This window comes from Segatella sinensis, assembly GCF_040095255.1.
GTDB classification, from domain to species: domain Bacteria; phylum Bacteroidota; class Bacteroidia; order Bacteroidales; family Bacteroidaceae; genus Prevotella; species Prevotella sinensis.
The window spans coordinates 1-57,671 of the sequence record NZ_JBBNGE010000006.1; the positions used below are offsets into that span (position 1 = coordinate 1).

Genomic DNA, 57,671 nt, shown 5'->3' on the forward strand with positions numbered 1-57,671 from the left:
GTATTATTGACCGTAAGTTCTTTCTCTTCAGACTAATGAAGATCTATGCCTAATCCACACACTTTTACTGGTGACCCAGAAAAATCATGCAAAAGTGGATTTCTTTGACATGTTTATATTTAATATTGTTAAATCAGCCCTTAAAATCACACTTTTCCAGCCAAACAAAGTGGTTTTCAATGTAAAAGTGTTACCTTTGTAACGTCAATACCCATACCGGAAGCCCCGATGGGCAGAGGTTGGGCAGACATATATACATATAAGGCGTAACTGTACGCTTTGGTTTTGACAGTGTAAGAATCTCGCAAATTCACAACAGTTTGTCAAGAACAAAGCAACGGGAACGTCTCATGGGATGTATTGTATACAGCCCTCATAGGCTTCGGATGGCTCTGTCATTTGTTGCCAAAATGGGTTAATTATATACTTGCATCATACGTGGGGCTTTCGGCGTTGCTCGTTTCGACAATCTGGGCAATGCGAGAGCCTTTACACTGTGGAACGAGCAACAGGACTGGCTCCACGTTTCTTATTTGTATGTATACCAATATGTAAATGAATATAGTCATACGGATGCCAGATGACAACAATTAATTCTATGTATGTGCATCAATGACAAGAATTCAACATTGGAAGAATTGGGCAACTACCAAGGATATGATGTGGTTATCCGTGAGATGATTTCAAAAGAGATTGACCGTCAATATTCTTTTATGAAATGGAATATTGCTGTTCAAACCTTTTTGTTTGCTTCCATTACCCAACTCAAAAACGACAAGTATCTTTGGGCAATAATTGCCATTGGTATATTAGCTTCCATAAGTTCGTTTGCTACATATTGGGTCAGTGAAGCTAAAATCAAAAGAATTCTATATTTTTGGGATGGGTATAGAAGATATAGAGGACTATCATATTTCGCATTTCCTCCTGTATGGACTAATCCATCAGAGGAAGCAATTCCAGATGCGGAGATTAGAGAAATTTTTGGTGAATATAGATTAGGTTGGTCTCGCAAATTCTGTTTAAAGTTTATTTTGCCAAAATTCTCACCTTTTATTTTTATTCTCGTATGGGTTTTCATTCTTTATGTTATATATCTTAGTTAAGTCTATGTTACCATATTTAGCTCGCTATCCTACAGAATTCCAACAATGGCTATTTCTTGTCACCCACTATTTGGATAAATTCTCGTTAGATTGCGATTGTAATAAAACGTTGTTAAAACCAAACGAAAGAATAAGCCTTGCAGCGTGTTCTACAAAATTGAAAATAAAAACAACGCACACCTTATTTGATTAATGAGTGAGAATGTGCTAAAAGAAAAATTTAATTATGAGACAATTTGTATTATTCATTCTTATATTACTGTCTGTTGGAATTAAAGCCCAAAAATACAATGACAACAATGTTCACTATTACCTGCCTGTTGGATATTCGGTAGACGATGTTAACAAGACAAGATATCAATCTGGCTTGTTGTATGTGACCATTATTATAGTAAGAAGTAATAGTATCTATAGTGCAACTACAGGTAACTTAATATCTGCCATAGCACGTAATCGCGAGAAATATATAACTTCTATTGAGAGAACATTAAGAAATGCTTCCTTGCGAGGTTCATATAATAGTAACCTATCAACATCAAAATACGAAGTTTATTCTGAAAATATTCCATCAAGTATGTTTGGCAGCGGATATACTAGATACGATGCCATCTCTAAGGATTATAAAGAATTAATCCAATGGGATGACAAATATGGAGCCGATAAAAGAAAGCGATATTATGAAATCGATATAGAAACACTTCTTCCAAAATCGGCCGAAAGCTATGACTTCCTTGAGTAACAGAGTAAAGAGTTTCGCTATTCCATAGTTAGTCAACCATGGCTATTCCTCTACTACAAAAAGTTCAATAGGTTCTTGTTAGAATGTTGGTATGGAAAAGTTGTTTTTCTAAGCACTGGAATATGCCTTACCTTTATATTATACAAAACAAAAATAGTTAACTATAATTGGCATGTCTTACCCAGACTAAACGGTAAGGATGCACTAAACAGAAAAGTACAATGAAAAAAGTATTATTTTTAATGTTCTTTATTTTGGGGACAATTTGCAATATTCATGCACAAATTTATCACCGTGGGGTTTGTTATTATATTCCAGCAGGAGAAGACCTAACTTCGTCTACGAAAGTCTATGTCGTGAAATTTACTGGAAATAGAGTTGTTCTGTTGTCTGCTAGCAAATCTACAATATGTAGCAACATACAGGAAAACCGTTATTATTACGATGAGAAATTGGGGAAAATGGCAGAAAACAATGGATTCAAATACAAATCATCTTTTTCAACAACAAGTAAAGAAGTTTATTACGACACATGGACTTCGTGGCCACCAAGATATGTTCCAGACATGTGGGGAGGGCAAAATGTTTATGATGTGTTAGGATATCATTATAGAGCATTTTCTAAAGATTTGAAAGAAATGATAACATGGAGAGAAACGAAAAGTGGTAATATAGAGGGTAAAAAGTATTATATCCGAATTTCGGAAGAAGACTTGAAGCCCATAGCTGTTAATCGTGATTTTCTAGAATAAAATGAGATACTTTATAATTTTGACATATGCAATCCTTTTTAATGCCATATCGTATTCACAAAATACTTCATATTACGCATTAATAAAGAAAGTACATAATCATGTCGTGTCTACAAAAGTCTCCGGAGGGCAATTCATTTCTTTTATAGATAATGTATGCTACGAGTCAAATAAAAGAGGCATTGGGGTAGGTCATGGAACCTTAAAATTAAACAGTTACAGCAATAGCGACTTCAAGTACTATAATGGAAATAGCTATTGGGGTAATTCAGCGATGTTCAAGTTCAAATCGGATTTGAGCGTGTTGAATGTTGTGCTTGAAAATGGTGATGTATATGTGTATAGAAGACAAATGCCTCCGTCATCAGCAACGACCTGTTCCCTAATTCGCAAGAAAGGAAGTTCTACAGGGAGTAGCAATAACGGTGGAGCTGTTTATACCCCTTTATATCCTAATTATGGAAATAATGGAGGAAACACGTATAGTCCATCAAGAGGACAAAATAATTCTTCAACATATAGACAACCTACTAAGCGTACATGCAGTTTATGCAATGGACAAAGAAGAATAGTTAAAGACACATATCCTTCATTATATGGACAAAGTGATTATCAAGTAAAGTGCAATGAATGTGGAGGTTACTTTATGCGCTCCACTGGACATACGCATATAACTTGTCCGCAATGTCACGGCAAAGGCTATTTCACCACCGAATGATAAAATTTACAAGTAGCTACACAGCCCTAATCAAAAATGGGTGAGTAGCTACATTTCTTTAAACTAATAAAACTTAAGCATATGACACCAAAGGTAAAAATTTTTTTGGCACTCATTACACTATGCCTTGCTTTTCAGAAAGTAAAAGCACAGGATGTTATTGTGAAGAAAGATGGAACTACGATTCTTTCAAAAGTTCTTGAAGTTAATGCGGAAAATCTTAAATACAAGAAATTCAAGAATCTACAAGGACCTACATATAGTATGTCATTGTCAGAAATCATCTCAGTAAACTATGAGAATGGGGAAAAAGACACATTTGGGAAAATAGACAATTCTATTAATGAAAGTAGCAACCAAATGACATCTACCAAACTCATAGAAAAGCCAGCGGATGGTAGAAATCAAGACCTTATTTCGGTTTACAATCGTAATTACAAGTTAAATAGCAAGGAAAAAAAGACAGACGATTATGCCAAAGGTTGCGTTTTGGTTTTTGGCGTGAAATCAAATTCCATAATGTCCAACGAAGATCTTGAAATGAAATTTGTAAGAACCAAGTTTGAAAGAACCAAGTATGATGGTTATTTTATCTACAACATCAACATAAAGAATAAAACTGACAGAACAATTTATATAGATAAAGGCAACTGTTTTAGAATAGGAAAAACTGGTGATGTATATTGCTATTTTGATAATACAGAACAGACAACAGTTAATTCTGGAGGTAGTACAGGAGGGTCTTTGGGACTGGGAAGTGTTGCTGGTGTTCTTGGTATTGGCGGAGTTGTAGGGCAACTTGCGAACGGAGTAAGTATTGGTGGAGAATCTTCTCATTCTGTTTCAAAAACATATTCTCAACAACGAGTTATAGCAATACCGCCTCATGGAAATCGTAATATGACAGAAGAAAAGTGGGTCGAGGTTAATAAAACATATGAGCGATGGGGAAAAGCTGAACTTTTCGAGTATAATCCCTGTGTATGGCCTCACAATGAAGATGATTTAGGGTTAAAACGAGGTATTGTAAAGCGTGGAGAGTCTATAACTTTTAGCGAAAACAATTCTCCCTATAAGCGTGAGTACCTTATAACATATTCAACAGATGAATATTTTTCTTCATATTCCACTTTAAAAGCAGAAATCTACCTTCATCAAATTTTCGGAGTTTTCGCTTATTATTTTAAACCCGAGGATAAATATATAGACGGAATTGATGAAAACACCATTGTTGGTCGTTATGAATTAAGAAAATAATCTTATAACATGAGGTTGTGTGCCAAGATGCGTCACACAACCTCAACTTAGCAACCGAATTCTCCCTCCCTGCTGGGTTATGACCCAGCAGGGAGGGAAACAGAAAGTAAAAAACAAGTCTTGACACAGTTTTGATTACACACCCGAAAATTCCGTACCCTCAAAAAATGCGGTCTTTTGCAAGGCCGCATTTCTTATGATGGTTTTCATTCCTATCTTTCTCTTGAGATAGAAGGATTCTCTTATTTCTTTTTCTTGAATTTCCGGTAGAGCTTCCACGCCAGCAGAGCTCCATCGAAAGCTCCCATACCAATAGACATCATACTTTGCAGTCTCTTGCCTCTGCTTGCGTCTTTCTTGAAGGCGTCAGGCTTGGTGAAGAGAGAGATCCACAGGGTCTTGATCTTCTTGTCGTCTGCCTCTATGCTTTTGCGAAGTGCTTCCTTGCGCAGTCTGATGTCGTTGAGGCTGTTATACTGTGGGCAACTATTGTCGTCGTCCAGGTATCTGTTGTCATTGTTTGGCTCATTTGTCATCATCATGCTCTTTATTTATTTTTGCATAAGCAGGCTGGCTAAGAATTTCACGAGTGGCTTTTCAATCCATTGATGTCGGAAAAGGATGAAGAGAACCAGTATCAATAAGTATGCTCCCGCCACGATGCAGAATGCAGGTGCCAAGCCTACGTAATCAGCCATGGCGAATGCGGCAGCAAACGAAAGATATATCAGAGCCAAGGTGAGGAGAGTCAGCAGCAGCGATCCCATGATCAGTGCAGCGAGCAGGCTTACCACCTTGTCAGCTACATCGAGTTTCATATACTCAGATCTGAGCCCGATGTAATGCTTGAGCACCTCTACGAGTTGCCCGATGGTTTCTACATTCTTATCGCTCGAAAACATTCTTATCGCTTATTCAAGTAATAATATGTTGTACTTGTCGAAATCTCAGGGTAGTTGGGTGGGGCTTAAACCTCAGGGGCAACATCCTTGATATCGTCAACCAAGTCGTCAACGTCCTTGCGTGTCAACTTGATGTCGTGCTTCTTGCAGAAATCTTCTACAGCTCCAGCAATCTTGCTGCGGGTATCCTCACCCTTCTCAGGAGCAAAAATCATACCGAGTGCTGTACCAGCGATAGCGCCACCGAGGAATGCGCCAATGTAACCTAATGCCTTCATAATCTAAAAGTTTTAAATGTTATACAATATATTTATGAAATTGTGTGATGGCGATGGCATTTTGGAGTTTTTGCGTCCAGATGCACTTATTTCGCTTATCATTTGCAAATATACGAATTATTCTTCAAAAAACAAGCTTTTAAGTCTTAATATTTCGTTAAAAATGTTGTTTTACGTAATGTTTAACAATCTTTATGCTGAAAACGTTTCTTTCTTTGGGATATATTTTGTATTTTCGCAGAATAAAAGCGTAAGGCTATGTGTTGCCCCTATATATAATAAGGTGTAGGCTGAACTCAAGTTGGGACGGCACCTATATATAATAAGGTGAAGCAATATAAAATATTTAAGTAAACACAAATACAATTTTAGAAAAGATTATGAAGAAATTATCAGTTTTGAGCTTAGGATTGTGTGCTGTTCTGGCACTCGCAAGTTGTGGTACATCTAAGGAAAGTGCCTACAAGAAGGCATACGAGAAGGCACAGCAGCAGGAGGCTCAGCAGGAACCAGCTGTTCAGGAACCAGTAGTTACTCCATTGGAAACAACAACTCCTACAGAGAGCACAACTACAGAAGTTGATAATGCTACTGTTCGCCAGGAGAATGTAGATCTCATCTCTGGTTCTGGTCTGCAGAACTTCAGCGTAGTAGTAGGTTCTTTCTCTCTGAAGGCTAATGCTGAGGGATTGGCTAGCACTCTGAAGAGCGCTGGTTATGATTCTCAGATCGTTTACTACAGTGCACGTAACTTGTATCGTGTCATTGCTTCTACATTCGTAGATAAGGCTGGTGCAGTAAAGAGCCGCAACGAGCTCCGCGCTGGCAAGTATCCAGATGCTTGGTTGCTTATGAAGAAGTAATTTTCACGTTTCACATAGAAGATTAGAAATTTCGTAACTGAATGCGAATTTTATCTATAGACTACGGTAAGAAACGTACCGGACTGGCAGTTACCGACCCATTGCAGATCATTGCTAATGGGTTGGCAACTGTTGCTACGCCCGAACTTTTCGAATTCTGCGAAGCCTATATCCAGAAGGAGCAGGTGGAGCGCATCGTCATCGGTAAGCCTACCCAGCCCAATGGGCAGCCTAGCGAGAACCTGGCGCGTGTGGAGAATTTCTTCAATCGCTGGCGCAAGGCTCATCCCGAGGTGCCTATCGAGTACTACGATGAGCGCTTTACGTCGGTTTTGGCACATCGTGCCATGATAGACGGCGGCGTGAAGAAGAAGACGAGAAGAGAAAACAAGGGATTGGTAGATGAGATAAGCGCTACCATCATATTACAAGACTTTATGCAATCAAGAAGATGATTTTACCAATTTATATTTATGGTCAGCCAGTATTGAGAAAAGTGGCTGAAGATATCACCCCCGATTATCCTGAGTTGAAGGAATTAATCAATAATATGTACGAGACTCTCGATTCGAGCAATGGCATCGGTCTGGCTGCGCCTCAGATTGGCTTGGCTATCCGCCTGGTTGTCATCGATCTCGATGTGCTCAGCGATGATCTCCCTGAGTATAAGGGATTCCGTCATGCCTTCATCAATCCTCATATCCTGGAGTATGATGAGGAGGCTGAGAAGGATTCTTCTGATGAGGGATGTCTCTCTATTCCTGGCATCAATGAGAAGGTGGTTCGTCCTACCCGCATCCATGTGAAGTATATGGATGAGCAGTTCCAGGAGCATGATGAGTGGGTGAGCGGCTACTTGGCTCGCGTGATGCAGCATGAGTTCGATCACCTGGAGGGCACGATGTTCGTTGACCGCGTGTCTCCTCTCCGTAAGAACATGATAGCTGGCAAGCTCAAGAACATTATCAAGGGTAAGTTCCGCTGCAGCTATCGTACCAAGATTCGTCGATGAAAAAGTTTATTTTCACTTTTGTGCTGGTGCTGGCTACTTTGTCAGCATCGGCGCAATATAGAGTTGACCGCCTCGTTACGGCGGGAAGAAGTGCGCTCTTCTACGAGGACTTCGTTCTTTCTATCAAGTATTTTAATCTAGCCATTGGTGCCAAGCCTTATCTCTATGAGCCTTGGTATTACCGCAGTGTGGCCAAGTTTAATCTCGATGACTATATGGGTGCCGAGAGTGATGCCTCAGAGGCTATCAACCTCAATCCGTATATCAACGATATCTACGACTTGCGTGCCATCTGCCGCATCCGTCAGCAGCGTTATGATGATGCCATTGCCGACTATAATTCTGCCATCCGACTGGAACCTCGCAACCGCAACTACTGGTTCAACCGTGCGCTCTGCCAGATGGAGGCGAAGAACTACGACAAGGCGCAGCTGGAACTTGATACGGTCATCACCAAGTGGAAGGATTATTCGAATGCCTACTCCCTGAAGGCTGAGGTGTATCTGCATCAGAAGGATACGGTGCAGGCTGAGAAATGGCTCGACCAGAGCCTGAAGCTGAATCCATACGATGGTGATGCCTGGATTACACGTGCCTATATGGCGCTTGCCCGGAAGGAATGGAAGGTGGCTGATGAGGCGCTCACCAAGTCGCTTCACTTCAAGCCGAACAATGTAAACAGTTACATCAACCGGGCATTGGCTCGTATCAACATCAACAATTTACGAGGTGCGATGAGCGACTATGATGCCGCTATCGACCTGGATCCGCACAACTTCCTCGCTCACTACAACCGTGGATTGATGCGTGTGCAGTTGGGTGATGACAACCGTGCCATCACCGATTTCGACTTCGTCATCAAGATGGAGCCGAAGAACTTCATGGCGATATTCAACCGTGCGCTGCTGCATGACAAGACGGGAAACCTGAAGGCGGCTATCCGCGATTATACTACGGTAATCAATCAGTTTCCTAATTTCTGGACGGGTCTTTCCGCCCGTGCTCATTGCTATCGCCGACTGGGTATGACGGCGAAGGCTGAGCTGGATGAGTTCCGTATCTTCAAGGCGCAGATGAACAAGCATCTCGGTATCCAGCCTCGCTGGAGTGCGAAGACCAAGAAGGAGATGCGCAAGCGTTCGGAGATAGACCCAAACAAGTTCGCTTCCATTGTGGTGGATGATGAGCCGAAGTATGAGCATAACTACAAGAGCGAGTATCGTGGAAGAATCCAGAACCGCCAGGTAGAGACTGCCTATCTGCCGATGTTCCAGCTCTCTTACTTCCCTAACACTCAGAATGTAAGTGGGGTACAGGCTTTCGACAAGGATGTGGAGGCGCTGAACCAGAAGATGAAGGACAAGGTTTATATCGTATGTTCCAAGGAGCAGTTGGATGAGAACAGTTCTATGAAGATCTTCTCTCTCATCGATAAGCTTTCGGCAGAACTGAGTGTGGCGAAGGATATTGAGCAGAAGAAGGCGATATTGATGCGTCGTGCCATCGCTCATAGCGTATTGCGCGATTTCGAGGCTGCCATCAGCGATTTCACCTATTATCTCTCGCTGGATGATAAGAATGCACTGGCTTACTGGCAGCGTGCCGTCTGTCAGGCTGAGATGGATGAGTTCAACAAGGCTCAGGGCAAGGGAGTGGTGAATATCCATTCTGCCGAGGCTGATTTCAGCGATGCCATCCGCCTGAACAGCAACAATGCCTACATCTATTATAACAGAGGTAATCTGCATGCCGGAAGAAACGAGCTTTCCAAGGCGATAGATGATTATACCATTGCGCTGAAGATAGACAACCGTCTGGCTGAGGCATATTATAATAGAGGTATCGCACGTGCCAAGAGTGGCAACAAGCAGGCTGGTATCCAGGATCTCTCGAAGGCTGGAGAGCTGGGCTTGTATGATGCCTACTCGGTAATCAAGCGATTGAATAAGGCGAAATAAGTGCTTGAACAAGATGAAATAATAATAAAAAAATCCCGCAGAGCAAAATTCTGCGGGATTTTTTTGTAACATTGATTTTTATGCTTTCCAATACGATTGGTTTTATATTTTCTTTAAACCAATTTATATTCTCGTAACCTGCTTTACGCCTTTTACGGCGCTCAGTTTCTTGATGAGTGCATCCGTCTTGCCGGCATCATCAATCATTACCGTAACATTGCCCGAGAACAGGCCGTCCTTGGATGAGATGTTGATGCCTCTCATCACGAGCTTATCCTCTTTCGAGATGATGTTGGTGATGTTGCTCACGATGCCGATATCATCATTTCCGATGATTCTCAGGGTGATGGCATACTTCGATGTACCCTTTCCGCTCCATTTCGCCTTTACGATGCGATAACCGAAACGGCGGCGCAGCTCCTTGGCGTTAGGACAGTCGATGCGGTGGATCTTGATGCCCTTGCTGATGGTTACGAATCCGAAGATAGGGTCGCCGTAGATAGGGTGGCAGCAGTGGGAGAGCTCGAAGTCGATGCCCTTCAGGTGTTCGTCAATCACCAGTACGTCGTCGCTCTGCTTCAGCAGTTCCTCGGTAGGGTTCTCGAACTCGAAGTTCTCGGCACTTTCGGCAGGCTTGTTGGTGTTGCTGAGGTTGAGATCGTGGTCACGCTCTTCGATGTATTTCTCCACCACGGTGTTCACGTCGAGTTTCTCTTCCGCCACATCCTTGTAGAAATCAGAGTTCTCCTTGTATCCCATCTTCTTGATGATGCGCGCCATGGTGCTCTCGTCAATCTCTATCTTGCGGTTCTTGAATCGGCGCTCCAGCAGTTCCTTGGCATAGAGTCCGTCCTTCTTCTGCGTTTCCTTCAGGGCGAGTCGGATCTTTGCCTTTGCCTTGGATGTCTGCACGATGTTGAGCCATTCTCTTCTAGGCTTCTGGTTGCTCTGGGTGATGATTTCCACCTGGTCGCCCGAGTGCAGTTCCTGTCGGAAGGTTACCGCCTTGCCGTTGATCTTTCCGCCCACGCAGGTGTTGCCGATGCGAGAGTGGATGTAGTAGGCGAAGTCGAGCACCGTGGCTCCTTTCGGGAAGTTCAGCAGGTCGCCCTTAGGGGTGAACACATAAACCTCGTCTTCCTTCAGGTCGGTGGTAAACTGGTCCATCAGCTGCAGGTCGTCGTTGTTTTCCAGGGCGGCACGGATGTTGGCAAGCCATTCGTCAATGCCTCCTTCTCCCTGCTTGATGCCCTTGTATCGCCAGTGTGCAGCCAGTCCGTGTTCGGCGATATCGTCCATTCTTTCGGTTCTGATCTGGACTTCTACCCATTTCTTCTCCGGTCCCAGTACGGTGGTGTGCAGACTCTCGTATCCGTTGCTCTTAGGCACGCTGAGCCAGTCGCGCATACGCTTTGGGTTCGGCTGATACATATCTGTAATCAGGGCGAAGGTCTGCCAGCACTGCATATATTCCTTCTCTCTAGGTGCGTCGATGATGATTCGGATGGCAAAGAGGTCATATACACCTTCGAAGGCGCACTTCTGCTTCTTCATCTTCTGCCAGATGGAGTGGATGCTCTTGGTTCTTCCCTTCATGTGATATTTCAGTCCGGCAGCATCGAGCTTCTCCTTAATAGGCTGGATGAATCGGGCGATATAGGCATCACGCGAAGCCTTGGTGGCATTCAGCTTCTCCTTGATCATATAGTAGGCATCGTGCTCCAGATACTTCAGGCTCAGGTCTTCCAATTCGCTCTTCAGCTTGTAGAGACCCAGCTTGTGGGCGAGTGGGGCATAGAGGTAGCTGGCTTCCTCGCTCACCTCGTGCTTTGCCTCCTTCTGGTCGGTATCACGTATCTGTCGCATCACGTTCACGCGGTCGGCTATCATGATGAGGATTACGCGCATGTCTTCTGAGAAGGAGATGAGCAGGTTGCGGAAGTTCTCGCTCTCGATGATCGGGTTGCGCTTGTAGAGATCGTGAATGCGGAGCAGTCCGCTGATGATATGCGCCACGCTGTCGCCGTATTTCTTCTGGATGTCTTCGATGGTCTGATAGCCGTCGATGACGCTGGTCTGCATCAGGATGGCGATGATGCCGTCTCTTTTCAGACCGATTTCGTTCACTGCGATTTCTGCTGTCTGCAGGGCTGCGAGTATAGGGTTCATGCCGAAGACGTTGCGCTTGATCTGGTGGTTGATGAAGGCATGCTGTATGTCTTCACGCAGATGCTGCTCATCGCCAGGCTTGAATGTGTCGCCCACGGCGGTTCTCAGGCGCTCCAGGATTTGGAGTGTCTGTTCCTTTTCTTCGGATGTGAATTTAAAAGGTGTTTCGTTCATTGTCGTTCCCTCCCGTTGATTATATATTATTGAGTTGTTATAACTCGTCTATCCATTTCTGACCTGATTTTGTGTTAAGCCAGATGGCGAAGCAGGTTCCTATCAAGGCTCCTAGCCCCATAAATATAGTATATAGTTCCATATTGTTTCTTATTTATCGTTATACTTCATAACTCTGTTTGCACTATACGCAAATACAAAAGCTGCTATAGCTCCAAGTACAAGGCAGAGTATATTATTTACTCCCATCTCGTCTCCGGTAATCATTGGAGATAATCCGCCTATACCGGTTCCGCTGATGAACAAGTTAGATACCCCATAGAGGTAATGTGATAGCCCCGACCTTCGGTCGTGCTCCTTTGATAATTTACTAACCATGTCGCAATATTCCATTTTAAATTTGACAAACAATGGCGTTTCAGCGTTAAAAAACGCGTACTTTGTTAAATTTTCAATGCAAAGGTACAAAAAAAAGCGGAAATATTTCTGATTATCAGAAAAAACTATTATCTTTGTAGCACATATAGTGTAAATTTAACATAAATATGGTATTATGAATCAGCAAGATCTAAACCAAATCGCTGCTCGCGGCATCTCCGAGCAGCAGATTGAACACCAGTTGGAACAAATCAAGAATGGCTTCCCATTCCTCAAGCTCGAGGGTGCGGCTGCCATCGGTAAGGGTATCATGGCTCCTACAGCTCAGGAAGTAGAGGACTACGAGAAAGCGTGGAACGACTACAAGGCTGAGGGTCACAAGATTGTGAAGTTCGTACCTGCTTCAGGTGCGGCTAGCCGTATGTTCAAGAATATGTTTGCGTTCCTGGATGCTCCATACGATGTTCCTACTACTGACTTTGAAAAACAATTCTTCGAGAATATCAAGAAGTTTGCTTTCCGCAAGGCACTCTGCGATAAGTGTCATGTAAACAACGAGAAGGGCATCATGTGCCTCATCAAGAAGGGCGATTACAAGGCTGTCGTGGCTAATCTCCTCAAGCCAGAGGGATTGAACTATGGTCAGTTGCCTAAGGGATTGCTCCAGTTCCACGAGTATGAGGATGAGGTTCGCACTCCGATGGAGGAGCACCTGGTAGAGGCTGCGCTCTATGCAAGCAGCAACGGCGAGGCAAACGTTCACTTCACCGTTTCTCACGACCACCTGGAATTCTTCAAGCAGATGGTAGCTGAGAAGGCAGATAAGTATGCACAGCGCTACGGCATCAAGTATAACATCTCTTTCTCAGAGCAGAAGCCTAGCACAGATACCATTGCTGCCAATCCGGATAATACTCCATTCCGCAACGAGGATGGATCTTTGCTGTTCCGTCCAGGCGGTCATGGCGCTCTCATCGAAAACCTCAACGAGATTGATGCTGATGTAGTATTCATCAAGAACATCGATAATGTGGTTCCTGATCGCCTGAAGGCAGAGACTGTTACCTGGAAGCAGGTGATTGCAGGTGTATTGGTTACTTTGCAGAAGCAGGCATTCGATTACTTGAAGGTATTGGATTCCGGACAGTACAACCACGAGAAGCTGGAGGAGATTATCCGCTTCGTTCAGCGCGACCTCTGCTGCCGCAAGGCTGATATCAAGGAGCTGGAGGATGCCGAACTGGTTATCTATCTGCGCAAGAAGTTGAACCGTCCTATGCGTGTCTGCGGTGTCGTTAAGAACGTAGGCGAGCCTGGTGGTGGTCCATTCCTTACCTATAACCAGGATGGCACTGTAAGTCTTCAGATTCTGGAGAGCTCACAGATTGATAAGAACAACGAGGAGTATATGAAGATGTTTACCGAGGGTACTCACTTCAACCCAGTAGATCTCGTCTGTGCAACCAAGGATTACCAGGGCAATGCCTTCGATCTTCCTAAGTTCGTAGATCCATCTACCGGTTTCATCTCAAGCAAGAGCAAGAACGGTAAGGACTTGAAGGCCTTGGAGTTACCAGGTCTCTGGAATGGTGCGATGAGCGACTGGAATACCGTATTCGTAGAGGTTCCTCTCGGCACATTCAACCCAGTGAAGACCGTGAACGATCTGCTCCGCGACCAGCATCAGGCCGTAGAGGGTGGCATCAAGCACGAGCATCATCACGGCGAGGATGGCTGCTGCGGCAAGCACTAATCCCACGGATATAGATACGATAAAGGCTCAATCTCCGATTCTTCAGTCGAGGATTGAGCCTATATTGTTTTGTTAAGAGTAGAGGTTTAGAAATCGTAGAAACTTATCTAGCTGCGAGATAACAAACCTGCAAGGACTAGATCTTGGCGCTTCCTTGATTTCACTCTTAAAGGATTCTTGATGTACATGCTATCCAGGATAGCTGTACCAGATGATTGATTGAACCAAAATTCTTGTTTCTTTTCTATTATTGGATCCTAGCTTTTTCGGGAGATTTCCTGGAGTTTGGCTTTCCGATAATACTTTTTTGCTTGAATTCTAGTTGTACCAGATTTCTCCGCCCAATAAAGTTGGATACTCTTCTGACGTTGTTCTTTCTACAGGAGCTGTAATCTCTACATACTCACCATACTTCTTTGCTTTACTCTGCATAATTAAAAAGGTTTTTGTTGATTTATTAAACTTCGTATTTTATCTATGTTTCTTACGGCTGGGAATGTGCAATCGATTGCAACAAATTTTGCTTTCTTGCTCAAGATAACTACTTTTCATGCTGCAAAGATAAGAAAAATATCGGTACGATGATTTTTTTGTCCCAAAAACGTCTATGAATTAAACTTTTTTAATTAAAACCGAATATTATCTGCAAAAATATGCGCTTTTCTCGTAACTTATTGAAAAAGAGCACCTACCTTCCGAAGAGGTAAGTGCTCCTGAGTAAAAGAATTAAATTTTACACATCTTATGCCGTAATCTCTCCTGCAAGCGATTGCTTCAGCATCTCCCTTACCTTGCGATTGTCATCAAATCTGCCTTGCAGATACATCATCTTCGTTACCATCGCCTCTACCGTAGAGTCGTGGCCGCTGATTACGTGAGCAGTCTTCAACTGGAATCCGGCGCCGTATCTCTCCATCTCCACGCTACCTGTCAGGCACTGGCTGATGTTCACGATGTTCACGCCTCGGTGGGCAGCTTCGTCCAGCAGTCGCATAATCCATGGAGTATGAGGGGCGTTTCCCGAACCGAAGGTACGCATCACGATGCCTCGCAGATCCGGCGATTCCATCACGTGGCGCACGATGTTGTCCTGAATGCCCGGAAAGAGACTGAACACAATCACGTTCGGGTCGAGTCTCAGGTGGGGTATCATCGGCTTGTCGTAATCCGGAGTGAGGATGTGGTGCTTGTGATACTGGAAATTGATGCCCACATCGCAGAGATGCGGATAGTTGAACGATTCGAAGGCGTGGAATCCCTCGGCATTGATCTTGATGGCGCGGTTGCCTCTGATCAGCTTGCCGTTGAAGAAGATGCATACCTCCGGCACCATCGGTCTGCCGTTCTCGTCCTTTGCCGATGCTATCTCGATGGCTGTCATCAGATTCTCCTTGCCGTCGGTACGCAGTTCGCCGATAGGCAGCTGGCTACCGGTCAGGATCACCGGTTTGGTCAGGTTCTCAAGCATGAAGCTCAGGGCCGATGAGGTGTATGCCATCGTATCCGTGCCGTGCAGAATCACGAATCCGTCGTAGTCATTATAGTTGTTGGCTATCATGCTCACGATTTTTGCCCATCTCATCGGGTCCATGTCGCTGGAGTCGATGGGTGGGTCGAATTTTCGCACGTCGATTTCTGCCTGGATGAGTTTAAACTCGGGCATGGATGAGACGAGATGGTTGAAGTCGAGCGGTTCCAGCACGCCTGTCACCGGGTCTTTTCCCATGCCGATGGTACCTCCCGTGTAAATGATGAGAATCTTTGGTGTTGCCATTTTCTTTGTTTCTTTACATTTTGTCACTTTTTCGGCTGCAAAGATACGGAAAATATTTGTTTTTCCAAAACTTATCGGCTAAAAAAGCACTTCCTTTTTGCAAAGTGTTATGGATTATCGCTCAGAAAGCAGATGAAGACTTCAATATGTCACCATTTTCACCCCCGAAAATCCCCTTATATAAATAGGTATTAGCAAAGTTTAGCAAAATAAATGCATTTTTATTCGCTTGTTACAAAAAGAAATAGTACTTTTGCACACGATTTAATAAAAATACTAAGTTGTTATGGTAAAAATCACATTCCCAGACGGATCTGTTCGTGAGTACGAGCAGGGCGTTACTGGCTTACAAATCGCCGAGAGCATCTCACCGGCTCTCGCTCGCAACGTTGTATCTTGCGGTGTCAATGGTGAGACAGTAGAGTTGGATCGTCCTATCAATGAGGACGCAAGTGTAGAACTTTACAAGTTTGAGGATGAGCAGGGCAAGCATACCTTCTGGCATACTTCAGCCCACTTGCTCGCAGAGGCTCTTCAGGAGCTTTATCCAGGCATCCAGTTTGGTTTCGGTCCAGCTGTAGAGAGCGGTTTCTTCTACGACGTGATGCCTGCTGAGGGTCAGGTGATCTCAGAGAATGATTTCGCTAAGATCGAGGCTAAGATGATGGAGCTCGCCAAGAAGAACGAGCCTGTGGTTCGCAAGGAGATTGCTAAGGCTGATGCGCTCGCTGAGTTCAAGGCAGATGGTCAGCAGTACAAGTGCGAGCACATTGAGCAGGACTTGGAGGATGGTACCATCACCACATATACCCAGGGCAATTTCACCGACCTTTGCCGTGGTCCTCACTTGCTGAACACTGGTCTTATCAAGGCTGTGAAGATTACAAGTGTGGCTGGTGCTTTCTGGCGCGGTGATGCCAAGCGCGAGCAGATGACCCGTATCTATGGTATCAGCTTCCCTAAGAAGAAGATGCTCGATGAGTACCTGGTTGTTCTCGAAGAGGCTAAGAAGCGCGACCACCGTAAGATCGGTAAGGAGATGGAACTCTTCATGTTCTCTGAGCGTGTAGGTAAGGGTCTTCCTATCTGGTTGCCAAAGGGCACACAGCTCCGCCTCCGCTTGCAGGAGCTGCTTCGTTCGCTCCTGAAGCCTTATAACTATCAGGAGGTTATCTGTCCTGGTATCGGCGGCAAGAGCCTCTATGTTACATCTGGTCACTATGCTCACTATGGCAAGGATGCATTCCAGCCTATCCAGACTCCGGAGGAGGATGAGGAGTATATGCTCAAGCCAATGAACTGTCCTCACCACTGCGAGGTCTACGCCCGTAAGCCTCGTTCTTACAAGGATCTTCCTTTGCGTATCGCCGAGTTCGGTACCGTGTTCCGTTATGAGAAGAGCGGTGAGCTCCACGGTCTGACCCGTGTTCGTACATTTACTCAGGATGATGCTCACATCTTCGTTCGTTCAGATCAGGTAAAGTCTGAGTTCGAGAACGTAATCGATGTAATCCTGAAGGTATTCAAGATCTTCGGTTTCGAGAACTACGAGGCACAGATTTCTCTCCACGATCCTAAGGATACCGAGAAGTACATCGGTTCAGAGGAGATTTGGGCAGAGAGCGAGAATGCTATCCGCGAGGCTTGCAAGGAGAAGGGCCTTGAGACACGCGAGGAGGTTGGCGAGGCTGCCTTCTATGGTCCTAAGCTCGACTTCATGGTGAAGGATGCCATCGGCCGTCGCTGGCAGTTGGGTACCATCCAGGTGGATTACAACTTGCCAGAGCGCTTCAAGCTGGAATATACAGCGGAGGATAACTCAAAGAAGACTCCTGTGATGATTCACCGTGCACCATTCGGTTCACTGGAGCGTTTCACAGCCGTTCTCATCGAGCACACAGCCGGTCACTTCCCATTGTGGTTGACTCCAGACCAGGTTGCTATTCTTCCTATCTCAGAGAAGTTCAACGACTATGCTCAGAAGGTACGTCAGTACTTCGACAAGCAGGGTGTTCGTGCCTTGGTTGATGACCGTAACGAGAAGATTGGCCGCAAGATTCGTGACAACGAGTTGAAGCGTGTGCCTTACATGGTTATCGTAGGTGAGAAGGAGAGTGCCGAGGGCCTCGTTTCCATGCGTAAGCAGGGTGGTGGCGAGCAGGCTACCATGAGCATGGAAGAGTTTGCTCAGCGCATCAACGCCGAGGTTGCAGAGCAGCTGAAGGCAGCTGAAGAGTAAAAATAAGATATAAATCCGCAGGTTTCTTTGGAAATCTGCGGATTTTTTTAAAATAACCCGCTGAAAATTTGGTGGTTTCACGGAAAATGCGTAACTTTGCAGCCGTTTAATCAAAAAACGTTGAATATATCGAATAGTTAATGAAAAATGACAAAATGAAAAATCAGTACCGCGTAAACGAACAGATACGCGTACGTGAAGTGAGAGTAGTAAGTGAAGGCGGAGCTGAAGTGATGCCTACACGTAAAGCGTTGGACTTGGCACGTCAGCAAGAGCTTGACTTGGTCGAGATATCTCCTAATGCCCAACCACCAGTTTGCCGTATTGTTGACTATTCTAAGTTCCTTTACCAGCAGAAGAAACATGCTAAGGAAATGAAACAGAAGCAGGTGAAGGTGGAGACCAAGGAGATCCGTTTCGGACCTCAGACCGATGAGCACGACTATCAGTTCAAGCTCAAGCACGCTAAAGAGTTCCTCAACGAGGGTAACAAGGTACGTGCATACGTATTCTTCCGTGGTCGTTCTATTCTCTTCAAGGAGCAGGGTGAGGTTCTCCTTCTCCGTTTCGCCAATGATTTGGAGGAATGCGGTAAGGTAGAGCAGATGCCAAAGCTCGAAGGTAAGAAGATGTTCCTCTACATGAGTCCTAAGAAGGCCGGTACAGCTAAGAAGAGCCAGCAGAAGATGGACCGTGAGAAGCGAGAGGCTGAAGCTAAGGCTATTGCTGATGCAGAGCGCGCTGCCAATGCCGAGAAGAATGGCTTGCTCGCCAATGCCAAAGGCGGCGATGCCCTGAAGAAACTCGCAGAGAGTTCAGAGGAGGCCTAGTTCCCCTCTCACCCCCGTCCCGAGCGATTCCATCGCTCGTCCGTATTAAGAAAAAAAAGATGCGTAACGCCCTGGTATATGCGTTGCCATCGCTATAATAAATAACAATTTAAAATTAAAAGTAAAAATGCCAAAAGTAAAGACTAATTCCGGCGCAAAGAAGAGATTCCGTTTCACCGGTACAGGTAAGATTAAGCGTCATCACGCTTTTCACAGTCACATCTTGACTAAGAAGACAAAGAAGCAGAAGAGAAATCTCCTCGGCGAGACTCTCGTAGACCGTTCAAACTTGAAGCAGGTTCGCGACTTGCTCTGCCTTCGTTAATTATTAACTTTTTAGTCGAACTTTTAAAGAAAAAAAATTATGCCAAGATCAGTAAATCACGTTGCATCTAAAGCAAAGAGAACAAAAATCTTGAAGCTCACTAAGGGTTACTATGGAGCTCGCAAGAATGTATGGACAGTAGCTAAGAACACTTGGGAGAAGGGTCTTACCTATGCTTATCGCGATCGTCGTAACAAGAAGCGCACATTCCGCGCATTGTGGATCCAGCGTATCAACGCTGCTGCTCGCCTCGATGGTATGAGCTACAGCCAGTTGATGGGTGCTCTTCACAAGGCTGGTATCGAGATCAACCGTAAGGTTCTCGCTGACCTCGCTGTTAATAACCCAGAGGCTTTCAAGGCTATCGTTGCTAAGGTGAAGTAATTTGAAAGATTTTTAAAGGAATCCTCAGTTATCTTTGATAGCTGAGGATTTTTCTTTTTTCAGGTATTCCTATGTTCCCGTTATGAAGCAAAATAAAAATCCCCAGCTATCCATCAAAAGATAGCTGGGGATCTTATCATTTATAAGCCTTTCGGACTTTATAAACTCTCCGCTTTACTTGATCAATTCAAGACCTGCCTCAAACTTGGTAGTCTTATCCATGATGGCAGGAAGCTGGTTGACAACAGTCTCCAAAATCTTGAATTGTGCCAAATCATCCTTGTCCATACCTGTAGTAGGAATCTTGTTAACCTGAGCAGAAAGCATGGCGATGATAGGAGCAACGAAATCCTTGTCAACATAGAAATATACCTTGTTGGCTGCTGGATAAGATACGTGTACTGGAATACCGGTCTTAAACTGATCCAACATGCCGGCTACCATAGCCTGCTCCTGAGCATCGTCGATGTCTTCTGTAATCTTGGCTGTGTTCAGGAACAAGGTAATCATATTCTCGTTAACCACCTTGTATGTAGCGTAATCGTTAGCTACCTTCCAGTCGTTGTCATCAGCCTCTTCCTTGTAGGTTGCAGAAATCTGACCCTTCTCATTGAAGGTTACATCCTGCAGAACGCTTCTGAGCTGGCTGTTGAGCAGCATTGGAACCATTGAGATGGCATCCTTTACTGGATATGGCTCATCAAAGAGACCTGGAATTTCGATAACTGCATCGTTAGAACCTTCCCAGTTTAATACTATTGAACCTGTTGCCTGGTAAGTTGTTGGATCCATACCAGCCTCCTGTACCTTCCAGGTGCCTTCAATCTTCTCGTTGCGCTTGAAATCATTCTCATTGTTGTCATCATCGCTGCTACAAGCAGTGAAGAAGCCAAGGGTGCAAACCATGGCCATCAAATAAATAAACTTTTTCATTTTCTTCTCTTTTTTTGTTAATGAATAATTGTTTTTTTTTATCTTTTTATCTCTCTTTGGCTATATATATTTTGGCTAAATATATTAATGTACGCGTACATTATTATATAGATAGCTTCAGCAGAATATGATCTGTTACTTCAGCTGATACGTGATACCTACGCTGCCGTAGATAGGATACATCGTCTGCTCGATGGTCTCGAAATCTTTCTTGAAGATACCATTTAAGCCCCAGCTCAGATCAGCACAGATGCCCCAGCGGTTGTTCAATCGCCAGTCTATTCCGAAATCTACGCCCACCTGCCAGTTGCGCATATCGTCGCTGAAATCGTAATCACCACGTTCGCCTTCATCATGACCCAACTTTACCTTCTGTCCGGTAGGATCGCCCTTAGGATGACCTTCCTCCTGGCGGCGCAGGTAACCATCGTATGCCCAGCCCTCAAACTTCTTTGATGTTACATAGCTAACATACGGACCCAACTTGAAGCGGAGGTTGTCGCAAATGTCGTATGTAGCCTGCAATGGTACTGTGATAAGACTCATGTCTACCTTCGTAACCACGTTGCCTGTAAATATACCTTTCAGTTCTTCTCCTCCACGTACTATTCTCATATAATAGTTTTTTACGCCTGCATCAATCTTCATGCCCTTGTTTTCAAAGTGCAGACCTCCAACGAATCCCCATTTGCCTGTAAGTGGGTGATAAGCATCGATACCCAGACTGAAGTTAGGTTGCAGGGTATAGCTGTGCAGTGTACGGATGGTAGCAGGAAGACCGATAGGGGCTGTGCCTCCAATATTATACGCCACGCGAGCCTGATACTGGTAGCCGTGAAGATATTTGTTCCACGAGGTGAGCTTGCTTTCTTCTACCTGCTTGTGCTCCTCAGTCTTCTGATTTTCATTTTCTTCTGCCCATGTAGCAGTGCCCCATGTCAGCAGGAGAGCTAATATTGTTATCTTCTTCATTATATAGTTTCCTCCTTAGCTTATTTGCAAATCAACTTGAAACTGTCTATCCAAAGGGTACTGCCTACGGCACCCAGGAAGTTAGCTCCATCGGAACTGGACGAACTGACTATAGTGAGACTGTAGCCACCATTCTTCAACTTGATTGGGTCTATGGCTTTCTCATACTCGAAATCTACGCTGAAGTGATGCCATTCCGGTGTGTTTCCAATGGCAACTTTTCCGTTGTCATCATGGGTTTCACCTACCAGGGCAAGTGCTACTATCTGTTTGCTGGTCTGTACATTATCTCCGTAGAGCAATACGGCATTTCCCTTTTCATCGATGTTCTCATAGAGTACAGCATAGATGGTTCCGTAGTCATGGCGGTCAAGTTCCTTCATATTCTTGTCGGTGAATTTTTCGCCAGCCTGATACTTATACCATCCTTCTAACTTAGCAGGCTTGGCATCGAAACTGAATGGATGGCCAAACTTTGTTGCCTTCATCGCATCGCGCAGGGCATCGGTGGCATCAAACTGTCCGATGAAGAGGTTGCCGGCAGCGATAGGCTTGTGTACCATATCAGCGATCTTGCTTGTGCGTCGGGTTGTGAGTTGCACTCCCTTTCCCCTGTGTCCATCTTCTATCATCAAGGTAGGATATTCTTCCGGTTTAGATGAACTGTTACTCATTTTGAATCCAGAGTTTCCTGTTGCCCAGATGTCGAGTTTATTGCCGTTCCAGTTCTCTTGCCAGTTGTAGTATCCTTTGCTGAGGTATGCGTTTTCAAATTCGAATTCAATCTCGTTTGGCATGGTGGTCTGACCCTTCTTGATGCTCACCTGATAGGTACGGGTCCACTGCTTGTCTTCCGATGTAACCACGTATGTAACAGGACCTTTGGAGAAGTCGTGTACGCTTCCGCTTTCCGGCTGGATGGTGGCTCCCGGAGTGAGTCGGAACATCGGTGCCTGCTTCTTGAGACTGGCGAATGGCTTCATGGTGAATTCTATCTTGTCCTGGTCGCTCTGTACGTTGACGAGCGTATCCGAGGCGTTTGTGAACCACAGCTTCAGCCAGCTTCCTGGGTGGATGTATGCCTGCTCGATGTCGCATTCGGCATTGAGGGGTTCATTCTTGAAGCATGAACTGAGTGATAGGGCGCAAACCGTCGATAAAGATAGCGTTATAAATTTTCTAAAACCCATTGTCTTCATATCCTTTTCCTTTATTACATAAGAATCTCTATCTTTTGTTATAAGATTCTTTTCTTTATTATATATGAGCGTTATCTTTTTGGGATATCCGCTGATGATTCAATTTTCTGGTTGCAAAGTTACGCTGAAAACTTGAAAGCGCCAAACATTTTTCACTTTATTTGCATATTATTTATGTTTCTGATTATTTGTTAAATGGGCTAGGAAAAAAAGAAGACTGGGCATCCCTTTTGGAATGCTCAGTCTTCTTTTTAGAAATTTACATTGTCGCCACCGCCGCCTTCACTGTCTCCGGTGTTATCCTTTCCGGAGTCTCCTGATGGGGTGTTGCCGCCGGATGGATTGTCCTTGTCGGTGCCGCCGGATGTATCACCGGTATTGTCCTTATCGGTTCCACCTGAAGTTCCACCGCCTGAAGTTCCGCCGCCATTTTCCTTGTCTTCGATGCCGTTGTACTCGGTCATCTCCTCCATCTTGATGCCACTGAGCATCGGCTTTACTCGCTTGCCCTGGTCCATGACAGAGTAAGGTGAGTAGATGATGTACATGGCCTTGATGTTGGCTGAGGTGAACTTCTTGGCGCTTACGGCTGGGGAAGTTCTGATGCCGAGCTTGAAGCTTCCGAAGTTGTCGAGCACTACCTTGTTGCCTTCGGCGATGTTGGCGGAGATCTCTGTCATCAGGGCGTTGAAATCCGGCGTTAAAAAATGTCCTAACCTATTTAGGCTCTACGGATTTGCAATCCGCAGCAAAGGAGTATGCTTTTCCTTTTATTGGGGGATTACAAATCCCCCGGTGTTATAGGTCGAACCTTTTTTTACGGCGGATTTCAAATCCGCCGGGACGTCTAGCGGAAGATAGTTTCTTTGGATGCCTAGCGGAAGACTTTGCATCGATACCGTTAGGCGTTTCGACGGATTTGCAATCCGTCGTTTAAAAATGTCCTAACCTCTTTTGTGCTTTGGGGATTTGCAATCCCCATCAATAAGTAAAGCCTCGTAAAGTCTAATCCTCACCTTAATAAACACTAAAAAAGAAGAAAAAACTGCTAGATTTCTCCAAAAAACAAATAATTTCGACTCAAACAGCAAATTCTCACTTCAAAAGCACCATTGAATGAAGAAATATATTATCTTTGTACTTGTATATTCGCTTGAGCCAGTGATAAGCTACGATACATCAAGAAGTATCACAACCTATATGACTCATCCTGTTTTATGGAAATTTTAAAATCATCAAAATTATGGCTACAAAGAATACTACAACCAAAAACTTATATTTTGTGACAACCACTGTTGTTAATTGGGTCGATATTTTCAGTCGTCCCAAGTATAAACATATTATTATAGAATCTCTGGCTTTTTGTCAGAAGACTAAGGGATTGGAAATATACGCTTGGGTACTGATGCCCAATCATTTACATTTCATTATAGGGGCAGAGAATCTTGAACAGGTTCAAACTGTTCTCCGTGATTTCAAGAAGTTCACGAGTAAGAAAATTGTCGCAGAACTTCTGGAGGATATCCAGGAGAGTAGGAGAGAGTGGATGTTGCATCTTTTCAGACTGGCTGGGGAGAAGAATCAGAAAATCAGCAAGTATCATTTTTGGCAGGATGGGTGTTATACTGAAGTGATTTCATCGTTCAAGTTTTTCAAGCAGAAGTTGGATTATATTCATCAAAATCCGGTGAGAGCCGAGTTCGTGAGGTATCCTCAGGATTATCTTTATAGTTCTGCGATAGATTATGCAGGGGGTAGGGGATTGCTGGAAGTGATTGTTGTGAGGTAATCTTTTTGTTATTGATGGGGAGTTATGGGGGATTACAAATCCCCCGGTTTTCATAGGTCGAACCTTTTTTTTACGGCGGATTGCAAATCCGCCGGGACGCCTCGCGGAAGACTTTTCTCTGGATGCCTCGCGGAAGACAGTTTCTTTGGATGCCTAGCGGAAGACTTTGCATCGATACCGTTAGGCGTTTCGACGGATTTGCAATCCGTCGTTTAAAAATGTCCTAACCTTTTTGTGTTCTGGGGATTTGCAATCCCCAGCAATCAGTAATGCATTTCATCCCTCATCCATACACATTCGTCATCCACATCCCCCACCCACACAAAAAAAGGGGACTGAAATCTCAGAAATGAAATTTCAGTCCCCTTAAAATTTTTATTTAGCTAATGAATAGCAAATGCTTTATCTGCAGGAGATTAAGCCTTGCCTTCCATCTGAGCCTTCAACTTAGCAAGAGCATCGATGTCGCCGAGTGAAGTACCAGCAGCTACGTTGTTGATAGCTGGAGTCTCGTTCTTGCGGCCACCGTTACCACCACGCTTGTGAGCTGGCTTAGCGATTGGCTCGTCCTTGCCCTCCTCGAATGTACGAGAGTGAGAGAGGATGATACGCTTTGTCTCCTTAACGAACTCGATTACCTTGAAGTCGAGCTCCTCGCCCTTCTTAGCCATTGAGCCGTCCTCCTTGGTGAGGTGCTTTGGAGTAGCGAAGCCTTCGCCACCCTCTGCGAGAGCAACTACAGCACCCTTATCCATCATCTCAACGATGGTACCCTTGTGTACAGAACCTGGAGTGTAGATTGTCTCATACTCATCCCATGGGTTCTTCTCCAACTGCTTGTGGCCGAGGCTCAAGCGGCGGTTCTCCTTGTCAATCTCGAGAACTACTACGTCGATAGTAGCACCTACAGATGTGAACTCAGATGGGTGCTTAATCTTCTTAGTCCAAGAGAGGTCAGAGATGTGGATCAAGCCATCAACACCCTCCTCGAGCTCTACGAAGATACCGAAGTTAGTGAAGTTGCGAACCTTAGCAATGTGCTTGCTGCCGATAGGGAACTTAGTCTCGATGCACTCCCATGGATCAGCCTTGAGCTGCTTGATACCGAGGCTCATCTTACGCTCAGCGCGGTCGAGAGTCAGGATAACAGCCTCTACATCGTCGCCAACCTTCATGAAGTCGTTAGCTGAACGGAGGTGCTGGCTCCAAGACATCTCAGATACGTGGATCAAGCCCTCTACACCTGGAGCAATCTCAACGAATGCACCGTAGTCAGCCATAACCACTACCTTACCCTTCACGTGATCACCTACCTTGAGGTTTGGATCAAGTGCATCCCATGGATGTGGAGTAAGCTGCTTCAAACCGAGAGCGATACGCTTCTTCTCCTCATCGAAGTCGAGGATAACAACGTTGATCTTCTGGTCGAGAGCTACAACCTCGTGTGGATCGCTTACGCGACCCCAAGAGAGGTCTGTGATGTGGATCAAACCGTCAACACCGCCGAGGTCAACGAATACACCGTAAGTAGTGATGTTCTTAACGGTACCCTCGAGGATCTGACCCTTCTCGAGCTTGCCGATGATCTCCTTACGCTGCTGCTCGAGCTCCTGCTCGATGAGAGCCTTGTGAGATACAACGACGTTGCGGAACTCCTGGTTGATCTTTACAACCTTGAACTCCATTGTCTTGCCTACGAATACGTCGTAGTCGCGTATAGGGTGAACGTCGATCTGGCTTCCTGGCAAGAAAGCCTCGATGCCGAAGACGTCAACGATCATACCGCCCTTAGTGCGGCACTTGATGTAACCCTGGATGATCTCCTCGTTCTCGAGAGCAGCGTTAACACGCTCCCAAGACTTGCTGAGGCGAGCCTTCTTGTGAGAGAGTACCAACTGACCCTTTGTGTCCTCCTGGTTCTCTACGTAAACCTCAACCTTGTCGCCTACTTTGAGGTCTGGGTTGTAACGGAACTCTGAAGCTGGAATGATACCATCGCTCTTGTAGCCGATGTTTACGATAACCTCTTTCTTATCAACAGAGATTACGGTACCCTCAACCACCTGGTGCTCAGTTACCTTGTTAAGTGTTTCGTCATAGGCCTTCTCGAGGTCTGTTTTGCTGACGCCTGCGTTTGTGCCATTCTCGAACTCATCCCAATTGAAGTCGTCGAGTGGCTGTACGTTCTTAAAATTTGACATAAAAAATAATTAAAAAAATTAAATTAATAAAGTTTGACTTTATATATTGTTGAAATCGGGCGCAAAATTACTCATTTTCTTTGAGTTACAAGCATTTGTGTTTGTTTTTCTTCTGTTTATTAATGATATTTAACTAAATGGGGCGGTTTGAGGGCGAATCTTGTGCTTCCTACTTATTAATATATTGTGGAATATCTTCATCGGATTCTCTTCTTCGGATAACGCCGAAAAAACGGATTTTAACGATGGATAAAATTTCAGTTGCATGAATTTTGCGTTAAATTCATTAAAAAAAAGCACGGAAATGATGGTTATTACAAATATTTTGTTACCTTTGCCCTTGATTATGAAAATATGAACTAACGATTGAGTAGATATGACACTAGTCATTTTAACCATACTGATCCTGGCCTACGTGCTCATTGCAACTGAGAACGTGACCAAAGTAAACCGTGCTGCCGTGGCTATCTTCGCCGGAACGGTGGGATGGGTGCTGTATATATGCTTCGGTATGGACTTCGTAACTAGCGAGCATTCAGCGGATTATACCCGCTTCCTCAATTTCAGCGAAATGGAATCAACCAGTACTTCTGTCAAGTACTTCATCTCCCGACACATCTTCCTTCCACAGGTGGGTAGGGCAGCGGAGATCGTGATGTTCCTGCTCGCTACGATGACGATCGTAGAAATCCTCAACAACAACGGCTGCTTCGACTTCGTGCGCCAGTTGCTTCGCACACGCAGCAGCAAGAAGATGCTGTGGACACTCGCCATCGTTACATTCCTGATTTCCATCAATCTCGATAACCTCACTACCACCGTGATGATGCTCACCATGATGCATAGCATCATCCCGAGCAGAAGACAGAGAATGGTGTATGGAAGCGCCATCCTCGTAGCTGCCAACTGTGGCGGTGCGCTCACCGTGATTGGTAACCCGGAAGGTCTGGTACTCTGGAATTCAGGGGCTGTTACAGCCACCGTTTTCTCCTTTTCATTACTCCTCCCTTGTCTTGCAGCGTGGTTGATTCCAACCCTGCTGATGCAGCGTATGCTGCCCGAAAGAGTTGAGACAGAGTGGATTGTGATGCCTTTCCGTGGCGATGATACCCGCCTGAACAAGTGGCAGAGACTGCTGATGCTCCTCGTGGGAATCGGCGGTCTGTGGTTTATCCCTACCTTCCATAACATCACCAAGCTCAGCCCGTTCCTGGGCGCCCTGTGCGTGCTCAGCGTACTCTGGATCGTGAACGAGATCTTCAATCGCAAGCTCATGAACATGGATGCGATGGTGGAGCGTCGTACCCCTAGAGTGCTGCAATACGGTGTGGTTCAGATGATCCTCTTCGTGATGGGAATGATTCTTGCCGTGGGCGTGGTGAAGGAGACGGGTGCCTTCTATGACCTCTCCAGCTGGCTGGGAACCAGTGAGTCGCACCCTAATGTATGGCTGCATGGCGTGGCTGCCGGAGTGCTGAGTACGGTACTCGACAACTTTGCCACCGCCATGAACTTCTTCTCATTGCACGATGTGATGGGATTGGGCGACCCTACCTATGCCATGGATTCGGTATATAATACCAACGGTCTCTACTGGCAGGTAATCGCTTACTGCGTAATGGCAGGAGGCAATGTGCTGGGCATCGGTACCATCAGCGGTCTCGCCTTGATGAAGATGGAGCACATGCGCATGGGCTGGTTCTTCCGCAATATCGGATGGAAGGCCCTCGTGGGTGGCGTGGCTGGCCTCGCTATCCTCTGGCTCTCGCACACCCTGATGGGAAGAGCCGTTTACTTAATGATTTAAACAACCATATCTGAAGAAGAAAAGAAAGAATCTGAAAACGGAAGAGATTCAGGAGATTCATGAAGTAGAATCAGACGAAAGAGATTCAGAAAGTTCTAAAGAAGAAAAGGGGATGTAACACGCATCCCGGAACCAACAAGAAAGCATATTTTTTTATTAATGTATCACTAATATATAATATAATAAGGTATATATAGTTATGGCAAAGATTAAGACTATAGGTATTTTGACTTCTGGAGGCGATGCTCCTGGTATGAATGCAGCGATCCGTGCGGTGACCCGTTCGGCTATCTACAACGGATTCACCGTGAAGGGTATCTATCGTGGTTACGATGGACTGATCAACGACGAGATCAAGACTTTCACCACAGAGAACGTGAGCGGTATCATCGGTACCGGCGGTACGATGCTGAAGACTGCACGTTCTAAGGAATTCATGACAGCAGAGGGCCGACAGAAGGCTTTCGAGAATATCCAGAAAGAGGAAATAGATGCGCTGGTGGTAATCGGTGGTAACGGTTCGCTCACCGGTGCTATGAACTTCGCAAGTGAGTTTGATGTCTGCTGCATCGGTCTGCCTGGTACTATCGACAATGACCTCTATGGCACTGACAACACCATCGGTTACGATACTACGATGAATACCATCGTAGAGTGCGTGGACCGTATCCGTGATACTGCGCAGAGCCACGAGCGTATCTTCTTCATCGAGGTGATGGGCCGTGATGCCGGATTCCTGGCACAGAACTCAGCCATCGCCAGCGGTGCAGAGGCTGCCATCATCCCAGAGGATTCTACCGATGTTGACCAGTTGGCTCAGTTCATGGAGCGCGGTATCCGCAAGTCTAAGAAGAGCTGTATCGTCATCGTGTCTGAGAGTCCTAAGTGCGGTGCGCTCTACTATGCCGACCGTGTACGCAAGGAGTTCCCTGAATTCGACGTACGTGTATCTATCCTCGGTCACCTGCAGCGTGGTGGTCGCCCATCAGCCCGCGACCGTATCCTCGCCAGCCGTACCGGTTGCGGTGCCATCGAGGCTATCATGCAGGGTCAGCGCAACGTGATGATCGGTGTCCGCAACAACGAGGTGGTTTACGTACCGCTTTCTGAGGCCATCCGTTCAGACAAGCCATTCGACCGCAAGCTGATCAAGGTATTGGATGAGTTGAGCATCTAATGTTGCTATCGGCATTACTAATAGTAAATGTATCAAAGGTAAAAATGGTTTAAACGGAACTAAAAAAGTTTTAAAACGGAGCAAAATACAAATAAAACTTCCGAAAAATTTGCGGTTTCCGTAAATTGTTGTTACTTTTGCAGGCGTATAACGAAATTCGTGATTCGGACTCTCGGATATCCTGATTCCATCGTTTCCTTGAAAGGTTGTAGGACGTCTTTCCTGGAATATCTAATTTCCAGGTTTCCGGGTCCGATATCACGAACTTCGGATACTAAAAGAACGAAACATATATATATAAAATAAACTTTTAAACTAATAAGCTTATGTCACAAGTAAGTGGACGCATCTCGCAGATTATCGGTCCGGTTATCGACGTATATTTCGATACCAAGGGCGAGAACCCTGAGAAGGTGCTTCCTAAAATTCACGAAGCTCTGAAGGTGAAACGCCCAGACGGACGCGACCTGGTCATCGAGGTGCAGCAGCACATCGGTGAGGATACAGTTCGCTGTGTCGCCATGGACAACACCGACGGCTTGCAGCGTGGCTTGGAAGTTGCCGTTACAGGCAACCCAATCATGATGCCTGCCGGAGAGCAGATCAAGGGCCGTATGATGAATGTAATCGGGCAGCCTATTGATGGTATGAACGAATTGGACATGAAGGGTGCTTATCCTATCCACCGCGAGGCTCCGAAGTTCGACGAGCTCTCTACGCACAAGGAGATGCTTGCCACCGGTATCAAGGTGATCGACCTGCTCGAGCCTTACATGAAGGGTGGTAAGATTGGTCTCTTCGGCGGTGCCGGTGTAGGTAAGACGGTGCTCATCATGGAGTTGATCAACAACATTGCCAAGGGACATAACGGTTATTCCGTATTCGCTGGTGTAGGTGAGCGTACCCGTGAGGGTAACGACTTGATTCGAGATATGCTCGAGTCTGGCGTTATCAAGTATGGCGAGAAGTTCCGTAAAGCTATGGAAGAAGGTAAGTGGGACCTCTCACTCGTTGACCCTGAGGAGCTTGCCAAGAGTCAGGCTACCCTGGTGTATGGTCAGATGAATGAGCCACCTGGGGCACGTGCTTCAGTAGCGCTTTCAGGTTTGACTGTTGCCGAGGAGTTCCGTGACCACGGAGGCAAGAACGGTGAGGCTGCCGACATCATGTTCTTCATCGATAACATCTTCCGTTTCACCCAGGCTGGTTCTGAGGTATCTGCGCTCTTGGGCCGTATGCCATCAGCCGTAGGTTATCAGCCAACACTGGCTTCTGAGATGGGTGCCATGCAGGAGCGAATCACTTCTACCAAGAATGGTTCCATCACCTCTGTACAGGCCGTTTATGTGCCTGCCGACGACTTGACCGACCCTGCTCCAGCCACCACCTTTACTCACCTGGATGCCACCACAGAGCTTTCTCGTAAGATTGCATCTCTGGGTATCTATCCTGCCGTAGATCCACTGGGTTCTACCTCTCGTATCCTCGACCCACTGATCGTGGGCAAGGCTCACTACGACTGTGCACAGCGAGTAAAGCAGTTGCTGCAGCGTTACAACGAGTTGCAGGATATCATCGCCATCCTCGGTATGGATGAGCTTTCTGATGAGGATAAGTTGACCGTGAACCGTGCACGCCGTGTACAGCGTTTCCTGAGTCAGCCATTTACCGTAGCAGAGCAGTTCACCGGTCTGAAGGGTGTGATGGTACCTATCGAAGAGACTATCAAGGGCTTCAACGCCATCCTCGACGGCGAGGTGGATGACCTGCCAGAGCAGGCATTCCTCAACGTAGGTACTATCGAGGATGTGAAGGAGAAGGCTAAGCAGTTGCTCGCAGCAGCACAGGCGTAATCTTTAAATCCACGGCTTATGTTACAGCTAAAGATAGTATCTCCTGAGAAAGTAGTCTTCCAGGGTGAGGTCGAGAGCGTACTGGTTCCGGGAACCCTCGGCTCGTTCGAGATTCTCAAGGATCACGCGCCAATCATCTCTTCGCTCGAAGTGGGCAAGGTGGAATACACCACCAGGGAAGGCAAGCAGGCAATGAATATCAAGGGCGGATTCGTGGAATGTAAGAAAAACGAAGTAAGCCTCTGCGTAGAAGTATAAAATTAAGAATTCATAATTCTCAATATTGACAAGACAGATCATGGAAAAAGATGAAAAGATGCGCTTGCAGGCTATCAGGCAGGCAGGTATCAAGTACAAGCAGATTTCTCTGTGGATGACAGCAGCCATGGCGCTCGCCATCCTCTTCAGCTGCAGAATCTCTGCACAATGCGATGATATCATTGCCCAGGTGGTTAACCCGCTGATAGTGAGTGCGATATTCTCGCTCGTTGCAAGTACTGCTTATGGCGAAGCCTGGAAGGCTGTGGCTAAATCATCTCCTGCCAATCTCGCCAAGTTCTACTTGGCGGCACTGGTCTTGAAGCTGATGGCTGGTACGCTGGTGTTCCTCATCTACGTGCTGGTATGCGACAGGCAGAACATCCTGGGATTCACCGTCATCTTCGTCCTGTTCTATGTCATGCTTCTCGTGTTCGACTGCATCTACTTCGCTCGGGTAGAGAAAAAGAGCCGCCTCTCTTAATGCGGCTCGAGACAAATAATTAATAAACAAAGTAAGAATTAAAGAATATGAAACATCTCAAGCAATTCCTCTTGATGGCGATGCTGCTCTTCACGCTGGCACCTCTGCAGGTATCGGCCAAGGAAAACATCGACGTGAAAGAGATATTGTGGGGTCATATCAAGGATTCTTATGAATGGCATATCACAAAGGTGGGAGACCATCCCGTAGTGATTCATCTGCCTGTCATCGTAAACACCACCACAGGCTGGCACGTGTTCTGCAGCAGCGAATTCTCGGAAGAGAAGGATGCCAATGGAGACCGTCCAGGACCTTTCAACCTGGTGATCAAGAACGCTGATGCGCAGGCGAATCCCAACAAGATAGTAGAGAAGGTGGGAGGCCAGGAGGTTCGTCCGCTTGACATCTCCATCACGAAGACCGTTTGCGTGCTCTTCATCGATGCTATCATCCTGTTGCTGTGTGTCCTGATACCAGCCCGCTGGTGCAGGAAGCACAAGGTGGATGACCCTGCACCAAAGGGATTTGTGGGACTGATGCACATGTTCATCATGTCGGTATATACCGATGTGATTGAGGCCACCCTGGGTAAGGAAGCCCCAAAGTACGCACCATGGTTGCTTACTTGCTTCTTCTTTATCTTCGTGGCGAACATCATGGGTATCGTACCATTCCCTCCAGGTGGTGGTAACCTGACGGGTAATATCGCCTGCACCGTATTCTTCGGTGTAACGACATTCCTGATCACCAACTTCACCGGTACCAAGGAATACTGGAAGGAAATCTTCTGGCCGGAGGTACCAACGTGGTTGAAGGTGCCAGTGCCACTGATGCCATTCATCGAGCTCTTCGGAATCTTTACGAAACCGCTGGCTCTGATTATCCGACTCTTCGCCAACATGATGGCGGGTCACGCCATCGCACTTTCGTTTGCGGCTATCATTTTCATCATGTTCAACATCAGTGAGAATGCTATCGCCAACTATGTGGCAGGTACGGGTATGACAATAGTAAGTGTTGCGATGAGCGCCTTTATGATGCTCCTCGAAGTATTGGTAAGCTACATTCAGGCATTGGTATTCACCATGCTGAGTGCAGTATTCATCTCGCTGGCTCATGTAAAGTCTCATGAGGCTGAGCCAGAAATCGTAAAATAGAATTATAAACATAGAAAATATTAACAACTTAAATTATTAAGATTATGTTATCACTTTTATTAGCAGCAGAGATTGCAAAGTTGGGTGCCGCAGTAGGTGCAGGTTTGGCCGCTATTGGCGCAGGTATTGGTATCGGTCGCATTGGTGGCCAGGCTATGGACGCTATGGCTCGTCAGCCAGAGAAGATGGGCGATCTCCGTTCTTCTATGATCATCGCAGCTGCGTTGGTTGAGGGTGTTGCATTCTTCGCAGTCATCATCGCCATCTTGGCTATCGTTATGTAATAAAAAGGAATATCACCCCTCCCGCCGCGATTCATTCTCACGAATCTGTAGAATGGCCCGATATCTGATGCTCTCGGGATTTGTTCTCTCTTTGTGAGGGCGGGTGGGTGACCTTTTCCAGAGTTAATTAAAATAAAACGTTTAAGTAAAACTTTAACCAGTATATATGGATTTATTGATTCCTGATAGCGGTTTGCTTTTTTGGATGACACTGGTCTTCATCATCGTCTTCATTATCCTCTGGAAGGCTGGATTCCCAGCCATCATCAAGATGGTGACCGATCGTAAGGCCTTCATCGACGAGAGCCTGAAGAAAGCTCACGAAGCCAACGAGAAGCTTGCCAATATCCAAAAAGAAGGTGAATCCATCTTGCAGGAAGCTCGCGAGAAGCAGGCTGCCATCCTCAAGGAGGCTGCCGACACCCGCAATGCCATCGTAGAGAAAGCACAGGACAAGGCTCGCGAAGAGGGCGCTCGTCTGCTCTCTGATGCCAAGGCACAGATTGAGACAGAAAAGCAGAATGCCATCCGCGAAATCCGTGGACAGGTTGCTGAGCTCTCTGTACAGATTGCAGAAAAAGTGCTCAAGGCTAAGCTCTCTGACGACAAGGCACAGATGGATATGATAAATCGACTGCTGGACGAGGTTTCTTCTGACAACAAACAGTAAAGCTTATGGATATCGGTGTAATATCGGTGCGTTATGCCCGTGCCCTCATCAAGGCAGCACTCGGCATGAAGCTCGAAGATCAGGTGTACCAGGAGATGCAGACGCTCTACACGAGCTACATCGACGTGCCTGAACTGAGATTTACGATAGACAACCCTATGCTTTCCAAGGACAAGAAGCAGGCGCTTCTCACCACAGCCCTGGGTAAGAACCCATCGGATCTGAGCAAGAAGTTCATCGCACTCGTCCTGAAGGAGGATAGGGAGAGCACCCTGCAATTCATGGCTGCTTCGTATATCACTCTTTACAGGAAACAGAAGAACATCATCCGCGGTAAGCTGATCACCGCCACTGCCGTTGACGCCTCTACGGAGGACAAGATGCGCAAGATGGTGGAGCAGAGAACGCAAGGTACTGTGGAGTTCAAGACTGAGGTGAACCCTGATCTCATCGGCGGTTTCATCCTTGAGTATGATACTTACAGAATGGATGCGAGCGTGAAGACCAAGCTCAACAACATTCTGACACAGCTCAAAAAGTAAAACGAAAAGAGAACGGAAAGGGTTACTTCTTTATAATAAAGGTAATCATCAAGTTCAAATTTCAAAGTTCAAATTTCAAAGTAAATAACAAAATGTCAGATAAAATTAAACCAAGTGAGGTGTCTGAAGTGCTTCAGCAGCAGCTCCAGGAGGTGAATGGCTCTCAGCAGTTTGACGAGGTGGGTACCGTGCTTACCGTCAGCGATGGCGTGGCTCGTATCTACGGTCTTCGCAATGCCGAGGCTAATGAGCTTCTTGAGTTCGAAAACGGCACGATGGCCATCGTCATGAACCTTGAGGAAGACAATGTAGGTTGTGTCCTCTTAGGTCCTACTGCTGGCATCAAGGAGGGACAGAGCGTGAAGCGTACTCACCGTATTGCTTCTATCCGCGTGAACGACAACTTCTTAGGTCGTGTCGTTAACCCTCTGGGTCAGGCTATCGACGGTCTGGGTGATATCGATCTCACCGGCGCTTTCGAGATGCCGCTGGATCGTAAGGCTCCTGGTGTGATCTATCGTCAGCCAGTAAAGGAGCCTCTGCAGACAGGTTTGAAGGCTGTGGATTCCATGATTCCTATCGGTCGTGGACAGCGTGAGTTGATCATCGGCGACCGTCAGACCGGTAAGACTGCCATCGCAGTGGATACCATCATCAACCAGAAGAGTTTCTATGAGGCAGGCAAGCCTGTATATTGTATCTATGTAGCCATCGGTCAGAAAGCATCTACCGTTGCAGCATTGGTACAGAACCTGAAGGAGCACGGCGCCCTGCCATATACCATCATCGTAAGTGCTACCGCTGCCGATCCTGCAGCCATGCAGTATTACGCACCATTCGCCGGTGCAGCCATCGGTGAGTACTTCCGCGACCGCGGTTACTCAGCCCTCGTAGTATATGATGACTTGAGTAAGCAGGCTGTGGCTTACCGTGAGGTATCACTGATCCTCCGCCGTCCATCAGGACGTGAGGCTTATCCTGGTGATGTGTTCTATCTCCACTCTCGTCTGTTGGAGCGTGCCGCTCGTATCAACGACCAGCAGGAGGTAGCCGAGCAGATGAACGACCTTCCTGAGTGCCTGAAGGGCAAGGTGAAGGGTGGTGGCTCTTTGACAGCCCTCCCAATCATCGAGACCCAGGCAGGTGACGTTTCTGCCTACATCCCAACCAACGTGATTTCCATCACCGACGGTCAGATCTTCCTGGAGACCGACCTCTTCAACCAGGGCTTCCGCCCAGCTATCAACGTAGGTATCTCTGTATCTCGTGTAGGTGGTTCTGCCCAGATCAAGAGTATGAAGAAGGTGGCTGGTACCCTGAAGATTGATATGGCTCAGTATCGTGAGCTGGAGGCTTTCTCTAAGTTCTCTAGCGATATGGATGCCGTAACAGCGATGACACTGGACCGTGGTAGAAAGAACGACCAGTTGCTGGTTCAGCCTCAGTATCGCCCTATGCCAGTGGGCGAGCAGGTAGCTATCCTCTATTGTGGTGTGCACGGACTGATGCACGACGTGCCAATGGACAAGGTTCGCGATTGCCAGGATCAGTTCCTCGACGCTATGCGCAGCCAGCACGCCGATGTAATCGAGACTTTGGCTGATGGTAAACTCACCGACGATTGCATTGCGGTGATCAAGGATACCATGGCTAATGTAGCAGGACAATATAAAGCGTAATAGCCTATGCCGTCGTTAAAAGAGATTAAGACTCGCATCGCCAGCGTCAATAGTACCCGTAAGATTACGAGTGCGATGAAGATGGTGGCATCCAGCAAGTTGCATCATGCTCAGGTAGCTATCCAGAATATGCTGCCTTATGAGAATATGCTGGAGCATATCCTGAAGAGCTTCCTGGTGAGTACTCCGAATGTGGACCATGAGTTGCAGGTGGAGCACAAGGAAATCAAACGTGTGGCTCTCATCGTATATAGCTCTAACAGCAGCTTGTGTGGTGGTTTCAACTCCAACGTCATCAAGATGATGATTCAGGCGGTGGACGAGTATAAGGCTCATGGCATTGACGACATCACGGTATATCCTATCGGCAGAAAGGTGGCTGAGAAGGCACAGAAGCTGGGATTGAAGATTGGCGGTAACTTCATGGATCTTGCCGATCATCCTAATTCAAGCGCTTGTGCCGACATCGCCCGCAAGCTTGCCAAGCAGTATGCTGCTGGTGAACTCGACAAGGTGGAGATGATCTATCACCACTTCAAGAGTGCCGGTTCGCAGATCCTGACCCAGAAGACTTTCCTGCCTATCGACCTCAGCACAGAGGCGATAGGAGAGGACAACGACCGTGACCTCACATCGAATGTGGCTACGGCGAAGGCTCAGGAGTATCTGCGCAAGAAGCAGGCTAGTGAGGATGAAAGACAGCGTGCAGAGGCGCATCCTCTGAACGATGACTTCATCGTGGAGCCGGATCTGGAGACTGTTTTGGGTGTATTGATTCCTAAGCAGCTTCATCTGATGGTTTACACTGCTTTGTTGGATAGTCAGGCGAGTGAGCATGCAGCCCGTATGGTTGCCATGCAGACTGCTACGGATAATGCCGATGAGCTCTTGCGTGAACTGAATCTTCAGTACAACAAGAGTCGTCAACAGGCCATTACGAATGAATTGCTAGATATTGTGGGAGGCAGCGTGAATAACTAAGCTTTCCAAGCCGTTGTTTCAAAATCAAGAGGTAACTTGTTGGCCCAGGTTACCTCTTTTTTATGTTTTGTTTTTTCTTGTTATCCCCACACGCCCTTTCAGGGCGAGTGGAGTATAGGCTATTTGCCTGTATATTTCTTGATGGCTTTGATAAATGTATCGCCGTATTTCTTGATCTTGAATTCGCCGATACCGCTGATGAGACCGAATGCCTGGAGGGTGGTTGGCTTCATCCTCGTTAATTCGTGCAGACTCTTATCTGATAATACAATGTATGGAGGATAGCCCTGTTCATCGGCAAGATTCTTTCTGATCTTACGCAGATACTCGAAGAGCTTCTTATCTTCTACACCCGACATTTCTTCCTCGAAAATCACACGCTCTGCATGCACCACTGGGATGCTGCTTCCTCTTGAAGGTCTGTTGACCCTTTGCTGACGAGGAGCCCGCTCTTCATTCTCAACTATCACCAGCGAAACCTGGTGTTCTCCCTTGAGAACCTTCCAGCCCAATGGCGTGACCTTCATCTGGTTATGCATGTTATACGCCACTTCGAAGAAACCCATCTGGAGCATCTGGAGCATGTATGCCTGCCAATCGCGCACGCTCACATCCTTGCCCACACCGAAGGTCTTCAACTCATTATAGTGATTTCGCGTAATGGCAGGAGTCTGCATGCCTCTCAATATCTCGATGCAGGTGCCCACGGCAATCTTTTCGCCCGCTCTTACCACGGCACTCAGCGCCTTCTGGGTAAGCACGGTACCATCGAAGGTACGTGGAGGATTGTTGCAGACATCACAATGACCACAATCCTTACTGGAAGTCTCTCCGAAATAATTCAGGAGGATTCTTCTTCGGCAGACTCTCGATTCGGCGTATTCTTCCATTCTTCTCAGTTTTTCCAGATTCACCGATTTCTGTCCGCTTTCTTCGCAGAAAGAACGGAGGGTGATGACATCTGCCATCGAATAGAACAATACCGTATCGGCAGGTGCGCCGTCTCTTCCGGCTCGTCCTATCTCCTGATAGAAACTCTCGATGCTCTTCGGCATGTTGTAGTGAATCACCCAGCGCACATTGCCCTTGTCGATACCCATTCCGAAGGCGATGGTAGCGCACACCACTTCTATCTGGTCCATCTTGAAACGCTCCTGTATAGAGGCTCGCTGTTGGGCGGAGAGTCCGGCATGATAGGCTTCTGCCTGTATGCCATGCTCCTGCAAAGCCTCTGCCACCATCTCCGTATTCTTGCGCGAGAGGCAGTAGATGATGCCTGCCTCGTTTGGGCGACGGGCGATGAAATGGTAAATGAATTTCAGTTTCTCCTTCTTCGTACTTTCCTGGCGCACGGTAAGACTGAGGTTCGGACGATCGAAACTGCTCACGAAGGTCTGGCCGTTCAGATGCAGCTGGTTGATGATGTCCTCTCGGGTAATCTTATCGGCTGTAGCCGTGAGCGCCATCACCGGCACGCCATTGAATTTCTCGTGAAGGAGTCCGAGCTGGGAATACTCCGGACGGAAGTCGTGGCCCCACTGACTGATGCAGTGGGCTTCATCTACGGCGAAGAGCGAAATCTTGATGTTGCAGAACAGATAAGGTATCTCGCTGAGAAGTTTTTCGGGAGAGACATAGAGCAGTTTCAGTTCGCCCGCTTCGCATCTTCTACGGATGATGAGATCATCGGTTACATCGTTGCCGCTGTTGAGAGCTTCGGCTGGAATGCCGTTCGCCTTGAGGGCTTCCACCTGGTCGTGCATCAGACTGATGAGTGGCGAAATGACCACTGCTGTTCCCTCCATTGCCAGCGCCGGAACCTGATAGCACAGACTCTTTCCTCCGCCCGTCGGCATCAGCACCAGACAGTCGTTACCTTGCATTATTTCCCGGATGATGGCTTCCTGGTTGGGGCGGAAGGAATCGTATCCGAAGTAAGATTTCAATATCTCGTTGATTTGCATATTTCTTAACTATTTTTCTTCTTTTACATTGGATATTCCTGCAAAGTTACGTAAAAAACGGGAGATTTATTACATTTCTTTCAATAAAATAAGAAAAGTTGGCTGAAAAGTTTGAAAATCCAAATAATTGTCGTACTTTTGCGCTAGAAATAAAGGTTTAGAACATGGCAAATTGTAATGTAAACACCCACGAGCGCTTTGCCGACATCCAGATGCTGCGTTACGAGCTGAAGGGATTCGATGCATTGTCGCTCAATCAGAAATTGTATATTTACAGCCTGGCAAAGGCTACCCTGATGGGACGTGACATCACGTTCGACCAGCAGGGAAAGTACAACCTGCGCATTCGCAAAACCCTGGAGGCAATCTATCGCCATTACAAGGGCACAATCGGAGAGGCTATCGAAAACACAGAGACAGTATGCGATTCTACTACTCAAATCGAAACTTCTTCTGTATGCGATTCCGAAGAATTCAAGGCTTTCGAAGTATATCTGAAGCGCATATGGTTTGCCAGCGGCATCCATCATCATTATGGCTGCGAGAAATTCAAGCCGGGATTCTCTGAGGAATTCTTCTATCAGTTGATGGAGGAAATCTCTGAGGATGAGTTGCCCCTCAAGAGAGGAGAGAGCAAGGAAGATCTCCTCGCTCAGCTCGTACCTGTCATCTTCGATCCAGAGGTGATGCCGAAGAGAGTGAACCAGACCGATGGCGAAGACCTGGTAAAGACTTCTGCCTGCAACTTCTATGAGAATGTGACTCAGGCGGAAGTGGAGAGATTCTATGCCCGATTGAAGGATGTGTCTAACCCGACACCGCCATCTTACGGACTCAATTCCAAGCTCACCAAGCGCAACAACGAGATGATTGAGCTGGTGTGGAAGGAGGATGGACTCTATAGTGAGCCTATCAAGGAAATCGTTTCCTGGTTGCTCAAGGCGCAGAAATTCGCTGAAAATGAGGGACAGAAGCATGTCATCGACCTGCTCGTGAAGTTCTATCGCACCGGTAATCTCGAGGATTTCGACCGATACAGCATCGCCTGGGTGCAGCAGCACGAAGGCATGGTGGATTTCATCAACGGATTCATCGAGGTATATGGCGACCCATTGGGATTGAAAGGTACCTGGGAGGGTATCGTGGAATACAAGGACCTGGAGGCTACCCAGCGAACCCAGACCATCAGTAAGAATGCTCAGTGGTTTGAGGATCATTCGCCTGTGGATCCACGTTTCCGCAAACCGGAGGTGAAGGGTGTTACCGCCAATGTAATCTGTGCGGCGATGCTCGGCGGAGAGGAATATCCTGCTTCGGCTATCGGCATCAATCTGCCTAATGCCAACTGGATCCGTCAGGAGCACGGTTCGAAGAGCGTTACCATCGGCAACCTGACTGATGCCTACAACAAGGCGGCTCAGGGCAACGGATTCAGAGATGAGTTTGTCATCGATGAGGAGACTGTGGCGCTGATGAATCAGTATGCTGATATCACCGACGACCTGCATACCGACCTTCACGAGTGTCTGGGACACGGCAGCGGTCAGCTTCTTCCTGGCACCGATCCTGATGCCCTGAAGGCGTATGGCAACACGATAGAGGAGGCGAGAGCCGATCTTTTCGGTCTGTACTATGTGGCTGACCATAAGTTGGTTGAGTTGGGGCTGACTCCGAATGATGAAGCTTACAAGGCACAGTATTACAGCTATCTGATGAACGGTTTGCTCACCCAGACTATCCGAATCAAGGAGGGTGACAAGATAGAGGAGGCGCACATGAGAAACCGTGCCCTCATTGCCTGGTGGACGCTGGAGCATGCCGGGGGAGCCGTGGAACTGGTTACGGAAGAAGTAAGCTATGCTTCTGCCGAGGAAGCCTTGAAGGATGCTGAGGGAAATATCGTAACCACCCGCACCTATGTGAAGGTGAATGATTACGGGAAACTCCGTCATCTCTTCGGAGAACTCCTTGCAGAGATTCAGCGAATCAAGAGCGAGGGAGATTTCGAGGCTGCACGCCAGTTGGTAGAGAAGTATGCCGTGAATATCGATCCAGACTTGCATCGCGAGATTCTGGCGAGATACAAGAAACTGAATCTGGCTCCATACAAGGGTTTCATCAATCCTAAAATGACGCTGGTCTATGATGAAGAGGGTAATCCTATCGACGTAAATCTCGATTACGAGGAGAACTATACCGACCAGATGCTCCGCTATTCTGAGGAGTACGGAACGTTATAAATAATAAATAACGTTATAATAATAGATATGACAGATAATAAGAACGAGGAATTTCCGATAGTAGATGAAATGGGTAATATCCTGGGTGCCATCACCCGAGGTCATGCCCATGATGGATGCAAGATATTGCATCCTGTGGTTCATCTGCATGTATTCAATAGTAAGGGAGAACTGTATCTCCAGCACCGTCCGGCATGGAAGGATATCCAGCCTGATAAGTGGGATACTGCCTGTGGTGGACATGTGGATTTAGGCGAGAGTGTGAACCAGGCGCTTCATCGTGAAGTGAGGGAGGAGCTGGGTATCACCGATTTCGAACCGGAGTCTTTAGGACATTATGTCTTTGAGAGTCAGAGAGAAAAGGAGCTGGTGTATGTTCACCGTTGTGTATATGATGGTGAAGTGAAGCCGAGCCAGGAAGAGTTGTCTGGTGGTAGATTTTGGAGTAAGGAAGAAATTAAGGAAAACATCGGCAAGGGTGTTTTCACTCCGAATTTCGAAAACGAATACCAGAAGTTTTTCATGTGATATTCTTCATCGGAATACGCGGAGTTATCGAAAAGCAAGAATGTTTCCGATAACTCTGCGTAATCCGATGAATAATTCTACGCAGATAAAATTATATTTCGAAGATACCCTTGAGCGCCCCTCTGGCGATATTCTCGAAATCCTCTCCGAAATCGCAGAAGCGCATCACGGCATTGGCGGCAGCATGCTTCACTCCCATATTATCACCCTGCAATGCCACGGCAGCCTGATCCAGGAATTCATTGATTCCACGATCGTTAGGCTCCTTACCATTCGCAAAGAGGCGGGCAAGAAGCTGGAAACCGGCAATCTCATACAGCGGTTTATCGCTTGCAATCCATTGATACGCAATCACCGGCGCATATTCCACATATTGCAGCAGATTGAAGGCAAGCATCTCAGCCATTTCCTGGCTCTGCACCTGTTCCATCCAGATATCCGTGATTTCAGCCAGCATCTTGTCGGCAGGCATGATGAGGGTAGCAAGAATCTTGCACTCCCGTATATCTTCCTTCCAGAGTTCGATGGCGAGGTCGTAATCCTTGCCGTATTCCTGCGCCATCTTCTTCAATTCATAAAAGGGTACACCCCAATTCAGTTTATATCCTAGTCCCTTGTCTCGCATGGATTGCGAACCCGGACCGTTCATCAACAAGCGAAAGCTTCGCTTGATAGTCATCAGTTTCTGATGTGTTTCTTCATTCATTGTGTCGTGTTTAAAATCTAAAGTTTTAATACCTTGCAGAACATTCCTTCGAACTGCTCTTCGATATTGGCAGGCTTATGCTTGAATATACCGAAGATGGCACTGCCGCTACCGCTCATAGCTGCATATGAGGCCCCCAGATTGTAGAGCTTCTGCTTGATTTCTGCCAACTCTGGATGCATCGCAAAGATCGGCGCCTCGAAATCGTTGACAAGCTCATCCTTCCACGTCTCGATAGGCTGGCGGACGATATCGCGGCAGCATTTCGCAGGCTTCTTTGGAGTGATGGCAGCATAGGCATCCTTGGTGCTTACAGCGATGTCGTCGCGCTTCACCACCACAATGTAATATCCCTTCATGTTATCTCCAGGACCGCTTGCCGGCATCAGTACATCGCCGATACCCTCAGCATAGCAGGCAGTATCTCCATTCTCCGGGTCTGCACTGATGAAGTAGGCACAGTCAGCACCCAACTTGGCTGCATATCGCTCCATCTCAGGAATACCGATGTTTAGGCGGAAACGCTCATCGAGCAGACGGATCATGTAGGCAGCATCTGCAGAGCCGCCACCCATTCCTGCCTGAGATGGGATTCGCTTGACGAGATGCGTATGAATGCGGGGAATCTTGAAATCGGCAGCCAGCATATTATATGCCTTCACCACCAGGTTTTTCTGTTCATCGCAATCCACGGCATTGCCTGTAATCTTCAGGTCGCACGCTACCTCGCTAGGAAATTCTTCTCCCATCAGCTTGATCTCCAAGGCATCAGTCAGGGGGATAGGGTAGAATACGGTTTCCAGATTGTGGTAACCATCAGCGCGCTTGCTTACTATATTTAAGCCAAGGTTGATCTTGGCGCATGGAAATGTAATCATAATCAATCATTGTTTAAGAGTGATACATTAACTATGTGCAATCTATATGCAATCTACTTGCAAAGATATAAAAAATATCCCAAACCCGGTGCTTTTCATCAAGATTATTTTCTTACTTGCATTAAAAATATTAAAAACATCCATATTCTGCAATATCTTTTGTACCTTTGCAAAGTGTATCCACATTTCTGAGAGTGATTCCGCTTGAGGGAAAATATATTTTGAGTTAAGGATAGATAAATGATTAGATAAAAATAAAAAAATAGAAATATGAAGAAAGGTGATAAAGTAAGATTCCTGAGCGAAGTGGGCGGCGGAAAGGTGGCTGGCTTCCAGGGCAAGAATATCGTGCTGGTAGAGGATGAAGATGGTTTCGAGATTCCGATGCCGATCAACGAGGTGGTAGTGGTAGAACAGGACGACTATGCCATGGGCAAGATGATCTCTGCCAAGATGGATGCCAAGCAGAAGGCTGAAGAGCATGCCAACACCGAACTGCATCAGGACAGCAGAAGCATCAAGGCTATCCTGAACGAGCACGAGAATGATGTGGATATGAACGTAGAGGAGTATGATGCTGCCGACCGCGAGATTACCTTCGTAAAGCAGATTCAGGAGCGTACGGGCGGTAACAAGCTCAGCGCCTATCTCGCCTTCGTGCCTATCGATATCAAGGACGTGACCAACACCCGCTTCGAATCATATATGGTGAACGACAGCAACTACTATCTGCGCTACACCTATCTCGTAGCCGAGGGCAATGCGTGGACCCTGAAGGCGGAGGGTGAAATCGAGCCAAACACCAAGCTCTTCATCGAGGAATTCGGTCGTGAGGCTTTGAATGAGATGGAGCACATCGCCATCCAGATGATTGCCTACAAGAAGGACAAGCCATTCCTGTTGAAGCCAGCTACGGATGTCCAGTTCCGCCTGGACCCAGTGAAGTTCTACAAGCTCCATCTCTTCGAGGAGAATGATTTCTTCGAGACTCCAGCCTATCTCTTCACCATCGTGGAGAACGACGAGGTAGCCCGTCCGCTGGTCATCGATTCCAAGCGATTGAAGGAGCAGATGTACAAGGACGAGAAGGTGATTGCCAACACCAGCAAGAAGAGCAAGAAGGATGACGGTACCCTCATCATCGACCTTCATGCAGACGAGGTTCTTGAAACAACTGCTGGAATGAATTCTGCTGATATCCTTCATTATCAGATGGATATCTTCAAGAAGACAATGGCGGAGAACAAGAAGAACAAGGGTCAGAAGATTATCTTCATTCATGGCAAGGGAGAAGGCGTTCTGCGCCAGGCACTCATCCATGAGCTGAACTATCGCTATAAGAACTGCACCTATCAGGATGCTTCCTTCCAGGAGTATGGATATGGTGCCACACAGGTAACAATAAAGTAATTTATCATGAAGTACGGATTTATGAAGGTGGCAAGTGCCATCCCTGCCGTCAAGGTAGGCGATGTAATCTTCAACACCCAACAGATAGAAGATCTGATAGCCCAGGCTGAAGGCAAGGGCGTAGAGATCATTACCTTCCCGGAATTGTCTATCACAGGCTATTCCTGTCAGGACCTTTTCCGCCAGCAGATGCTCCTGGAATCATCAGAGCAGGCGGTGATGATGCTGCTCGATTTCACCCGCAAACTCGACATCATCTCCATTGTCGGCGCTCCGGTAGTGGCTGGCGATCTGCTGCTGAATTGCGGTATCGTGATCCAGCACGGACAGATCCTGGGCATCGTGCCTAAGACCTATCTCCCTAACTACAGCGAGTTCTATGAGAAGCGCTGGTTTGCCTCTGCCCAGGATTTGCGCGACTGCGAGGTCCGCTATGCCGGACACAAGGTGAAGCTGACTCCGGATGTGCAGATTTTCCGCACCTATGACGGCGTGCAGTTTGGCGTAGAGATATGCGAGGATGTATGGGCGCCGGCTCCTCCTAGCAACAAGCTGGCACTGGCTGGTGCCGACCTCATCTTCAACCTCTCTGCGAGCGATGAACTCATCGGAAAGCACAACTATCTGAAGAGTCTGCTGAGCCAGCAGAGTGCCCGCACCATGACGGGTTACATCTACAGTTCCTGCGGTTTCGGCGAGAGCACGCAGGATGTGGTATATGGCGGAAATGCCCTGGTTTATGAGAATGGAGCTTTACTTGCACAAGGTGAGCGTTTCTCTCTTGAACCTCAGATGGTTATTGCGCAGGTTGATGTGGAGAAACTCCGTTCGGAGCGTCGCACAAATTCCACCTATGTCAACGCCCAGCGTAACATCAAATATTCGGTTCTCGGCGGACAGTTCAACATCCGTAACATCGATGCCGATCCTACCGAGAATGAACGCGAGTTCGTGTTGGAGCGTGAGGTGAATCCCCATCCTTTCATTCCTACCAGCAGCGATATGAATGCCTCCTGCGAGGAGATTTTCAATATCCAGCTGATGGGTCTTGCCAAGCGCATCGTACATACCCATGCCAAGACGGTGGTAGTGGGTATCAGCGGCGGATTGGATTCCACCCTTGCCCTGCTCGTCTGCGTCAAGGCATTCGATAAGCTGAAGATGGACCGCCGTGGCATCGTGGGTGTTACCATGCCAGGTTTCGGAACCACTGACCGCACCTACAACAACGCCATCTCGCTGATGAAGAGCCTGGGTATCACCATCCGTGAAATCAGCATCGCCAAGGCTGTGACCCAGCATTTTGAGGATATCGGTCATGATGCCAGTGTGCATGATGTAACCTATGAGAATTCGCAGGCACGCGAGCGTACGCAGATTCTGATGGACCTTGCCAACAAGATGGGTGGTATGGTGATAGGCACCGGCGACCTTTCTGAGCTGGCTCTGGGCTGGGCTACCTATAATGGCGACCACATGAGCATGTATGGTGTGAATGCCAGCATCCCTAAGACCCTGATCCGTCATCTCGTGAACTATGTTGCCGAGAGTGGGGTGGATGAGCAGAGCCGCATCACCCTGCGCGACATCATCGACACACCTATTAGTCCGGAGCTGATTCCTGCCGATGAAAATGGTAATATCAAGCAGAAGACAGAAGACCTGGTGGGCCCATACGAGCTGCACGATTTCTTCCTCTATTACTTCCTGCGTTTCGGATTCCGTCCGTCCAAGATTTACATGCTGGCAAAGAAGGCGTTTATCGATACCCAGCTGGAGCGTGTGAAAATCAGCGACAACGATCCTGATTCCTATGATGAGGAGACTATCAAGAAATGGCTCAAGACCTTTGTGAGAAGATTCTTCAACCAGCAGTTCAAGCGCAGCTGTCTGCCTGATGGTCCGAAGGTGGGAAGCGTGAGCCTCAGTCCTCGTGGCGACTGGCGCATGCCTAGCGATGCCGCATCCTCCATCTGGCTGCAGGAGGCGGAAAATCTGTAGGGTTCGTGTAAAAACTGTTAAATAAAGAGCAGGATCATCCCACTTTGCCGGATATTTTCTTATATTTGCAAAGTCAAACTGAATATTGATTTAAAAATCAGAGTTATGACGCAAAGAGAAGATAAACAACAGGCAAGAACAAGTAGGGAGGAACTAGGAAAGTTCTTCTATAACTTAGCAGCTATGTGCTTTGGTACGACTGTACTTGGAAGTGGTATGGCTTTGGTTACGGATACTGGTAATCCTGAAAGACTTTTAGGTATGTTTGCCGGAGGTATTATAGGAACGATAGCGTTAGCTTACGCTGCGTTTAGAATAATCAAAATAAAATAATAATTATGAAACAGCTGGATTTTACAACAGGTATGACCTTGGTTTTTGGCATTATTGCATTAATTGCAGTTGCTATAAATATTTGGCTTTCTACCAAATGGGGTAAGAAATGGCTCCATAGTCTGGACTGATTTACAACCCTCGACAGTTTTGGATTATAGCGTTTGGACTGATGGCTTTTCCTGCCAGCCTTAACAGAATATTGATTCCCGATTTGAGCATCAGGTAGTATTTTGGTGCTCAAATCGGGATTTTTAATAGAAAAATTATTAATTTATCACCCCTTTATTGGGAAAAAACATATTTTTTTTGTAACTTTGCGCCCAAAAGTAAAAACAATATAAAATTTAAATAGATAATATGGCTAAGAAATTTGCCGAGCACAATGGTCTGAATCTTACTCAGACAAACAATGACGTACTAGCAGCGTGGGAGAAAAATGATATCTTCCACAAGTCTATTGATGAGCGTGAAGGCTGCCCTCAGTTTATCTTCTTCGAGGGACCTCCATCAGCTAATGGCCACCCGGGTATTCACCACGTGTTGGCACGTAGTATCAAGGATACATTCAACAGATACAAGACCATGAAGGGCTTCCAGGTTCACCGCAAGGCGGGATGGGATACCCACGGACTCCCTGTTGAACTCGGTGTCGAGAAGGAACTCGGCATCACCAAGAAGGATATCGACAACAAGGCTTCTGAGAAGTATATCTCTACCGAGGATTACAACCACAAGTGCCGCGAGAACGTGATGAAGTTCACCGCTGAGTGGCGCGAGTTGACCGAGAAGATGGGTTACTTCGTAGATCTCGATCATCCTTATATCACATACGATAACAAGTACATCGAGACTCTCTGGTGGCTCCTCAAGCAGCTCTACAACAAGGGCCTGCTCTACAAGGGTTACACCATCCAGCCATACTCTCCAGGCGCAGGTACAGGTTTGAGCTCTCACGAGTTGAACCAGCCTGGCTGCTACCGCGATGTAAAGGACCTCACCACCACTGCCCAGTTCCTCATCAAGGATCCTAAGGCAGAGTGGACCAAGTGGGGCAAGCCATACTTCATCGCATGGACCACTACACCTTGGACTTTGCCATCAAACGTGGCTCTCTGTGTAGGTCCTAAGATTGATTATGTAGCTATCGAGACCTACAACCTCTACAATGGCGAGCATATGACACTCGTGATGGCTGAGGCTTTGGTAGGCTCATATCTGAAGGCTGACCAGGAGTGCAAGGAAGGCGATCTCCTGCCATTCGACAAGGAGAAGAAGCAGTGCCCATGGCGCATTATCGACCACATGAAGGGTACAGACCTCGAAGGCTTGCACTACGAGCAGCTCCTGCCATGGGTAAAGCCATGCGAGAAGGTAGATGCTTTTGCTCCAGCTTTCGTAACAGAGTATGCTGCAGCTCATCCTGAGAAGGTGTTCGCTTCTGAGGATGGTCGCGATAAGTTCGTTGAGATGGATAGCGAGGCTTTCCGCGTCATCCTCGGCGACTACGTTACTACCGATGACGGTACTGGTATCGTGCACATCGCTCCTACATTCGGTGCTGATGACGCCAAGGTAGCTAAGGATGCCAACATCCCTGCGCTCTACCTTATTAATAAAAAGGGTGAGACCCGCCCAATGGTTGACCTGCAGGGTAAGTTCTATCTCATCGAAGATCTCGATGACAACTTCGTGAACGCTTGTGTCAACAAGGAGGCATACGCTCATCACGCAGGCGACTACGTGAAGAATGCCTACGACCCACAGTTTAATGTGGATGGTGTCTGGGACAAGAAGGCTTCTGATAAGGCTGAAGACCTGAACATCGTGCTCTGCTACGAACTGAAGCAGGAGGGCAAGGCTTTCAAGAGCGAGAAACATGTTCACAACTATCCTCACTGCTGGCGTACCGACAAGCCTATCCTCTACTACCCATTGGATAGCTGGTTTATCAAGGATACTGCCCGCAAGGAGCGCATGGTAGAACTCAACAAGACCATCAACTGGCAGCCTGAGAGCACCGGTACAGGCCGTTTCGGCAACTGGCTCGAGAACCTGAACGACTGGAACCTTTCACGTTCCCGCTTCTGGGGTACTCCATTGCCAATCTGGCGTGATGAGAACCGTGGCGAGAAGTGCATCGGCAGCCTGGAGGAACTCTATGCTGAAATCGAGAAGTCAGTGGCTGCCGGTATCATGCAGAGCAACCCATTGAAGGAGAACGGTTTCGTTCCTGGCGACTACAGTCAGGAGAACTATGATAAGATTGACCTCCACCGTCCATACGTTGACAAGATCGTATTGGTAAACGAGGAGGGCAAGCCAATGTATCGTGAGAGCGACCTGATTGACGTTTGGTTCGATTCAGGCTCAATGCCTTATGCCCAGCTCCACTACCCATTCGAGGGTGAGATGGCTCGTGGCACAGAGGCAGACCGCGATGCACTCATCCACAGCACCTACGAGGGATATGCTATTCCTCCTAAGTTCTATCCAGCCGACTTCATCAACGAGGGCGTGGATCAGACCCGTGGATGGTTCTTCACCCTGCACGCCATCGCTACCATGGTATTCGATAGCGTAGCCTTCAAGAACGTAATCTCTTCTGGTCTCGTTCTCGATGCCAAGGGTAACAAGATGAGTAAGCACGTGGGTAACGTGACTAACCCATTCGAGATGATTGACAAGTATGGTGCCGATCCTGTTCGTTTCTATATGATGACCAACAGCGAGCCTTGGGACAACCTCAAGTTCGACCCTAACGGTGTAGATGAGACCCGTCGCAAGTTCTTCGGTACTTTGTATAATACCTACAGCTTCTTCGCCCTCTATGCTAATGTAGATGGTTTCGATGCTGAGGCAGCTCAGGTGCCATTCGAGAAGCGCCCAGAGATTGATCGCTGGATTCTCTCTTCACTCAATACCCTCATCAAGGGCGTTGACAGAGAGTTGGCTGGCTATGATCCAACCCGTGCAGGTCGTCTCATCGACGCATTCGTCAATGATGACCTCTCTAACTGGTACGTTCGTCTGAACCGTAAACGTTTCTGGGGTAAGGAGATGAGCGAGGATAAGCTGAGTGCTTATCAGACTCTCTATACCTGTCTGATGACAGTGGCTAAGCTGCTGGCACCATTCGCTCCATTCTATGCAGACGAGTTGTATCACGACTTGGGCGGCGAGTTGGAGAGCGTACACCTCGACAAGTTCCCTGTAGCTGATGAAGCTGCTATCGATGCCGACCTGGAGGAGCGTATGGCTATCGCCCAGAAGATTACTTCTATGGTATTGGCATTGCGCCGCAAGGTGAACATCAAGGTTCGTCAGCCACTCCAGCAGATTATGATTCCTGCCGTAGATGATGTACAGAAGGCACACATCGAGGCAGTAGCCGGACTGTTGAAGAATGAGGTGAACGTGAAGGAGGTTAACTTCATTGAGGGTCAGGGCATTCTCGTGAAGAAGGTGAAATGTAACTTCAGAGTGATGGGTAAGAAGTTCGGCAAGCTGATGAAGGGTGTTGCTGCCCAGATGTCAGCGCTCGATCAGGACCAGATTGCAGCTTTCGAGAAGGCAGGCAACATCACATTGAATATTGACGGACAGGAAGCCGTGGTAGAGGTAGCCGACGTGGAGATTATCTCTGAGGATATCCCAGGATGGCTCGTATCTAACGAGGGCAATCTGACCGTAGCGCTTGAGGTAGAGTTGACTCCTGAATTGAAGAAGGAGGGTATGGCTCGTGAGCTGATCAACCGTATCCAGAACCTCCGCAAGGAGACTGGTCTGGAGATTACCGACCGCATCAAGGTGACAGTGGCTTCCAATGAGGAGACCAATGCTGCCATCGAGTCATTCGGCGACTACATCAAGGGTCAGGTACTGGCTGACAGCATCGAAATCGGTGACAACGCAGGTGTTGAGACCGAGTTTGATGACTTTAAGTTGAACATTCTCGTAGAGAAGAATTAAATAGTTAGGAGTTAGAAGTTAGGAGTCAGGAGTTATCCGAAGCTACTTGCTTCTAACTTCTTTCCTTAAAACTCTAGTCTAATAATAACTTTTATAACAAAACAACGTCTATGGCTAACGAAAAAGCACGTTATAGCGATGTAGAACTCGAGGAGTTCCGCGCTATCATTGAAGAGAAGTTAAAGGTGGCAAAGCAGACCTACCGTGACTGTATGGCTCAGCTCAACCACTCAGATAGTAATGATGTGGTAGATACATCACCAACCTACAAGGCTCTTGAGGAGGGCAGCGAGGCACAGAGCAAGGAGGAGATCATCCAGATGGCTCAGCGCCAGCAGAAGTTCATCAAGGGTCTGGAGGCTGCGCTAGTCCGCATTCAGAACAAAACCTATGGCATCGACCGCGAGACGGGTGAGTTGATTCCTAAGGAGCGTTTGCGTGCAGTACCTCATGCCACATTGAGTGTAGCTTCCAAGGAGGCTAGAAAGAAATAATAAATGGAGAAAAAAAGGAATTTACATATCGGCTGGCTCGTCACGGCAATGGTGGTTGTGCTGCTTATCATCGACCAATGGATTAAGCTGTACATCAAGACCCACTTTTGCCTTGGCGAGTCTGTTCGTGTTACAGATTGGTTTTTTATCGATTTCATTGAGAACAATGGTATGGCGTGGGGCATGTCGTTTATCGGCAAGTTCTGGCTCAGCCTGCTGCGCTCTGTAGCCATCGTCGCTCTCATCGTCTATCTCTATCGCATCATCAAAAGGGGTACGCATCGTCTGCTCTACATCATCCTCGTAGCTCTGGTACTTACGGGTGCCATCGGCAATATGATCGATTCGATGTTCTATGGTCTGATGTTCACGGCTTCCTCGCCTTATTACGTATCCTATATGGTACCGTTCGGCGATGGATATGCGCCTTTTTTTATGGGTAAGGTGGTAGATATGTTCCGCTTCCCGTTCTTCAGCTATACCTGGCCGGAGTGGGTACCTTTCTGGGGTGGTCAGCAGGGAACATTCTTCGATCCTGTATTCAATTTTGCCGATGCCTGCGTCAGTGTGGGTATCATCTCCATGCTGCTCTTCTGCCGCAAGGAACTGGAGCATCTTGGAGGTAATGACAAGAAGAAAGGGGAGAAGAAGGAGACTTCTGCTAACAAGGAAGATAACAAGGAAGATAAGAATTAGAAAGGAGGTATGAGAATGAAGAAGTTAATGATTTGTCTTGTGGCAGTGATGGCATTGCTTTTCTGCGTTTCATCCTGCAAGCCTTCCCTGCCAGGCGGCGTCTTGTCGAAGGGCAAGATGACGGATATTCTTTATGATTATCACCTGGCTCTGGCGATGGCACACATGGATGATAACGGCGACAAGGGACAGAGCCTGGCTTATCGTGAGGCGGTGCTCAGAAAGCACGATGTCACCTCTGCCGAGTTCGATTCTTCCATGGTTTATTATATGCGTCATACCGAACTGTTGGAGGATGTGTATAAGGACCTGACCGACCGTTACAACAACGAGATTACAGCCATGGGCGGTAGTGCCAAGGAGGGAGGAGAGTTTGCTAATCTCTCTGCCACCGGCGATACGGCTAATGTATGGAATCTCGCTACATCGATGGTGTTCATGCCTGTGAAGCCGTTCAATAGTACCAGCTTCGATATCAAGGTGGATTCTACCTTCCATAAGGGCGACCGCCTGATGCTCGATTTCGATGCGCAGTTCATCTACCAGGATGGTATGCGCAATGGTGTTGCGATGCTCGCAGTGCAGTTTGGTAACGACAGTATTGCCCAGCGTACCATCATGATTCAGAGTACCCAGCATTATTCGGTGGAACTCTCTGATGCTGATTCACTTGGCATCAAGAGCGTGAAGGGATACTTCATGCTGATGAATGACGATAACGGCACGGGCGTCTCTTCTCAGACCACCTTGAAGCTGATGTTCCTGGAGCATATCAAGCTGATTCGCATGCATCCGCAGAAGCCAGTGGCAGCGCCGGCAGGAAGCTCTTCCTCGGCATCATCCGATAGTCTTCGCAAGGATAGTGCTTCTTCTGCGTCATCCTCTTCTGCTTCATCCTCATCAGGTGAAAAACCGGGAGAGCAGACCTTCGAGATGTCATCCCAAAAGCCGGTTCATCCTATCAGAATGCCGGATGGCAAACCGTTGAGACCGCTCAAGGAAATGAAGCCGATGAAGGCAGAACCTCTTAAGACGAGATAGCGATGGAGGAACAGAGAAGATGCGGTGCTCATACTGTGGTGCTTCCCGATGGCACCATCCTGCAGCAGGCAGTGGTGGAGATAGCCGAGGATAGGGTAGTCAACTATTATGAGTTCCGTGAGGAGTTGCCCATGACCGAATGGCTGGGTGGAGAAATCAGGGTAGAGCGTGATGAGGAAGGCATCCTCTGCGCCCTATGGAACGGGAAAAGATTAAACAATAAACATTAAACAATAAACATTAATAATATGTTAAGCGTAGATCAATTAGAAGACAAGTTGATAGACTTGGCATTTGCTGAGGATATCGGTGATGGCGACCACACAACCTTGTGTTGCATTCCAGAGGACGCCATGGGTAAGAGCCATTTGCTCATCAAGGAAGATGGCGTTTTGGCTGGTGTAGAAATGGCTAAGAAGGTGTTCGCACGCTTCGATCCTACCATGAAGGTAGAGGTTCTGTTGCAGGATGGTACCCACGTGAAGAAGGGCGACATCGCTATGATCGTAGAGGGCAAGACCCGTTCTTTGCTTCAGACTGAGCGTCTCATGCTCAACATCATGCAGCGTATGAGCGGTATTGCTACCATGACCGCTATGTATGTAAAGCGCCTTGAAGGTACCAAGACTCACATCCTCGACACCCGTAAGACTACTCCAGGTCTCCGTATGTTGGAGAAGCAGGCAGTGAAGATTGGTGGTGGTATGAACCATCGTATCGGTCTCTTCGATATGATTCTCCTCAAGGACAATCACATCGATTTTGCTGGCGGTATCGATAACGCCATCGACCGTTGTCATGCTTATCTCAAGGAGAAGGGTCTCAATCTGAAGATTGAAATCGAGGTTCGCAGCTTCGATGAGCTCGACCAGGTATTGAAGCACGGCGGTGTCAACCGTATCATGCTCGATAACTTCTCTGTGCCTGATACCAAGAAGGCTGTTGATATCATCGCTGGCAAGTATGAGACTGAGTCATCTGGCGGTATCACCTACGATACCATCCGTGACTATGCAGAGCAGGGTGTTGACTTTATCTCTGTAGGTGCCTTGACACACAGTGTGAAGGGTTTGGATATGAGCTTCAAGGCTTGTGATTAATATAAATAAAGGTATATTTTATGAATAAGATTTTTGCTTCAGCCTTGATGGCTGTGGCTATGTTGGGCAGTGTCTCAGAGGCTGAGGCCTGCAGCAACTTCATCGTGGGCAAGAAGGCATCAGTAGATGGTTCGGTGATGTGTTCTTACAGTGCCGACGACTACGGAATGTTCCAGTACCTCTGCCATTATCCTGCGGCTAAGCATGCCAAGGGCGAGATGCGCAAGATTTTCGATTGGGACAGCAACAAGTATCATGGTGAGATTCCTGAGGCTGCCGAGACCTACAACGTAATCGGTAACATCAACGAGTGGCAGGTTACCATCGGCGAGACTACCTATGGCGGTCGTGAGGAGATGGTGGATTCTACCGGTATCATGGACTATGGTTCACTCATCTATGTAGCTCTCCAGCGCAGTAAGACGGCTCGCGAGGCTATCAAGGTGATGACCACCCTCGCCAATACCTACGGTTACAACTCTGGCGGTGAGACCTTCACCATCTGCGATCCTAACGAGGCTTGGATCATGGAGATGATGGGTAAGGGTGCCGGTTCCAAGGGTGCTGTATGGGTAGCACTCCGCATTCCGGATGATGCCATCTGTGCACATGCCAACCAGAGCCGCATCGGCAAGTTCAATATGAAGGACAAGAAGAACGTGATGTATGCCAAGGATGTGGTTTCTTTTGCCCGCAGCAAGGGCTGGTTCAAGGGCAAGGATGCTGATTTCTCCTGGAAGATGGCGTATGCGAAGCCTGATTTCTCTGGTCGCCGTTTTTGCGATGCCCGTGCCTGGGCGATGCTGAACCACTTCTATGATATGAGCCCTTATCTGGATTGGGCACTCGGCAAGAATCCTGATGCGCAGGATATGCCTCTCTGGGTGGTTCCTAACAAGAAGGTGAGCGTGAAGGATGTTGAGAATGTGATGCGCGACCATTACGAGGGTACTCCTCTTTCTGTAGCCGACGGTTCTGATATCGGCTGTGGTATCTGGGAGATGCCTTATCGTCCTACACCATTGATGTACAAGGTGGATGGCAAGCAGTATTTCAACGAGCGTCCTGTAAGCACCCAGCAGACTGGTTTCGTATTCGTGAGCCAGATGCGTTCATGGTTGCCAAGAGAGATTGGCGGCGTGTTCTGGTTTGCCAACGACGATGCCAATATGGCTGCGTTCACTCCAGTATATTGCTCTATGACCGAGCGTCCTGAGTGCTACAATACTCCTGGTGTTGATGCGGTGCATTTCAGCAAGAAGAACGCTTACTGGGTTTGCAACATGACCAGCAACATGGTTTATCCTCGTTACAGTTTGATGTTCCCAACCTTGAAGGAGGTTCGTGATAGCTTGGACAACAGCTATTTTGCTGCTCAGGCAGGTGTTGAGAAGAAGGCTCAGGAGCTTTATGCCCAGAACCCACAGGCTGCCGTGAAGTATCTCAACGACTACAGTGTAGAGAAGGCGCAGCAGATGTTGGGTCGCTGGAACCAGCTTTTCGAGTTCATGGTGGTGAAGTACAATGATATGATCATCAAGCCAACCGATAAGAATGGTACCTTCAAGAAGACTCCATACGGTTTGGGTGCTACTCCAGTTCGTCCTGGTTATCCAGAGAAGTTTGCCAAGCAGCTTGTCAAGCAGAGTGGCGATAAGTTCCTGGTTCCTGAGGAGAAGAAATAATGGTTTTTGATTCTTGAGAATCAAAGATTCCGGAAAGTAAAAAGGGTCTATACGCCACCTTTTCATCGTGGCATATAGACCCTTGTCGTTTCCCGTGAGTATGCTAACCTCGACAAAACCAAGACAGCTGCACGAAAGAATTTCTGCTGCACTGGCGGTGATAAATAACTTTACAGATTAAACGTTGCGGAAAAAACTCTTAAGAGAAGCTGTCGTTTTCCTTAAGGAAAAATATATTTTCCCTTAAGGAAAAAAATAAAAATCCTTAAGGGAAAATTCTCAATCTCTTTTTCTCCCATTTTCCAGGCGTTTTCGTCTGTTCCTCTCTTCCTTGAATATTGTTTACACGGATATCTATTTCGTATGTCTCTTCAGGAAGATGCTGTGGTCGATGCAGGCAGGGAGCTCTTCCTTATAGTGAGTAACCATGATCATCGTCTTGTTTTTTCGCTTGCAGAATGCCTCGATGATATCCTTTACCAGGCGGCGGTTTCTGTTGTCAAGACCATGAAGAGGCTCGTCGAGGATGAGGAGCTCAGGATCCTTCACGAAGGCGCGTGCCAGAAGTACCAGGCGCTGCTCGCCACTTGACAGCTTCAGGAAACCACGGTCTTCCAAACCCTCCAGACCGAACACCTTCATCCAGAAACGGCACTGGTCCATATCCTTTTCCTTTGGCTTTACGTAGAGACCCACAGAATCGGTAAGGCCGCTCGCCACGATGCGGATGGCTGGCATATCACGCTGATAGGAACGGTGAAGCTCTGGAGATACATAGCCGATATGCTTCTTGATATCCCAGATGCTCTCGCCACTGCCACGAGGATTGCCGAAGAGGGCAATGTCGCAGGCGTAGCTCTGCGGATTGTCGGCACATACCAGACTGAGCAGGGTACTCTTACCGGCACCGTTCTGTCCGCTCAGCGCCCAGCGCTCACCATTGTTGACCGTCCAGTCGAGATCGTTGAGGATGATGCGCTCGCCATACTGGATGCGAACCTTGTTCATCTTCACCACTTCCTGACT

Annotated in this window: 52 protein-coding genes (1 of these 52 running past the window's edge); 38 read left to right on the forward strand and 14 right to left on the reverse strand. The window is 47.1% G+C overall.

The window, feature by feature from the left end; genetic code table 11:
- Window positions 1–629 precede the first annotated feature (629 nt).
- The 4 genes from AAAT87_RS02640 (at window position 630) to AAAT87_RS02655 (ending at window position 4,572) form a co-directional block, all read left to right on the forward strand.
- Window positions 630–1,106: a hypothetical protein gene (locus AAAT87_RS02640; RefSeq protein WP_349225544.1), complete on the forward strand. Its 477-nt coding sequence runs from the start codon at window positions 630–632 to the stop codon at window positions 1,104–1,106.
- Window positions 1,107–1,332: 226 nt separating this feature from the next.
- A complete protein-coding gene (locus tag AAAT87_RS02645; RefSeq protein ID WP_349225545.1) occupies window positions 1,333–1,845 on the forward strand; it encodes a hypothetical protein in 513 nt (170 codons plus the stop codon).
- 221 nt (window positions 1,846–2,066) lie between these two features.
- A complete protein-coding gene (locus AAAT87_RS02650) occupies window positions 2,067–2,597 on the forward strand; it encodes a hypothetical protein (RefSeq protein WP_349225546.1) in 531 nt (176 codons plus the stop codon).
- A gap of 799 nt (window positions 2,598–3,396) precedes the next feature.
- Complete coding sequence (locus AAAT87_RS02655) at window positions 3,397–4,572, forward strand: hypothetical protein (RefSeq protein WP_349225547.1); 1,176 nt, start codon at window positions 3,397–3,399, stop codon at window positions 4,570–4,572.
- A gap of 242 nt (window positions 4,573–4,814) precedes the next feature.
- Here the strand turns inward: AAAT87_RS02655 and AAAT87_RS02660 are convergent, their stop codons facing one another.
- The 3 genes from AAAT87_RS02660 to AAAT87_RS02670 all read right to left on the reverse strand — a co-directional run bounded on the left by AAAT87_RS02660 (window position 4,815) and on the right by AAAT87_RS02670 (window position 5,752).
- Complete coding sequence (locus AAAT87_RS02660) at window positions 4,815–5,114, reverse strand: hypothetical protein (RefSeq protein WP_349225548.1); 300 nt, start codon at window positions 5,112–5,114, stop codon at window positions 4,815–4,817.
- A 9-nt stretch (window positions 5,115–5,123) separates the two neighbouring features.
- Window positions 5,124–5,474 (reverse strand): phage holin family protein, encoded by a 351-nt coding sequence (locus AAAT87_RS02665; RefSeq protein ID WP_349225549.1) that lies wholly within the window; start codon window positions 5,472–5,474, stop codon window positions 5,124–5,126.
- 65 nt (window positions 5,475–5,539) lie between these two features.
- Window positions 5,540–5,752, reverse strand: coding sequence for a YtxH domain-containing protein (locus tag AAAT87_RS02670; RefSeq protein WP_089544569.1), 213 nt, complete (start codon window positions 5,750–5,752; stop codon window positions 5,540–5,542).
- A 380-nt stretch (window positions 5,753–6,132) separates the two neighbouring features.
- Here AAAT87_RS02670 and AAAT87_RS02675 point away from each other — a divergent pair, with 380 nt between their 5' ends.
- From AAAT87_RS02675 to AAAT87_RS02690, 4 genes are read left to right on the forward strand one after another with little or no spacing between them, the layout of a single operon-like run.
- Window positions 6,133–6,615 (forward strand): SPOR domain-containing protein, encoded by a 483-nt coding sequence (locus AAAT87_RS02675; RefSeq protein WP_349225550.1) that lies wholly within the window; start codon window positions 6,133–6,135, stop codon window positions 6,613–6,615.
- Window positions 6,616–6,656: 41 nt separating this feature from the next.
- Window positions 6,657–7,070, forward strand: coding sequence for a Holliday junction resolvase RuvX (gene ruvX, locus AAAT87_RS02680; RefSeq protein ID WP_117661646.1), 414 nt, complete (start codon window positions 6,657–6,659; stop codon window positions 7,068–7,070).
- Entirely contained in the window at window positions 7,067–7,627 is a 561-nt protein-coding gene (gene def, locus AAAT87_RS02685; RefSeq protein WP_089544566.1) for a peptide deformylase, read from the forward strand. Before ruvX ends, def begins: the two co-directional genes overlap by 4 nt.
- The gene (locus AAAT87_RS02690) at window positions 7,624–9,585 is read left to right on the forward strand and encodes a tetratricopeptide repeat protein (RefSeq protein ID WP_298532532.1); all 1,962 of its coding nucleotides are present in this window, start codon (window positions 7,624–7,626) and stop codon (window positions 9,583–9,585) included. The genes def and AAAT87_RS02690 overlap by 4 nt, the downstream gene beginning before the upstream one ends.
- Before the next feature lie 123 nt (window positions 9,586–9,708).
- Here AAAT87_RS02690 and AAAT87_RS02695 read toward each other — a convergent pair whose 3' ends face one another.
- The gene (locus AAAT87_RS02695) at window positions 9,709–11,928 is read right to left on the reverse strand and encodes a RelA/SpoT family protein (RefSeq protein WP_296971274.1); all 2,220 of its coding nucleotides are present in this window, start codon (window positions 11,926–11,928) and stop codon (window positions 9,709–9,711) included.
- 553 nt (window positions 11,929–12,481) lie between these two features.
- Here AAAT87_RS02695 and AAAT87_RS02700 point away from each other — a divergent pair.
- A complete protein-coding gene (locus tag AAAT87_RS02700) occupies window positions 12,482–14,059 on the forward strand; it encodes a DUF4301 family protein (protein WP_349225551.1) in 1,578 nt (525 codons plus the stop codon).
- 742 nt (window positions 14,060–14,801) lie between these two features.
- Here the strand turns inward: AAAT87_RS02700 and AAAT87_RS02705 are convergent.
- Window positions 14,802–15,833 (reverse strand): asparaginase, encoded by a 1,032-nt coding sequence (locus tag AAAT87_RS02705; protein WP_295023982.1) that lies wholly within the window; start codon window positions 15,831–15,833, stop codon window positions 14,802–14,804.
- Window positions 15,834–16,119: 286 nt separating this feature from the next.
- On the opposite strand from AAAT87_RS02705, the gene thrS reads away from it, so the two are divergent.
- The 4 genes from thrS to rplT all read left to right on the forward strand — a co-directional run bounded on the left by thrS (window position 16,120) and on the right by rplT (window position 19,611).
- Window positions 16,120–18,072, forward strand: a complete 1,953-nt coding sequence (gene thrS, locus AAAT87_RS02710) for a threonine--tRNA ligase (RefSeq protein WP_295023981.1) — start codon at window positions 16,120–16,122, stop codon at window positions 18,070–18,072.
- A 140-nt stretch (window positions 18,073–18,212) separates the two neighbouring features.
- Window positions 18,213–18,902, forward strand: a complete 690-nt coding sequence (gene infC / locus AAAT87_RS02715; RefSeq protein ID WP_295023978.1) for a translation initiation factor IF-3 — start codon at window positions 18,213–18,215, stop codon at window positions 18,900–18,902.
- A gap of 127 nt (window positions 18,903–19,029) precedes the next feature.
- Window positions 19,030–19,227, forward strand: a complete 198-nt coding sequence (gene rpmI / locus AAAT87_RS02720; RefSeq protein ID WP_006846865.1) for a 50S ribosomal protein L35 — start codon at window positions 19,030–19,032, stop codon at window positions 19,225–19,227.
- A gap of 39 nt (window positions 19,228–19,266) precedes the next feature.
- On the forward strand, window positions 19,267–19,611 hold the full coding sequence (gene rplT / locus AAAT87_RS02725; protein ID WP_089544559.1) for a 50S ribosomal protein L20: 345 nt from the start codon (window positions 19,267–19,269) through the stop codon (window positions 19,609–19,611).
- A gap of 174 nt (window positions 19,612–19,785) precedes the next feature.
- Here the strand turns inward: rplT and AAAT87_RS02730 are convergent, their stop codons facing one another.
- From AAAT87_RS02730 to AAAT87_RS02745, 4 genes are all read right to left on the reverse strand, one after another.
- Entirely contained in the window at window positions 19,786–20,544 is a 759-nt protein-coding gene (locus tag AAAT87_RS02730; protein WP_298532544.1) for a hypothetical protein, read from the reverse strand.
- Window positions 20,545–20,679: 135 nt separating this feature from the next.
- Complete coding sequence (locus tag AAAT87_RS02735) at window positions 20,680–21,516, reverse strand: porin family protein (protein ID WP_349225552.1); 837 nt, start codon at window positions 21,514–21,516, stop codon at window positions 20,680–20,682.
- Between the two features lie 20 nt (window positions 21,517–21,536).
- Window positions 21,537–22,715, reverse strand: coding sequence for a PCMD domain-containing protein (locus tag AAAT87_RS02740; RefSeq protein WP_349225553.1), 1,179 nt, complete (start codon window positions 22,713–22,715; stop codon window positions 21,537–21,539).
- Window positions 22,716–22,966: 251 nt separating this feature from the next.
- Window positions 22,967–23,395, reverse strand: a complete 429-nt coding sequence (locus tag AAAT87_RS02745) for an HU family DNA-binding protein (RefSeq protein ID WP_349225554.1) — start codon at window positions 23,393–23,395, stop codon at window positions 22,967–22,969.
- 563 nt (window positions 23,396–23,958) lie between these two features.
- Here AAAT87_RS02745 and AAAT87_RS02750 point away from each other — a divergent pair.
- Window positions 23,959–24,504, forward strand: a complete 546-nt coding sequence (locus AAAT87_RS02750) for an REP-associated tyrosine transposase (RefSeq protein ID WP_296971291.1) — start codon at window positions 23,959–23,961, stop codon at window positions 24,502–24,504.
- A 416-nt stretch (window positions 24,505–24,920) separates the two neighbouring features.
- Here the strand turns inward: AAAT87_RS02750 and rpsA are convergent, their stop codons facing one another.
- Window positions 24,921–26,705: a 30S ribosomal protein S1 gene (gene rpsA / locus AAAT87_RS02755; RefSeq protein ID WP_295024333.1), complete on the reverse strand. Its 1,785-nt coding sequence runs from the start codon at window positions 26,703–26,705 to the stop codon at window positions 24,921–24,923.
- A 376-nt stretch (window positions 26,706–27,081) separates the two neighbouring features.
- On the opposite strand from rpsA, the gene AAAT87_RS02760 reads away from it, so the two are divergent.
- From AAAT87_RS02760 to AAAT87_RS02810, 11 genes are all read left to right on the forward strand, one after another.
- A complete protein-coding gene (locus tag AAAT87_RS02760; protein ID WP_349225555.1) occupies window positions 27,082–28,512 on the forward strand; it encodes an SLC13 family permease in 1,431 nt (476 codons plus the stop codon).
- Between the two features lie 199 nt (window positions 28,513–28,711).
- Window positions 28,712–29,689 carry a 6-phosphofructokinase gene (gene pfkA, locus AAAT87_RS02765; RefSeq protein WP_089543457.1) on the forward strand — a complete coding sequence of 326 codons (978 nt, stop codon included), beginning with the start codon at window positions 28,712–28,714 and terminating at the stop codon, window positions 29,687–29,689.
- Between the two features lie 326 nt (window positions 29,690–30,015).
- Complete coding sequence (atpD, locus tag AAAT87_RS02770; RefSeq protein WP_295024330.1) at window positions 30,016–31,542, forward strand: F0F1 ATP synthase subunit beta; 1,527 nt, start codon at window positions 30,016–30,018, stop codon at window positions 31,540–31,542.
- 18 nt (window positions 31,543–31,560) lie between these two features.
- Complete coding sequence (gene atpC, locus AAAT87_RS02775; RefSeq protein ID WP_089543455.1) at window positions 31,561–31,800, forward strand: ATP synthase F1 subunit epsilon; 240 nt, start codon at window positions 31,561–31,563, stop codon at window positions 31,798–31,800.
- Window positions 31,801–31,840: 40 nt separating this feature from the next.
- On the forward strand, window positions 31,841–32,284 hold the full coding sequence (locus AAAT87_RS02780; RefSeq protein ID WP_296971298.1) for a hypothetical protein: 444 nt from the start codon (window positions 31,841–31,843) through the stop codon (window positions 32,282–32,284).
- A gap of 47 nt (window positions 32,285–32,331) precedes the next feature.
- A complete protein-coding gene (locus AAAT87_RS02785) occupies window positions 32,332–33,441 on the forward strand; it encodes a F0F1 ATP synthase subunit A (protein ID WP_349225556.1) in 1,110 nt (369 codons plus the stop codon).
- A gap of 44 nt (window positions 33,442–33,485) precedes the next feature.
- Window positions 33,486–33,725: an ATP synthase F0 subunit C gene (gene atpE / locus AAAT87_RS02790; RefSeq protein WP_006846851.1), complete on the forward strand. Its 240-nt coding sequence runs from the start codon at window positions 33,486–33,488 to the stop codon at window positions 33,723–33,725.
- Between the two features lie 166 nt (window positions 33,726–33,891).
- Window positions 33,892–34,395 (forward strand): F0F1 ATP synthase subunit B, encoded by a 504-nt coding sequence (gene atpF, locus AAAT87_RS02795; RefSeq protein WP_296971300.1) that lies wholly within the window; start codon window positions 33,892–33,894, stop codon window positions 34,393–34,395.
- A 5-nt stretch (window positions 34,396–34,400) separates the two neighbouring features.
- On the forward strand, window positions 34,401–34,937 hold the full coding sequence (locus AAAT87_RS02800; protein ID WP_089543451.1) for a F0F1 ATP synthase subunit delta: 537 nt from the start codon (window positions 34,401–34,403) through the stop codon (window positions 34,935–34,937).
- Window positions 34,938–35,029: 92 nt separating this feature from the next.
- Complete coding sequence (gene atpA / locus AAAT87_RS02805) at window positions 35,030–36,616, forward strand: F0F1 ATP synthase subunit alpha (protein ID WP_117663061.1); 1,587 nt, start codon at window positions 35,030–35,032, stop codon at window positions 36,614–36,616.
- 6 nt (window positions 36,617–36,622) lie between these two features.
- On the forward strand, window positions 36,623–37,597 hold the full coding sequence (locus AAAT87_RS02810; RefSeq protein WP_296971303.1) for a F0F1 ATP synthase subunit gamma: 975 nt from the start codon (window positions 36,623–36,625) through the stop codon (window positions 37,595–37,597).
- 119 nt (window positions 37,598–37,716) lie between these two features.
- Here the strand turns inward: AAAT87_RS02810 and recQ are convergent, their stop codons facing one another.
- Window positions 37,717–39,561 (reverse strand): DNA helicase RecQ, encoded by a 1,845-nt coding sequence (recQ, locus tag AAAT87_RS02815; RefSeq protein WP_298532557.1) that lies wholly within the window; start codon window positions 39,559–39,561, stop codon window positions 37,717–37,719.
- A gap of 164 nt (window positions 39,562–39,725) precedes the next feature.
- Here recQ and AAAT87_RS02820 point away from each other — a divergent pair, with 164 nt between their 5' ends.
- Window positions 39,726–41,801, forward strand: coding sequence for a dipeptidyl-peptidase 3 family protein (locus AAAT87_RS02820; protein WP_349225557.1), 2,076 nt, complete (start codon window positions 39,726–39,728; stop codon window positions 41,799–41,801).
- A gap of 27 nt (window positions 41,802–41,828) precedes the next feature.
- Window positions 41,829–42,329 carry an NUDIX hydrolase gene (locus AAAT87_RS02825; RefSeq protein WP_293550898.1) on the forward strand — a complete coding sequence of 167 codons (501 nt, stop codon included), beginning with the start codon at window positions 41,829–41,831 and terminating at the stop codon, window positions 42,327–42,329.
- A gap of 91 nt (window positions 42,330–42,420) precedes the next feature.
- Here the strand turns inward: AAAT87_RS02825 and AAAT87_RS02830 are convergent, their stop codons facing one another.
- Together AAAT87_RS02830 and ispE are read right to left on the reverse strand one after the other, a co-directional pair.
- Window positions 42,421–43,035: a DNA alkylation repair protein gene (locus tag AAAT87_RS02830; protein ID WP_153102956.1), complete on the reverse strand. Its 615-nt coding sequence runs from the start codon at window positions 43,033–43,035 to the stop codon at window positions 42,421–42,423.
- 17 nt (window positions 43,036–43,052) lie between these two features.
- Window positions 43,053–43,913, reverse strand: coding sequence for a 4-(cytidine 5'-diphospho)-2-C-methyl-D-erythritol kinase (gene ispE / locus AAAT87_RS02835; RefSeq protein WP_349225558.1), 861 nt, complete (start codon window positions 43,911–43,913; stop codon window positions 43,053–43,055).
- Between the two features lie 270 nt (window positions 43,914–44,183).
- Between ispE and AAAT87_RS02840 the strand changes: the two genes are divergently transcribed.
- From AAAT87_RS02840 to AAAT87_RS02890, 11 genes are all read left to right on the forward strand, one after another.
- Window positions 44,184–45,323, forward strand: coding sequence for a DUF2027 domain-containing protein (locus tag AAAT87_RS02840; protein ID WP_349225559.1), 1,140 nt, complete (start codon window positions 44,184–44,186; stop codon window positions 45,321–45,323).
- A 6-nt stretch (window positions 45,324–45,329) separates the two neighbouring features.
- Window positions 45,330–47,324 carry an NAD(+) synthase gene (locus AAAT87_RS02845; RefSeq protein WP_349225560.1) on the forward strand — a complete coding sequence of 665 codons (1,995 nt, stop codon included), beginning with the start codon at window positions 45,330–45,332 and terminating at the stop codon, window positions 47,322–47,324.
- A gap of 105 nt (window positions 47,325–47,429) precedes the next feature.
- Window positions 47,430–47,657 carry a DUF6722 family protein gene (locus tag AAAT87_RS02850; protein ID WP_296971312.1) on the forward strand — a complete coding sequence of 76 codons (228 nt, stop codon included), beginning with the start codon at window positions 47,430–47,432 and terminating at the stop codon, window positions 47,655–47,657.
- Window positions 47,658–47,662: 5 nt separating this feature from the next.
- A complete protein-coding gene (locus AAAT87_RS02855) occupies window positions 47,663–47,788 on the forward strand; it encodes a hypothetical protein (RefSeq protein WP_294971954.1) in 126 nt (41 codons plus the stop codon).
- Between the two features lie 229 nt (window positions 47,789–48,017).
- Window positions 48,018–51,629 carry an isoleucine--tRNA ligase gene (ileS, locus tag AAAT87_RS02860; protein WP_349225561.1) on the forward strand — a complete coding sequence of 1,204 codons (3,612 nt, stop codon included), beginning with the start codon at window positions 48,018–48,020 and terminating at the stop codon, window positions 51,627–51,629.
- A gap of 110 nt (window positions 51,630–51,739) precedes the next feature.
- Window positions 51,740–52,123, forward strand: coding sequence for a TraR/DksA family transcriptional regulator (locus tag AAAT87_RS02865; protein ID WP_089543439.1), 384 nt, complete (start codon window positions 51,740–51,742; stop codon window positions 52,121–52,123).
- 3 nt (window positions 52,124–52,126) lie between these two features.
- Complete coding sequence (locus AAAT87_RS02870; protein WP_349225562.1) at window positions 52,127–52,819, forward strand: lipoprotein signal peptidase; 693 nt, start codon at window positions 52,127–52,129, stop codon at window positions 52,817–52,819.
- A 15-nt stretch (window positions 52,820–52,834) separates the two neighbouring features.
- A complete protein-coding gene (locus AAAT87_RS02875) occupies window positions 52,835–53,860 on the forward strand; it encodes a DUF4296 domain-containing protein (protein ID WP_295024998.1) in 1,026 nt (341 codons plus the stop codon).
- A 2-nt stretch (window positions 53,861–53,862) separates the two neighbouring features.
- Entirely contained in the window at window positions 53,863–54,090 is a 228-nt protein-coding gene (locus AAAT87_RS02880) for a hypothetical protein (protein WP_295024997.1), read from the forward strand.
- A gap of 18 nt (window positions 54,091–54,108) precedes the next feature.
- Window positions 54,109–54,960: a carboxylating nicotinate-nucleotide diphosphorylase gene (gene nadC, locus AAAT87_RS02885; protein WP_295024996.1), complete on the forward strand. Its 852-nt coding sequence runs from the start codon at window positions 54,109–54,111 to the stop codon at window positions 54,958–54,960.
- 20 nt (window positions 54,961–54,980) lie between these two features.
- Window positions 54,981–56,645, forward strand: coding sequence for a dipeptidase (locus AAAT87_RS02890; protein WP_349225563.1), 1,665 nt, complete (start codon window positions 54,981–54,983; stop codon window positions 56,643–56,645).
- 354 nt (window positions 56,646–56,999) lie between these two features.
- On the opposite strand, the gene AAAT87_RS02895 is transcribed toward AAAT87_RS02890, so the two are convergent.
- Window positions 57,000–57,671, reverse strand: the 3' portion of a protein-coding gene (locus AAAT87_RS02895; RefSeq protein WP_349225564.1) for an ATP-binding cassette domain-containing protein. The gene runs 816 nt beyond the window's last position; only the last 672 of its 1,488 coding nucleotides appear in the window; its start codon lies off the right edge, out of view — the gene reads right to left on this strand; it ends in the stop codon at window positions 57,000–57,002.

Bases quoted from the DNA above. Each gene is read 5' to 3' on its own strand.
- AAAT87_RS02700 (WP_349225551.1), top strand. From the start codon at position 12,482: ATGAATCAGCAAGATCTAAACCAAATCGCTGCTCGCGGCATCTCCGAG.
- AAAT87_RS02745 (WP_349225554.1), bottom strand. From the start codon at position 23,395: ATGACAGAGATCTCCGCCAACATCGCCGAAGGCAACAAGGTAGTGCTC.
- AAAT87_RS02655 (WP_349225547.1), top strand. From the start codon at position 3,397: ATGACACCAAAGGTAAAAATTTTTTTGGCACTCATTACACTATGCCTT.
- AAAT87_RS02825 (WP_293550898.1), top strand. From the start codon at position 41,829: ATGACAGATAATAAGAACGAGGAATTTCCGATAGTAGATGAAATGGGT.
- AAAT87_RS02735 (WP_349225552.1), bottom strand. From the start codon at position 21,516: ATGAAGAAGATAACAATATTAGCTCTCCTGCTGACATGGGGCACTGCT.
- AAAT87_RS02800 (WP_089543451.1), top strand. From the start codon at position 34,401: ATGGATATCGGTGTAATATCGGTGCGTTATGCCCGTGCCCTCATCAAG.
- AAAT87_RS02875 (WP_295024998.1), top strand. From the start codon at position 52,835: ATGAAGAAGTTAATGATTTGTCTTGTGGCAGTGATGGCATTGCTTTTC.
- AAAT87_RS02845 (WP_349225560.1), top strand. From the start codon at position 45,330: ATGAAGTACGGATTTATGAAGGTGGCAAGTGCCATCCCTGCCGTCAAG.
- AAAT87_RS02820 (WP_349225557.1), top strand. From the start codon at position 39,726: ATGGCAAATTGTAATGTAAACACCCACGAGCGCTTTGCCGACATCCAG.
- AAAT87_RS02865 (WP_089543439.1), top strand. From the start codon at position 51,740: ATGGCTAACGAAAAAGCACGTTATAGCGATGTAGAACTCGAGGAGTTC.
- AAAT87_RS02890 (WP_349225563.1), top strand. From the start codon at position 54,981: ATGAATAAGATTTTTGCTTCAGCCTTGATGGCTGTGGCTATGTTGGGC.
- AAAT87_RS02870 (WP_349225562.1), top strand. From the start codon at position 52,127: ATGGAGAAAAAAAGGAATTTACATATCGGCTGGCTCGTCACGGCAATG.
- AAAT87_RS02730 (WP_298532544.1), bottom strand. From the start codon at position 20,544: ATGAAAAAGTTTATTTATTTGATGGCCATGGTTTGCACCCTTGGCTTC.
- thrS (WP_295023981.1), top strand. From the start codon at position 16,120: ATGGTAAAAATCACATTCCCAGACGGATCTGTTCGTGAGTACGAGCAG.
- AAAT87_RS02650 (WP_349225546.1), top strand. From the start codon at position 2,067: ATGAAAAAAGTATTATTTTTAATGTTCTTTATTTTGGGGACAATTTGC.
- rpsA (WP_295024333.1), bottom strand. From the start codon at position 26,705: ATGTCAAATTTTAAGAACGTACAGCCACTCGACGACTTCAATTGGGAT.
- AAAT87_RS02760 (WP_349225555.1), top strand. From the start codon at position 27,082: ATGACACTAGTCATTTTAACCATACTGATCCTGGCCTACGTGCTCATT.
- recQ (WP_298532557.1), bottom strand. From the start codon at position 39,561: ATGCAAATCAACGAGATATTGAAATCTTACTTCGGATACGATTCCTTC.
- AAAT87_RS02785 (WP_349225556.1), top strand. From the start codon at position 32,332: ATGAAACATCTCAAGCAATTCCTCTTGATGGCGATGCTGCTCTTCACG.
- ispE (WP_349225558.1), bottom strand. From the start codon at position 43,913: ATGATTACATTTCCATGCGCCAAGATCAACCTTGGCTTAAATATAGTA.
- AAAT87_RS02690 (WP_298532532.1), top strand. From the start codon at position 7,624: ATGAAAAAGTTTATTTTCACTTTTGTGCTGGTGCTGGCTACTTTGTCA.
- AAAT87_RS02665 (WP_349225549.1), bottom strand. From the start codon at position 5,474: ATGTTTTCGAGCGATAAGAATGTAGAAACCATCGGGCAACTCGTAGAG.
- def (WP_089544566.1), top strand. From the start codon at position 7,067: ATGATTTTACCAATTTATATTTATGGTCAGCCAGTATTGAGAAAAGTG.
- pfkA (WP_089543457.1), top strand. From the start codon at position 28,712: ATGGCAAAGATTAAGACTATAGGTATTTTGACTTCTGGAGGCGATGCT.
- atpF (WP_296971300.1), top strand. From the start codon at position 33,892: ATGGATTTATTGATTCCTGATAGCGGTTTGCTTTTTTGGATGACACTG.
- ruvX (WP_117661646.1), top strand. From the start codon at position 6,657: ATGCGAATTTTATCTATAGACTACGGTAAGAAACGTACCGGACTGGCA.
- atpA (WP_117663061.1), top strand. From the start codon at position 35,030: ATGTCAGATAAAATTAAACCAAGTGAGGTGTCTGAAGTGCTTCAGCAG.
- AAAT87_RS02740 (WP_349225553.1), bottom strand. From the start codon at position 22,715: ATGAAGACAATGGGTTTTAGAAAATTTATAACGCTATCTTTATCGACG.
- AAAT87_RS02695 (WP_296971274.1), bottom strand. From the start codon at position 11,928: ATGAACGAAACACCTTTTAAATTCACATCCGAAGAAAAGGAACAGACA.
- nadC (WP_295024996.1), top strand. From the start codon at position 54,109: ATGTTAAGCGTAGATCAATTAGAAGACAAGTTGATAGACTTGGCATTT.
- AAAT87_RS02675 (WP_349225550.1), top strand. From the start codon at position 6,133: ATGAAGAAATTATCAGTTTTGAGCTTAGGATTGTGTGCTGTTCTGGCA.
- AAAT87_RS02850 (WP_296971312.1), top strand. From the start codon at position 47,430: ATGACGCAAAGAGAAGATAAACAACAGGCAAGAACAAGTAGGGAGGAA.
- ileS (WP_349225561.1), top strand. From the start codon at position 48,018: ATGGCTAAGAAATTTGCCGAGCACAATGGTCTGAATCTTACTCAGACA.
- atpD (WP_295024330.1), top strand. From the start codon at position 30,016: ATGTCACAAGTAAGTGGACGCATCTCGCAGATTATCGGTCCGGTTATC.
- infC (WP_295023978.1), top strand. From the start codon at position 18,213: ATGAAAAATGACAAAATGAAAAATCAGTACCGCGTAAACGAACAGATA.
- AAAT87_RS02840 (WP_349225559.1), top strand. From the start codon at position 44,184: ATGAAGAAAGGTGATAAAGTAAGATTCCTGAGCGAAGTGGGCGGCGGA.
- AAAT87_RS02855 (WP_294971954.1), top strand. From the start codon at position 47,663: ATGAAACAGCTGGATTTTACAACAGGTATGACCTTGGTTTTTGGCATT.
- AAAT87_RS02670 (WP_089544569.1), bottom strand. From the start codon at position 5,752: ATGAAGGCATTAGGTTACATTGGCGCATTCCTCGGTGGCGCTATCGCT.
- rplT (WP_089544559.1), top strand. From the start codon at position 19,267: ATGCCAAGATCAGTAAATCACGTTGCATCTAAAGCAAAGAGAACAAAA.
- AAAT87_RS02830 (WP_153102956.1), bottom strand. From the start codon at position 43,035: ATGAATGAAGAAACACATCAGAAACTGATGACTATCAAGCGAAGCTTT.
- AAAT87_RS02810 (WP_296971303.1), top strand. From the start codon at position 36,623: ATGCCGTCGTTAAAAGAGATTAAGACTCGCATCGCCAGCGTCAATAGT.
- AAAT87_RS02705 (WP_295023982.1), bottom strand. From the start codon at position 15,833: ATGGCAACACCAAAGATTCTCATCATTTACACGGGAGGTACCATCGGC.
- AAAT87_RS02780 (WP_296971298.1), top strand. From the start codon at position 31,841: ATGGAAAAAGATGAAAAGATGCGCTTGCAGGCTATCAGGCAGGCAGGT.
- atpC (WP_089543455.1), top strand. From the start codon at position 31,561: ATGTTACAGCTAAAGATAGTATCTCCTGAGAAAGTAGTCTTCCAGGGT.
- AAAT87_RS02750 (WP_296971291.1), top strand. From the start codon at position 23,959: ATGGCTACAAAGAATACTACAACCAAAAACTTATATTTTGTGACAACC.
- AAAT87_RS02645 (WP_349225545.1), top strand. From the start codon at position 1,333: ATGAGACAATTTGTATTATTCATTCTTATATTACTGTCTGTTGGAATT.
- AAAT87_RS02880 (WP_295024997.1), top strand. From the start codon at position 53,863: ATGGAGGAACAGAGAAGATGCGGTGCTCATACTGTGGTGCTTCCCGAT.
- atpE (WP_006846851.1), top strand. From the start codon at position 33,486: ATGTTATCACTTTTATTAGCAGCAGAGATTGCAAAGTTGGGTGCCGCA.
- rpmI (WP_006846865.1), top strand. From the start codon at position 19,030: ATGCCAAAAGTAAAGACTAATTCCGGCGCAAAGAAGAGATTCCGTTTC.
- AAAT87_RS02660 (WP_349225548.1), bottom strand. From the start codon at position 5,114: ATGATGATGACAAATGAGCCAAACAATGACAACAGATACCTGGACGAC.